Consider the following 57,671-nt stretch of genomic DNA (forward strand, 5'->3'; position numbering starts at 1 on the left):
CCAAATGTTTTGGGAAGTTTTTTTCAATGCCCGCCTTTTATTTCCAAGCCTCTCTGTGCGAAAGGGAAAGAAGTGTCGGACAAAGACCCTCACTCTGCGAATCGGACTGCAAAGATAACGACTTTTACAATAATGATCCAAATAAAAAGGAAATTATTTTTGTTATCCGTTAAGGCAGGTCCTACGCCGTTGCAACATGTCAAAATATAAACGCTTTCCGTCTCTTGGAAAGCGGGTGCAAAAGTACGGCATTGGGAGATATAAGCCAAATATAAAAGGGTATTTTTTTGAAGAAATTTTGATTCGGAACGTAAAGGGCTGAGGGAGAGGAGGATTGTAAAAAAGGATTATGGGGGACGCGAAGGAAAAGAGGGAAAGGGACACATTATTATATTATATAAGGGGAATTTGCAGGGGAGGAAGGAAAGGATGTGTGCTGCGAAAGGGAGGGAAAGGGACGTTTCGGGGAGGAAATTGAGGAGAAAATAGGAAATTGGAGGAAAATTGGAGGGGGCGAAACGGGAATTGAACAGGAACCGAATGGAGAGTGAACGGGAATCAAACGGAAGTCAGATAAGAGTCAGATGGTAGTCAAACAGGGTTAAACTGAAAAGTCGGTGGGAATCAGGCGAGGATTGGACCGGAATCAAATGGAGAGCAAACGGAAATTAAACGGAAATCAGACGGGGAGTGAATGGAAATTGAGCAGAAGTCAAACAAAAATCAGACAAGGATCAAACAAGAATCAGACGGGAATTGAACGAGAATTGAACAGAATCCTGCGTTAACATTGTTAATGCGGTTGGGGAAACATTTATTTCCAGGATGGAAATAACAAGGCTTCTACTTCTAAAAGCCTTGTTGTTTGGAGACAAAAGACTTGATTTAACAGGGTGTTAAATCAAGTAATAGGAAGAGAAGAAAAGAAAGGAAGAAAAGAATTGAAGATGAATACAATAGAGAGACAAGGGAGTGTTTACTGGGAAAAGGGATAAGTGCCGGACCGAAAGGGATAGTTGCGATTAGGGCAAGTATGGGGGCAGGGGATTTTAAAAGCAAGGTTGGGAATGGAACCGGGAGGAGCTTACTATTAAAACCCACAGGACATTGGGTAGTGTAAAATGAAGTAAGTATAGTTGTGATCAGAGCAGATATAGGTGCAATTAAAGCAAGTGACAATGCAATCCGGAAGAATACATTTGCGATCCGGAAAGCCTAATTATACAATATTTTCACAAGCAAAATTTGGGACAGAAACGGGAAAAGCCTACCTTTTAAGCCAAAGGCTCGTTGGTTTAAAACCAAGGAAGCGTTGATTTTAAAGGTAAAGGGTCTTGGTTTTAAAAGTAAAAGGATGGCCGTGTAAGGAGGCTGTAGGGGCGCTTTTCAGGAAATAGAGAGGCGATCAGAGAAAAGGGAGAATAAGGAGATATACCGATTTTAAAAGAGACAAAGTTGAAAATTGACGGTAATTGAACCATGGCACTGTCCATCATTTTGTGTAAATAGAAAACTACAGGATTCAGGTTTTATACTTGAATCCTGTTTTCAAATATAGTAATAAACTGGTTAAATAGGGACTATCCATCTGATTAAAGTGAGTCGTCACTATTCTTACCCTCCTTCCCTTCCATTTATAAGAATAGAATAAGAATAGTAACGACATTAACAATTTCTATTGAAAGCCCTTCTTACAAAGAACCGGCATAAGAGGACTACAGTAAATTAATATAATCCGTAGTGAACTATTTACGACTCCTTCACCAACTGCCCCATAGCCCATACCGCCTTGACGTTCAGATCACGATCCAGGATCAGAATATCCGCATCTTTATCCTTCTGGAGAGATCCTTTACGGTCATAAACTCCCATAATACGGGCAGGAGTCTCAGAAGCCATGCGTATGGCATCTGCCAAGGGAATATCAGCCTTCACCATCGTACGCACCAACTGATCCATGGTAGCAATACTACCTGCCAAGGCCGAACGGTCGGCAAGCTTGCACACACCGTCTTCTATAATAATCCGGGGATCGTCAATCGCCTTACCTTCAGCAGCCGCATATGAAAGTGCGTCGGTCACCAGACAGGTATGCTCCACTCCCTTCAGCTTATAAGCCAGTTTCAAAATAGTGGAAGGCAAATGAATGCCGTCAGCAATCAGCTCGATAGTCATGCCATCGGTCAGGTAGACGCTCTCAACCGTTCCCTCGTATTTATATTCGCGACGCTTATGAAAGCCCGGCATTGCATTGTAGAAGTGCGCAGCATGTGTAAATCCTGCCTCATATGCTTCCTTTATGCCATCATATTCGGCTTCCGTATGCGAAACAGCTCCTACAATACCCTTCGACCTCAGACAACGTGCAAAGTCAAGTGCTCCGGGCAGTTCGGGAGAGGCATCCCAACGCTTGATGCAATCGGTGCTTTCAAGCAAAGAGGTGTATTCTGCCACATCGACTTCTTTCACTTGGTTTGCAAACTGTTCTCCCGCCATCTTACGGTTCAAGTAAGGGCCTTCCACATGTAAGCCGAGTATCGGGCTATCGGGTTCGGCCATCAGTTTTTCGCATATATCTACAGCTTTGCGTATTTCGGAGAATGGAGAAGAAGAAAGTGTCGGGAAAAAGCTGGTGGCACCGTGCTTCATATGTGCAGCTATCGCCGTACGGAAAGCCTCTTCGGTACATTCTGTAAAATCGTGTCCTCCCCCACCATGGGCATGCATACAAACAAAGCCGGGAACAATATACATTCCTCTGGCATCCACCAGATTGGCACCGATCAGCGCCAGATCGCAATTAGTTACTTCCAGAATTTTTCCATCTCTCATCAACACAGAACCTTCGTTCAACCAGCCTTGCGGAGTAAATATGCGTCCATTGATAATTTGAGTCAACATGATAAATTATAGTATTAGAGATTCATACTCGTGTTATTTTTGTTTATTAGAAACAAAATTAGACACTTCTGTTGAGATAGAAAAATAAAATAGCTTTTCTTTTCAGTTTTATTTCAGAAATAAGCCTTTTCTTTGCAGGTAGAAATAAAAAGCCCTATGAAAATATTAATAATCGAAGACGAACCCTCACTGAGGGAACTGATCCAGCGTTCGCTCGAAAAAGAACGCTACGTAGTGGAAGCTGCCGCAGACTTCCAGTCGGGATTACGCAAGATAGAGGACTACGATTACGACTGTGTCTTGCTGGACATTATGTTGCCTGACGGCAATGGGCTGAACCTGCTGGAGCAACTGAAGAAGATGCGTAAACGGGAAAACGTAATTATCATCTCGGCCAAAGACTCCCTGGACGATAAAGTACTGGGACTGGAACTGGGTGCCGACGACTATCTGCCCAAACCCTTTCACCTGGCCGAATTAAATGCCCGCATCAAAAGTGTGATCCGACGCCAGCGCCGCGACGGAGAAATGGACATACGCCTGGCCAACATACGTATTGTCCCCGATACATTCCAGGTATTCGTAGATGACAAGGAAATAGAATTAAACCGCAAAGAGTATGATATTCTTCTCTACTTTGCCAACCGTCCCGGACGACTGGTAAACAAAAACACACTTGCCGAATCGGTGTGGGGAGATCATATCGACCAGGTAGACAATTTTGATTTCATCTATGCGCAAATCAAGAACCTGAGAAAGAAACTCAAAGATGCCGGTGCCTTGGCAGAACTGAAGGCTGTATATGGATTCGGATACAAAATGACTGTTGAATAAAAAAAGACTCTACCTCCATGAAGTTGATATACCGCATTATCATCCGCATCGCACTCATGCTGACAGTTGTTCTCGGGGCATGGGCTGTATTTTTCTATATAGCCGTAATAGATGAAGTGAACGACGAAGTAGACGACTCTCTGGAGGATTACTCGGAAACCATCATTATCCGTGCCCTGGCCGGAGAAGAACTGCCCTCGAAAAACAATGGGTCGAACAATCAATACTATCTTAGAAAAGTAAGCAAAGAGTATGCCGACGAACGCGAAGATATCTGCTACAAAGACTCCATGGTCTATATTGTGGAGAAGGAAGAGACTGAACCTGCACGCATACTGACCACCTTATTCAAAGATGACGAAGGGCAATATTACGAGCTTACCGTATCGACACCGACGATCGAGAAGGACGACCTGAAAGACGCCATGCTGGGATGGATTATTTTTCTGTACATCGTCCTGCTGCTCACCATCCTGATTGTCTGCATCTGGATATTTCACCGCAGCATGAAGCCACTTTACAACCTGCTGCGCTGGCTGGATGCCTACAGGATAGGCCGTCCCAATCGCCCTTTGAAGAATGAAACGCAAATTACGGAGTTCAGGAAGCTGAACGAGGCAGCCATCCGCAACGCGGAACGAAGCGAGCACATCTTTGAACAGCAAAAGCAATTCATCGGCAATGCTTCACACGAAATGCAAACACCGTTGGCCATCTGCCGGAATCGCCTGGAAATGCTGATGGAAGACGACTCCTTGTCTGAAGCACAGTTGGAAGAGCTGATAAAAACGCACCAGACCCTGGAGCATATCACCAAGCTCAATAAATCGCTGCTGTTACTGTCCAAAATAGATAACGGACAATTCTCCGAGACCCAAACGGTGGAGCTCAACAGTATGCTCAAGCGATATATAGAAGATTATAAAGAAGTATACGGCTATCGGGAAATTGAGCTGACGTTAGATGAACAGGGAATATTCCGGGTGGAGATGAATGAATCATTAGCAGTAGCCCTGATAACGAACCTGCTCAAAAATGCGTTTGTACACAACGTAGACGGTGGACATATCCGGATTGAAATAACCGGTCATAGCATGACCTTCAGGAATAGCGGCACAGGCCGCCCCCTGGATGCTACCCATATCTTTGAACGATTCTATCAGGGAAGCAAAAAGGAAGGTTCGACCGGACTGGGACTTGCCATAGCCGACTCCATCTGCAAATTACAACATCTCACACTCAGGTATTATTTTGAGAAAGATGAACACTGTTTCGAATTGCGGAAGAACAATCTCACCACAGATTACGCAGATTAACACAGAACGAATTTAATCCACTGAGAACCGGCGACGTTCATCTGCGCAAACACGTGTAATCTGTGGTGGATACGACTCCCCGGCACACCTGCCTGTACAAATCATTTTCATACCTATTGCGAGAAGGACTTCCCGCTCAGTGTTAAATATTGTGTAAATATACAGTATAAGTCCAACCGGATGAACAAGAGTAATCAAACTTTTATTTAGAAAAAAGTATCAAAATGGAGAGAATTCCCAATTCTTTTCAGAATCGACCTTCATCTTTGCATTATAAATTAATTGCTAAAAATAAAAACCAATAAAAAAGACGATTATGAAAAAGTTACTTCTTTTATTCGTATGCCTGTTCACTCTGCAAACCATCGCAAGAGCGGACGATGATAAACCGATTCAAGTAAGCCAGATGCCGCAACGGGCACAACAGTTCATCAAACAGCACTTTGCCGGCAGCAACATCGCCATGGCCAAAGTTGAAAGCGATTTCTTACAGAAAAGCTACGATGTCATCTTCACCGACGGCAACAAAGTAGAGTTCGACAAGAAAGGAAACTGGACCGAAGTGAACTGCAAATTCGGCGTGGTACCTCAGGGCATCATCCCCTCTCCTATCCAAAAATATACAGCCACTAATTATCCGGACGCTAAAATTTTGAAAATAGAACGCGATAAAGCGGATTATGAAGTGAAACTATCCAATGGTTGGGAACTAAAATTTGACTCAAAATTTAATTTAATCGATATTGATAACTAAAAAAGTATAGTAGATATGAAATTGAAAATGTATTTTCTTCTTTTAGCACTGGGTGCCCTGGGATTACAAAGCTGTAATGACGATGACGATCATCTATCTTCCGTGCCCACGGAACTGAAAAACGCATTTACCGAAAAGTATCCGTCTGTCAGCAACGAAAAGTGGGAAACAAAAGGCAACTATTACATAGCGGAATTCCGTCAACAGAACTACGAAACCTCAGCCTGGTTTACTCCGAACGGAGTATGGCAAATGACAGAGACCGACCTCCCTTATCAGGCTCTGCCGGCAGCTGTGAAGAGCGCATTCGAAAGCAGTGAATACGCCAAGTGGAAAGTAGACGATGTGGACATGTTGGAACGTCCGGACATGGAGACGGTATACGTCATCGAGGTAGAGTCCGGAAAGCAAGAATTCGACTTGTATTACTCGGGAGAGGGCATCCTGGTGAAAAGCGTTGCGGATACGGACAACGATTCAGAGAACTATCTGCCAGCCGAGATTCCGGCAGCCATTGAGACCTTTATCAAAAAGCAATATCCAAACGCACGCCTGATCGAGATCGAAGTGGAGCACGGGATGACTGAGGTCGACATTATCGACGGTAATATCAGCAAAGAAATTGTATTCAACAGTTCTAACGAGTGGATATCTACTTCTTGGGACATACACCGCAACGAACTACCGGAAGCAGTGACCCATGCAATCGGTTCTTCAGAGAAATATGCGGGATATCGAATCGATGACGCAGACTTTGTTGAAACACCCGGAGGAGAATATTATCTGGTTGAACTGGAAAAAGGAGAACTGGAAGTGAAAGTAAAGGTGAACGCCAAAGGAGAGTTTATCTGATAAAACAAAAGCCTTAAAACAAAGAGGGATTGTCAAAACCCACCACAGAGGACACAGAGTAACACAGAGGTGATTTAAGTTGTTGATTATTAATAAAAAGACTCTGTGATACTCTGTGTTACTCCGTGGTGAAAAGAGTCATGACACACCTCTTTGCTTTTTCTAATTCTTATACCAACCGGTATCCGCCCAACCGGATACCTTATACCATTCAGTCTGCTGATAAGAAGCATTCAACGACGGAGCGGACATACGGGGAATATAGGTAGAAAGCCCTTTCGCATCCTGATTCATCGTGAACATGCCGGCGTAGGCGGAATAGTTGCGGGGAGTGGATTTCCAGTAAACCATTACCTTATCAAATGTCGCCCGCCAAGCATCATAATCGCTGTTTCCTGCAGTTATCTGATAGATAAACCGGTCTAAATCATAATAATATTGATATTGCCTATCACTGCGACGATCATAACACATCACTCCGGAAAGATCAAAGTTCTGTTTCCCGGTGATATACTTGGGCAGCACTTTGGACGTTGCAGCAGCCAGATTCTCAAGTTCACTCATCTTGGCAACCCCGACAGAGACGCCACCGGTCCAATTTATATTGGATATACCGACTCCGTCATTATATCTACTTTCATAGTAATCATAATAGTTAGAAGCTATCTTCAGCGCTGCATTTTGTGTAGAAAACATTGCGGGAACCACCATCTGATAAGGAGCTCCCGGTCCCGGAATCTCGGTAGGCGAACTGATCAGGTAACTTCCGCAGTCGCGCAACGCATACGCTACTTCTACAGCTTCCATAAAACATGCATCGAAAAACAGAAAATCGAGATCCGGCGCCACCTGTAAAGCTGCGTGCAAATCAGGTATATCCATATAATCATTGCCGTCCTGACCAAACCAACGTGTCTTTGCCGGAGAAGGTATCCACCCCTCACCGTGCGACCAGAAGACCATGCCATACGTCTCCGCTTTATATTGATTGAAAGCAGTAGATATAACCTTTTTCATCACATCGACATCAGTTGAGTTTTGCTCCGGATAATTTTCAATGGTTTCTTCCACCACTTTTCCTTTTTTGTCTTTTCCCAGACGAATCAGCCGGGGAGCCGAATAATCGTCTATATATACCAGCAGATTATCGGATGTGGCATCAACCTGCCGCATTCCTTCTTTCATCTCTTCAATATCGGCCGAAGCCAACGGTGCCAAAGAGTTTTGGGCTATCATATACACTAACACGGTGCGCGAACCTACACTCGGTTCAGGTGTCGGCCCATCCTGCTGGCAAGCAACGAGCAGCATAAGCAGACATACGGAATACAAGGTTATTTTCAATTTCATGAATTAATATTATACAAAGATATTATTGTAAAGAAAAAAAGAGATGCAAACAAACGGCATCTCTTTGCTATATTTTATATAACGTATAAGTTACTCTTCTGGTTTACTAAACCGGAAACTCTGAGGATCGATTTTCTCGACAGCCACCGTTTTACTCTTCTTGTATTTACTCAAGACTTTGGTGGCCTCTTTCTCTAATTTCTTCTTATTTTCCGAGAAATAGATCATACAAGTACGGTTAGGAAGTCCTTTGTCGAATTCCAGATAATTCTTCAATTGATAACTGTATAACTCTCTATGCGGCAAGAATCCATTTTTATCCAGCGCCACGCTATCAAGCATCTGAATCCCGGTATAGTATACCACTGTATCGGTAAATGAAGCCGATACTCCAAAGGCATAAACAGGTTTATGTTCCCCTTTTTTCAACGAAAACGCCGAGCACAATGTAAACGCCAATGCCACAGCAAACAGTATTTTTACGTATTTCATATTCTGTTATTATTTTAACTTCGCAAAGATAACAAAAAAAAACGCCCACCAAAAGATGAAGCGTTTTTTAAATACTTTTTCGGAAACTGATATATCTTGCTTATCCCAAGTAAGATTTGAGCAATTTACTACGATTACTTTGTCTTAATCTTCTGATTGCTTTTTCTTTAATCTGACGAACACGCTCACGTGTGAGACCAAATTTGTCGCCGATTTCCTCTAATGTCATTTCCTGTTGTCCGATACCGAAAAACATCTGAATGATTTCTTTTTCCCTATCGGTTAACGTAGAAAGAGCTCTATCAATTTCCCTCGCAAGAGACTCATTAACCAGAGAACGGTCTGCCATGGGCGAATCATCGTTCACCAACACATCGAGCAGGCTATTGTCTTCTCCTTCAACAAAAGGAGCATCCACCGAAATATGACGGCCGGATACTTTCAGCGTATCGGAGATCTTGTCAACCGGAATGTCCAGTTCACCTGCCAGCTCTTCGGGAGACGGACGACGCTCGTTCTCCTGTTCGAACTTAGAGAAGGCCTTGCTGATTTTGTTCAGCGAACCAACCTGGTTCAACGGAAGACGAACGATACGGGATTGCTCTGCCAATGCCTGCAAAATAGACTGGCGAATCCACCATACAGCATAACTGATAAACTTAAAACCACGTGTTTCATCAAACTTCTCGGCAGCTTTGATCAGTCCTAAATTGCCTTCATTAATCAAGTCGGGCAAACTCAAACCTTGGTTCTGGTACTGCTTGGCTACGGATACGACGAAACGAAGATTGGCACGTGTCAGTTTCTCTAATGCCACACGGTCACCCTTACGAATGCGTTGAGCGAGTTCTACCTCTTCTTCCACAGTAATAAGGTCCTCGCGACCGATTTCCTGCAAATACTTGTCAAGAGAAGCGCTCTCTCTGTTAGTGATACTTTTGGTAATCTTTAGTTGTCTCATTCTTATAAAACAGATTTGGAGTGCAAAGTTACGACAATTTATTTGTTAACGTATAAATTTCCACAACTTTTTCACCATTAATTATCTACTACTACAAACAAAAAGAGTGTCGACTGGTTGATTGCCGGCACTCTCTTTTCGATTTCCTTAGCTATTATTAAGCTACCAAATACTTTTTTCGGCAGACGATTCGCTGGTGTGACCATACTCACCACACAGCAGCTTTCAGCTAATTTACTCCTGAGTCAAGTCTACAGCGTAATATCCGCGTTTTCCTGAAGGGAATACTCCTGTGAGGAAGAGCACCTGGTTCGGTGATTTCACAGCAGCTTTCATCACTTCTTCAAGATCGCTGACTTTACGCATCGGCTGATCGTTGGCTTTCAGGATGATGAAGCCCTTTCGTACACCGGCATCCGCCATCTTGCCCGAAGTCACTCCGGTCACCTGCAAACCGTATCCGAGATTGAGTTGTCTCTTCAAGTCGTCCGGCAACTCCTTAAAGGCAGCACCCAAAATCTCCATACCTGCATCCTTCACAATCTTTGTTGTACCTTGTTCATTCTTCAACGTTACGTCGATATTCTTTTCTTTCTTGTCACGCATCACCTTCACGGTAACTTTATCACCCGGACGATGCTGTGCAATGGCTTCCTGCAAATCGGCGAAGTTCTGTACTTTCTTGCCATCGATGCCGATGATGATGTCGTTCACCTTGATATCGGAACCGGCAGCAGAACCGCCATCCACAATCTCACGAACCCACACGCCGTCTACAACGCCAAACTCTTTGCGTTTATCGGCCAAAGTAGCTCCCGACTTGTCAATCGGCTGATCGGACATCATGTCGCCGTCACCCGCAAGAGAAGTACCCTTGATTCCCAGCAATGCACGCTGTACGGTTCCGTATTGTTTCAGGTCGCTGACCACTTTGGTCATCACGCTCGTCGGAATGGCAAAACCATATCCGGCATAAGCGCCTGTCGGTGAAGAAAGAACGGCATTGATACCAACCAGTTCACCTTTTGCATTGACCAAAGCTCCACCACTGTTTCCCTGATTGATAGCGGCGTCTGTCTGGATAAACGATTCCACACCGCCAATACCGTATACGCCCAAAGTACGTGCCTTGGCGCTGACAATACCTGCGGTTACAGTCGAAGTCAGGTTGAAGGGGTTACCTACCGCCAAGACCCACTCTCCCACTTTCAGGGCATCCGAATCGCCGACAGGAATGGTCGGAAAATCATTTCCTTCGATTTTGACCAAAGCCAGATCCGAATTCGGGTCGGTACCGATCACACGGCCTTTAAACTCACGGTTGTCATTCAACTTCACAACAATCTCGTCCGCTCCGTCAATCACATGGTTGTTGGTTACGATATAGCCATCCTTCGAAATGATGACTCCCGAACCGAAACCGACACGCGGCTGGGTCTGTACACGGCGCTGCTGTCTGCCTCCATTACCGAAAATATCTCCGAAGATCTCGGCAAACGGATCTCGCACGGTGACTGTTTGTTCTTTAGCTTGTTGAGTCGATTTTATATGTACCACAGCATGAAGCGAATTTTCTGCTGCCTGCGTCAGATCCACAGGCTGTGCATTAATGGCGTCATAAGCAGCCAAGCGGGCATTGGGATTCTGGCGGAACTGTTCGCTGAACGACAGGCTGTCTCTGTTTTCCGGTTTCAACATCGTATACGTTGTCACTCCGGCAACTCCTGCGCTGAGAAGAACAACCGCTCCTACCCCAAGAATGTTTTTTGTTGTCTGTTTCATACTATTCTTTTTATTCATTTAATTGTTAATATTCTACTTTCATTTAACATTTACGACGTTAAAATAACGACAAAAATCATTCTGTTATTCTCCTTGTCACTCTTTTTTGTTCTCTTTTAACAGTGAATCTGCAGAGCTTAACAGCGGTTAACGGCAGAGACTGACAAATTAGCATTCGTTGCATGACACACAAGTATTTAGAAGGCAGAAAAAAGACTTAAGCGTTTCCCTCGAAAGACCAAAGTCTTTTTGAGAAACACTTAAGTCTTTTCGGAAAACGCTTAAGCCTTTTATGGAGAATGAACTTAATAATTCAGGTAGTCTATATCCATATGATAACTCCATTGCGGGAAGTACAGGTTTCCCCCTTCCCACTCTACCTCCCCACGCTGGAAATCAACCGTTTCACTACGCGGATATTTCTTCTCGGGAACCAACGGCATGGAATAGTCACTGTTGACTATCATACGCCAGGAATCGATACCTCCCAGAAAGAACATCTTTTCTTCGGGATTGCCGGCAAATGCGGGAATGCCGAATGATTGATCTACCGGCACCCAGCCCGCGCCTTCGAAATAGACTTCCGCCCAATCGTGCAGGTTCCATGCACGGGGATGCATCATAAAGCCGCTCTGGAAACGGGCGGGAATGCCACTGCAACGGCAGAGGGTGATAAACAACAGGCTCACCTGCCCACAATCGCCGTGACGATTGTCGAGCACATATTCCGGAATATTCTCAATAGTGGAATATTCGCGGGCCGAGGCCCAGGGGAAATGATCGTTTATCCAACGGAAAATGCGCTGCGCCTTCAACAAAGGATTGGTTTCACCGGCTGTCAGATTGGCAGCCAGCTCTTTGATACGGGGTGTGAAGCGGATATGGGTTTCCCGTTCGGCAGTATATTCTTTATAAAGATCACCGACAGTATCATAAGGCAGTATATTTTCGGGCTTCAACGGATGCCATTCGGCATACGAGGTATACTCAAAGGTTTCCGAAAAGACCGTCGGCTCACCGGGAATGGCCTGCTTCTCCATATAGAGGGTGCTGTGCCGGCATGAAGGCGGAGCCAATGTATAGCGGAGCTCGCTGGTATGTATCAGTTTCACGTTTTGCTGACGGGCCTGATCTGTCCGGGGATAGGGTAACCAGCAGCGGATCGTTTTTCCGGCAGGAACCGCGTTGCTGTCCACCGTCAGCGTGTAGGTGACCCGCATCCGCTTGGGCTGCACGACAGGCGTTCTTTCTTTCCTGACAGCGGCCATCACTTCGGGCAGATGTTCTTTATTGACTTGTTCGCTCGTGCTCAGTGAAGTGCCTTCTTTCTCCATTTTGACGGCACAGCAGGCAGAGTCTATCCGGAACAGGTTGGGACCGGCATTGCGGAAATAACGTTTCTCCCCGTCGATCATCCGGCATTCAAGCGCTTTGCTCTCTTCCCATTGGCGCATCTGTTCGTCCGTCACGTCGGGAATGTATTTGCGGATATAGTCTTTCACCTGAGATTCGGTCAGACAGAAGTCCGCCAGCAACCGTTGGTGCAAGTCATCGTCCCAGTTGTAAGGCTTGGGAGCCTGCCGCGAAGTACAGGCTGAAAGGCTGATAAATACGGCAATTATATAAAGTAGTTTTTTCATTATCAAAACAGTTTCAAAGGGTTACCCGCGTTCATAATTTAACCACACCAATTCCCGGAAGGTCGTTGAGGGTGATCTTGCCTTTTACAACCTCCATCCCTTTGAAGCGGTCGTTCGCTATCAGCAGGTTTCCGTCCAGATCGGCAAAATCGACGGCCGGAGAGAATTGTGCGGCGGCAGAGACTGCGCATGAAGTTTCCGTCATACAGCCTACCATCACTTTCATGTCTAACGCCCGTGCCAACGTCACCATCTTCCAGGCTTCCCGCATACCGGTACACTTCATCAGCTTGATGTTTATCCCCGTAAAGGCTCCCTTCAATCCTGCCACATCAGTCAGCCGTTGCAAAGATTCGTCGGCAAAAACAGGTAACGGACTATGCTGGGTCACCCATGCAATATCGTCCAACTGTGCTTTGGGCATAGGCTGTTCAATCATTACAATTCCTTTTTCTTTCAGCCACTGAATCATGTCCAATGCATATTTCTTATCCGTCCACCCCTGATTGGCATCGACCGCAATAGGCAGATCGCTCACCGAACGGATCGTTTCAATCATCTGTTTGTCATTCTCACGCCCTAACTTCACTTTGAGGATATTGAACTGCCCGGCCACCTCAAGGGTCTTTTCACGTACCACCTCGGGGGTATCGATGCCTATCGTGAAAGTGGTCGAAGGTGCTTTAGCCTTATCCAGTCCCCAGATCCTGTACCAGGGTGCTCCCAGAAGTTTACCCACCAAGTCGTGCAACGCGATGTCTATGGCAGCTTTGGCAGCCGTATCTCCCGGAGTGATACCGTCTACATAAGCCAGTATATCTTCCAGCCGGAACGGATCGTCGAACTGCTCCAGATCGACCTTCTTCAAAAAAGCCATCACCGAGTCTACCGTCTGTCCCAGATAAGGAGGCATCGAAGCCTCGCCATAACCGATGACTCCGTCATATTCTATCTCTACCTGCACATCGGGAGTGGTGGTTCGCGAATAAGTAGCCACCGTAAACACATGTTTCAGTTTCAGCTCGTAAGGAAAAAAGCGCAATTTCAGCTTTGCTCCCAGGCCGAGTTTGTTGATCGCAAATGAAGCGGGGCTCTTCTCGCCGGCAAAAACACCTTGCAATGACAGCCCCGAACCTATGGCGGCAAAAGCAGCGGTCTTGAGGAAATCTCTTCGGTTTTGCATATCTATTTTGAGTTTAGTTATAATACGGATTCGTAACGGTGGTGTTTAAGGCTGCCTCCTTATTTATAGATGGCAACACACGGACTGCATACAGCAGGCGATTCAGGTTATACTCATCAAAATCGGCATCCGACGGATCGAAACTGCTGACATGGACATCGCCTTGTGAGTGAATGAACTTTTTATCACCCAGATAAATGGCCACATGAACCACACGCTCTTTCTTCCCGGCAGTGGCCTTCCGCCCGAAGAAAATCAAATCTCCCGGCTGAACATTACCGAAGTCAGGAGCAATGTCGATATGCTCGCCCACATAAGCCTGTTGAGAGGCATCACGGGGAATGATGATATCGTGCATAAATAAGGCGGTACGTACAAAGCCGCTGCAATCGACTCCCTTCGAAGAAGTGCCCGCCCATAGATAAGGAATCCCCATCATTGTATAAGCGGTGCGGATAATGCTTGAAGCGTCTTGCTTCAAAGAAGCACGCCACTCCTTTTCGGGCATCGATATCGATCGTGAGATATAAGCCTGCCGACCGTCCGGATAAGAGACTTTATAAAATCCGCCTTGCGTACCTTCGTACTTCAGGCGGTTTCCGGCTACCACGTCCGACACGGATTGAGACTTTTCATCCGGCTGCTGATAAGTGAACCCATAATGCGACGTCACTACAATTTTATCTGCCTTGTTCCAGGCATCCAGCCCGGCTTTGGTGACCGGATGGATTCCTACCCGGTGTACCCATGCGATATAATTATCAGGTGTCTGGATGCGATACCAGTTGCGATGTTGCAACACTTTAACGGGCATTCCCATCAATGCCTGGGTAGTCATCTCCGAAGAGAAATCATCCTCTACACGCATATTGCATACGGAGAGATTGACAATGCCGTACATCTTTCCTTCCAGGGCCACGCTGTCCGGAACCAGTTGCAGGCTGTCCCTCACTTCATAAGCCTTCTCTTCCAGTCCCGATAACAAAGCCGACTTAGCTTCCGCTGAGGTAGTCGCCCCCTTTACGGTAATCGTCTTTCCGGATACATCGTAATCCACATCCCAAAGGATGACACGCTTATCGGGAATGAACCGGTTGCGAACTTCACCGGACAACAGTTCTACATCTTGGGGAAGTGCGTTTTTCTTGTTCTCAGGAATACCTGTACAGGCGGACACTGCCAGAAGCAGCAATACAAAGGGCGTCATATTCTTCATGAAAGAAAGATTTGGGGGTTACATTTTTAGCAAAGATAGAAACTATTTCCGTTTTAGATATATTTTTTCAAAAATATTAAGAATAAGAGCTGAAATTGATTCACACGATGTTCACCACGGAGTAACACAGAGTTCCACAGAGTTTCACGAATGACATAAATTCACCACAGATTACGCAGATTATCACAGATTAATAATTTATTCTACTGAGAGTTATATTAAAATATCTGTGTTAATCCTGTGTAATCCTGTGGTGAAAAAGAACTCTGTGCCCTCTGTGTCCTCTGTGGTGAACCGAACTAATCCTCCCTTCCGTTTGCTCAAACAAAATAATTCTTGTACTTTTGCTGACCAAAGCAGTTGGCCGGTCTGTCGCGTGTATTTCGGTACAGGAGGAAAGTCCGGGCAACACAGAGCATCCTACTTCCTAACAGAAAGCTGTCCGTGAGGGTAGAGTAACGTAGAAGAAAAGAACCGCCCCTCCCTCCGGGGAGAGGTAAGGGTGAGAAGGTGGAGTAAGAGCCCACCAGCCGTATGGTGACATATCGGGCTGTACGTCTTAGGAGTTGTAAGGTCATGTAAACCGGCGTTATGAGAGTTGCTCGCTCCATGTCGGAGGGTAGACCGCTAAAGTGGTGTGGTGACACCCCACTCAGATAAATGACAGGCACCTTGATTTATTCAGGGTACAGAACTCGGCTTACAGGCTGACTGCTTTTCTTTTTTTTAATTTCAAATAACAGACCTATGAATCAGCGTCTCTCCGATATATGGAAATTCATTACCTATGATATCTGGCGGATTACGGAAAGCGAAGTCACCCGCACCAAGTTCTCGATATACAATATCATCAAAACGATCTATCTCTGCGTCAACCGCTTCAACAAAGACCGCATCGTAAACAAAGCCTCAGCACTGACCTACAGCACACTGCTCGCCATTGTGCCCATCCTAGCCATCGTCTTTGCCATTGCACGCGGATTCGGTGTTTCCACTTTGATGGAAAGCCAGTTTCGTGATGGTTTCGGAGGTTCCACCGAAGCGACGGATGTTATCCTGCAATTCGTAGACTCGTATCTGTCACAAACCAAAAACGGTATTTTTATCGGAGTCGGCCTGGTCATGTTGTTGTGGACCGTGCTCAACCTGGTCAGTAACATTGAAATCACCTTCAACCGCATCTGGCAAGTGAAAAAAGGACGCAGCATGTACCGCAAAATCACCGATTATTTTTCAATGTTCCTGCTGATGCCGATCCTGATCGTGGTATCGGGAGGTCTTTCCATCTTTGTGGGCACTATGCTGAAGAGTATGGCGGATTTTGTTTTGCTTGCTCCTATCCTGAAATTCCTGATCCGCCTGATTCCGTTCGTGCTGACCTGGCTGATGTTTACGGGACTCTACATCTTCATGCCCAATACGAAGGTAAAATTCAAGCATGCACTGATTTCCGGTATCCTTGCCGGTTCCGCTTACCAGGCATTTCAGTTCCTGTACATCAGCAGCCAGTTGTGGGTGTCCAAGTACAATGCCATTTACGGTAGTTTCGCCGCCCTGCCGATGTTCCTGTTATGGCTGCAAATATCATGGACCATCTGCCTGTTCGGTGCCGAACTGACATACGCCGGACAGAATATCCGTAACTTCAGTTTCGACAGAGACACGCAGAATATCAGTCGCCGTTACCGGGACTTCATCTCTATCCTGATAATGTCTCTTATAGCCAAACGTTTTGAAAACAATGAAACGCCTTACACCGCCGAAGAGATATCCGAAGAGCATCGCATCCCTATCCGGCTGACCAACCAGATACTCTATCAACTGCAAGAGATTCATCTGATCCACGAAGTTGTGACCGATCAGAAAAGTGAAGACATCGCATATCAGCCTTCCATCGACATCAATCAACTGAACGTTGCTTTACTGCTCGACCGGCTGGATACTTACGGCTCAGAAGACTTCAAAGTAGATAAAGACGAGGAATTCAGCGAACAGTGGAAAGTATTACTCGACTCAAGGGAGGAATATTATAAAAAGGCAAGCAAAGTGCTGCTGAAAGACCTGTAGTTCACTACAGGAGACAGTATCAAAACTCTTTTCACCACAGAGTAACACGGAGTCTCACAGAGTTTTTTTAGACATAAGAACAAAAGAACAAAAGGACAGATGATTCTTTATGTGTTCGTTTGTTCTTTTGTCTGAAATGGGTTTTCTTTATGTCTCCTACCCGCAGAGCCCATTTTGTATCACTCAGATTATGAATAGCTGTTATAAGAAATAATTTTCCCGCTTTCTTTTCGGATCTTTTTCCGTTTCTCCTTCACCGGATAGCCAATCAGCACATCCAGCAACACACGTTTCGAAGACGGAATACCGGTCAGGCTCTTCACCTCTTTCTCGTCAAACCAACCGAGTATGCACGATCCCAACCCTTCGCTTTCGGCAGCCAGCACAATGTGCGCAACCGCAATGCCTATATCGATCTGCGGAAAATGCTTCCCTTTCAGTTTGCCGCCCAGCCTGGACGTTATGTTAGCCGACTCTTCTACAATCAGTATGTGCACGGGAGCATCTTTAGCAAATTTATTCATTCCCAACCCCGCAGCAGCTTTGCCAACCTTCTCCGCCAATAACGGATCGGTTACTACCACAAACTTCCAGGGCTGCGCATTGCATGCGGAAGGTGCCAAACGTCCTGCCTCAAGGATACGTTCCAGTTTATCCGGTTCCACAGGACGTGATTTATCATAGGCCCTGTCACTTTGCCGGGCATTTACCAATTGCAGAAAGTCGTTCATACCTGGTCCTGCTATTTATATTGAATCATCCGGCTGATGTACTTGCCGATGATGTCAAATTCAAGGTTCACAATACTGCCTACCTCAAAAGTATGGAAATTGGTATGCTCGTAAGTATATGGAATAATCGCTACCTGGAAAGTATCGTCCGTCGGATTGCATACCGTCAGACTGACACCGTTCACCGTTACCGATCCCTTATCTACGGTGATATAGCCACGTTTAGCCATTTCCTTGTCGAAAGCATATTTAAACGTGAAATACCAACTTCCGTCCGCATCTTTTATACCGATACATTCGGCAGTCTGATCCACATGTCCCTGCACAATGTGTCCGTCCAGACGTCCGTTCATCATCATACTGCGTTCCACGTTCACCTTGTCCCCCACCTTCAGCAACCGGAGGTTCGAGCGGTCCAGTGTCTCTTTCATGGCAGTCACTGTATAGGTATCTTCCGCCATGCTGACCACAGTCAGACAGACTCCATTGTGCGAGATACTCTGATCTATCTTCAACTCGTTTACAAACGAACACTTCAGTGTGAAATGTATATTCTCCTGGTCTTTCACCAGTGCTACAACGGTAGCGTACTCTTCTACGATTCCGGAAAACATAGTTCTATTTTTAATATTAGGATTTACCATTCAAAAGATGCATACGCGCATCAACAGGGGTCAAAGATACAAAGAAAATGGGAGAGAGTGAATGAATAAACATAAAAAAGCGGGGCTTTTCACAAAGCTCCGCTTTTCAGTTTTCAATAGGTATTAGTTTTTTTTTAAGGTAAAAAGATTGTTTTCAGGATAACGGTGCAAATATAGGTGCTTTTCTCGTTATGAACCAAATATAAAAACATGTCATATAACATCTTTTTGATTTTTCTTTGGATTTATTATCATTTCAAAAAAAACTCCTGTAACCGAACCGTTACAGGAGACAAATATATGACATTTTTTTAAGTAGCACTAATTTTTGTTTAAAAATTTGCGATTTATTATTTAGAGGGATAATGCTCTTCAACCTTGCCACTATGCTTCAAGACCTTAGCATCGATGAAAAAGACTATTTCTTCTGCAATATTCGTTATATGGTCGCCAGAACGTTCCAATTTACGGAATACTCCCACCAGATTGAGGCAAGACATAGTGCTTTCGGGATGCTCTTTGATATACTCTGCCAAAACAGCCGTAGCCTCCGCATTGATCTCGTCCAATAAATTATCTTTAGCGAATACCGAGGTTGCCAGTTCGAGACTTTCTTCGTTCAGCGCACGTTTGGCCACCTCGAGCATAGAAAGTACCTGTTTCTGCATCTCTTCCAGACGGAGTCGTTTCAATAATTCCTCATCCAGAATCGGCTCTTCACTCTTCACGACAAAGCGTGCGATTCCCTCGGCAAAGTCGCCTAAACGCTCCAGATTCGTATTGATTTTCAACATGGCCAACACAAAGCGAAGATCGATGGCTACCGGATTATACAAGGCAATCACATCCTCCACGTCACTGTCTATCTTCAACTCGAAAGCATTCACTCTGCGCTCACGGACAATCACCTGCTGGGCCAGTTCCTTATCCAGTGTCAGTACAGCCTCTCCTGCTCTATCCAGCTGATTGTAAACCAATGTCCACATCTCGTCTATTTCCTTTTTCAGCAGAACAAGTTCTGATTCTATAAACTTCACCATACTCTATGTATTAAATTAATTATTAAGCAAATATACAATATAAAACCATGTTTCGACGATCTGCGTCGAAAAATCAAAGGTTACCCGAATCGTCCGGTAATATAATTCTGGGTGGCTTCTTTCTCCGGATTCGTAAAGATCTTCTTTGTATCGCCAAACTCCACCATCTGTCCCATATAGAAAAATGCCGTCTTATCACTGACACGGGCCGCCTGCTGCATGTTGTGCGTCACAATCACAATGGTATACCGTTCTTTCAGTTCATGAATCAATTCTTCCACCTTTGCCGTCGAAATAGGGTCAAGTGCCGAAGCCGGCTCGTCCATCAGCAGCACCGAAGGAGATACAGCCATCGCACGGGCGATACAAAGGCGTTGCTGTTGTCCGCCGGATAGAGCAAAAGCCGATTCCTTCAGTTTGTCCTTCACTTCATCCCAAAGGGCGGCACCCTTCAGGGTCTCCTCCACCCGCTGCCGGATAAAAGCATTATCTTTCACTCCGTTCACCCTCAATCCGTAAGCAACATTCTCAAAAATGCTTTTCGGAAAAGGATTGGGACGCTGGAACACCATGCCTACGTTTTTACGAAGTTCGTCTACCTGCACTCCTTTGTCATAGATATTTTCACCATCTATACGGATTTCCCCCGTCAAGCGAATGGCAGGGATCAAATCGTTCATACGATTGAAAAGACGCAGAAAAGTAGATTTTCCACATCCGGAAGGACCTATAAACGCGACTACAGATTTTTCTTCAATCTGCATACTGATTCCCTTCAGTGCATGGAAGTCACCATACCAGAAATTCACGTCACGCGCATCAATTTTCACTGTTGTATCCATATTTTTTTGTTGTACTCCGTCACTAATTCATTTTTACTTTTTTCTCAAAATACTTCCGTAAAGCATTGGCCAGCAGGTTCACCAGGAGTATGATCGCAATCAATACCAAAGCCGTCCCGTAAGCCAAAGGCAACTGTGCCTCCATATCCGTGCCACTGGTCGATATCACATACAAATGATAAGGCAGCGCCATACACTGGTCTAAAATGCTTGTCGGCAACTGCGGAAGAAAATATGCCGCACACGTGAACAGGATCGGAGCCGTTTCTCCCGACACACGTCCCAAGGCAAGGATCAGTCCGGTTATGATATTCGGCATCCCCATAGGCAGAATCACGTGCCAGATGGTCTGCAACTTGGTAGCTCCCAGTGCACGGCTTCCCTCACGCATGCTGTCCGGTATCGCCTTCAGCGCCTCTTCCGTGGTACGGATCACCAAAGGTACACAAAGCAATCCTAATGTCAATGAACCGGCCAGAATGCTATCTCCGAAGTCCATATAATTAACGAACAAAGCCATACCAAAGAGACCGAAAACAATCGACGGAATGCCGCTCAGGTTATTGGTCATCACACGGATAAACCTCACCAGTTTTCCTTTCGGCGCATACTCGTTCATGTAAATTCCACTCATCACTCCCACCGGAAATGCAAAGAGCGCACTGCCTGTCATCAGATAGAATGTGCCCACGATAGCCGGCCAGATACCTCCTCCCGTCATCCCGTCGGTAGGTGCCGATGTGAGAAAATCCCAACTGATGACACCGATACCCTTGTAAATGATGAACCCTAAAATCGCAAACAGAATCAGCACAATGCATAAACTCAGCAACCGGAATATGCCGAAAGCGATGCCCTGCGAACGCCTTTTAGCTCTTGTATTATTCAGTATTTCCATATTACTTACTACGTTTTACGCCCTTAGATGAAATATACTCCACGCTAAAGTTGATGATTAATGTAATGAAGAACAGCACGACTCCTAAAAGGAAAAGAGCCTGATAGTGTGGTCCCCCTGCCGGTGCCTCTCCAAGTTCGGCCGCAATGGTGGCAGGGATCGTACGCAAAGGTTCGAGAATCGTAGTCGGAATCACGGCCGCATTTCCGGTTACCATCAGAACAGCCATCGTCTCGCCGATGGCACGTCCGATGCCGAGCACCACCCCCGAAGTAATGCCTGAAATAGAATAAGGGATCACCACTTTATAAATGGTCTGCCACTGTGAAGCCCCGAGTGCCAGACTCGCTTCACGCATCGCACGGGGACAATTACGCATCGCGTCTTCAGTCACCGTTATAATCGTGGGCAATGCCATGATGGCAAGCACTATACTTCCGGCGAGTCCACTCTCACCTACCGGCAAATCGAATACCTTCTGAATCAGAGGCACAATCACGATCAACCCGAAAAAACCATATACAACCGAAGGAATGCCACTCAACAACTCGATCACCGGCTTCAGCCAACCGCGCACTTTCGGGTTGGCGACCTCGGACATATAGATCGACACCGACAGCCCGAACGGCAAAGCAATCAATATGGCAAACAGGCTCACCCAAAGCGTACCGGTAATCAGCGGCAGAAAGCCGAACAGGGGTGCCGGTGTTGCCGTGGGAAACCATTCCGCTCCGGCAAACACATCTTTCACGGAAATGGTATTATCCTTTATAAAATGCACCGCATCCGGCTGAGTTACAAACTTCTGAGGAATAAAAGCTACGATCCCGGGCGTCTTCTGAATCAACTCCATAATCTTTGCCCCGGCATTTTCGTATGCCTCTCCCAGTTCTTCTTCCGAGTAGTAATGCGTGATGTCTTCCAGGCGGAACACCCGGATCGGCAGATCTTCACCACCCAGTTCTTTCCAGTTGGTGATCTCTTCGTCAAAAACATCTTTAATCTGCATCGGTGTCAGTTCACTGACCTTGTTATCTTTGTTCAGTGCCAGCACATACCCTTCTTCGATAACCTTACTGCTGAACAGCCCGAATGCCTCTGTAAAAAGGAAAAGCACAATCAGCACAATCGTAATACTCGTTACAAATCCGCTACAGGTCAAAATTCCTTCTATAATCCTTTCAAAAACCTTTTTCATACCATCTGATTTTCATGATGCAAAGAAACAGAGTAAGTATTAAGGATGTGTGAATACCGTTTGAAGGAAGTGTTTCAAAGGTGTTACATTTGTGTTACAAGGCGGAATATCGAACGTTTTGAAACAAGAATGTAATACACTATTGCTTTATTTGCACATAAATATAGAATCCACCACAGGATTCACCACAGAGTACACGGAGTACACGGAGAAATTCGTTTTCTCTAAAATACTGTAACAAGAGATTAAAGACCTGTGAGACTCTGTGTACTCTGTGTACTCTGTGTACTCTGTGGTGAGTCAAATTCAAAACTCAATTATATGAAAGTTAGAACTATCTTATTCGCCGCCCTCTCCCTCGCAGCACTGCATGCCAATGCCCAACGCATTAAAGGCAGTGACACCGTATTGCCCGTAGCCCAGCAAACAGCCGAACGCTTCATGAACCGGGAACCCGATGCCCGTGTCACCGTCACCGGAGGTGGTACAGGAGTGGGTATCTCCGCCCTGTTGGATAATACCACTGACATCGCCATGGCCTCACGCCCCATTAAGTTCAGCGAAAAGATGAAAGCCAAAGCTGCCAAACGGGACATAGACGAAGTGATCATTGCCTATGACGCGCTTGCCGTTGTTGTCCACCCGTCCAATCCGGTGAAGCAACTCACCCGCCGGCAACTCGAAGACATCTTCCGCGGCAAGATAACCAACTGGAAACAGGTGGGAGGCGATGACCGCAAGATCGTGGTTTACTCCCGAGAGACCTCTTCCGGTACCTACGAATTCTTTAAGGAGAGCGTCCTCAAGAACAAGAATTATATGAGTAGCAGCCTTTCCATGCCTGCCACCGGAGCCATTATCCAGTCGGTCAGCCAGACCAAAGGTGCCATTGGTTACGTAGGACTCGCCTATGTGTCTCCACGCATCAAAACCCTGTCCGTTTCGTATGACGGCGAGCACTATGCCGGTCCCACCGTAGAGAACGCCACCAACAAGACCTATCCCATTGTCCGCCCCCTCTATTATTATTACGATGTAAAGAACAAAGCACAAATCGCTCCCCTGCTCGAGTTTATTCTCTCTCCCGAGGGACAGGATATTATAAAAAAGAGTGGATATATACCCGTGAAATAAGGTTATACAAAAAAAATATCCTACTTTTGCAGCAACTTATTAGCTACGAGCTTTTATAATAATGACAGATATGACAGATATAAAAAACGAAGAGGCAGGCGAAAAGAAAAGCCTTAATTTCATTGAACAGGCAGTAGAAAATGATTTGAAAGCAGGAAAGAACGGAGGCAGAGTACAAACACGTTTCCCGCCGGAACCCAACGGTTACCTGCACATCGGGCACGCCAAAGCTATTTGTCTCGACTTCGGCATCGCTGCCGCACATGGCGGTGTGTGCAACCTTCGTTTCGACGACACTAACCCGACGAAAGAGGATATGGAATATGTAGAAGCCATACAGGAAGACATCCAATGGTTAGGATTCCAGTGGGGCAACGTATATTATGCCTCGGATTATTTCCAGCAGTTATGGGACTTTGCCGTCACTCTGATTAAAGAAGGCAAAGCTTACGTAGACGAACAGACCTCAGAACAGATAGCACAACAGAAAGGTACTCCCACCCAACCCGGTGTCGAGAGTCCGTACCGCAACCGTCCCATCGAGGAGAGCCTTGCCTTGTTCGAAAAGATGAATAGCGACGAAGCCAAGGAAGGTTCCATGGTGCTTCGTGCCAAGATCGACATGGCCAGCCCCAATATGCACTTCCGCGACCCGATCATGTACCGCATCCTGCATGTGGCACACCACCGCACCGGAACCCAATGGAAAGCCTATCCGATGTACGACTTCGCACACGGTCAGAGCGACTATTTCGAAGGAGTCACCCACTCACTCTGTACGCTCGAGTTCGTACCTCACCGCCCTCTTTACGATCTGTTCATCGACTGGTTGAAAGAAGGTAAGGATCTGGACGACAACCGCCCCCGCCAGACAGAGTTCAACAAACTGAATCTCAATTATACCCTGATGAGTAAGCGTAACCTGCTTATCCTCGTCAAAGAAGGCCTGGTCAACGACTGGGACGATCCCCGTATGCCGACCCTCTGCGGATTCCGCCGTCGCGGCTATTCTCCCGAATCCATCCGTAAGTTCATCGATAAAATAGGTTACACCACTTACGATGCACTCAACGACTTCGCCCTGCTCGAAAGCGCCGTACGCGAAGACCTGAATGCCCGTGCCACCCGTGTATCCGCCGTACTGAACCCCGTGAAACTGATCATCACCAACTATCCCGAAGGACAAGTTGAAGAACTGGAAGCCATCAACAACCCCGAAGATCCGACAGCCGGAAGCCATACCATCGAGTTCAGCCGCGAACTGTGGATGGAACGCGATGACTTCATGGAAGATGCCCCGAAAAAATATTTCCGCATGACTCCGGGACAGGAAGTGCGTCTGAAGAACGCCTACATCGTAAAATGTACAGGCTGCAAGAAAGACGAGAACGGCACCGTGACCGAGGTATACTGCGAATACGATCCCAACACCAGAAGCGGTATGCCGGATGCCAACCGCAAAGTGAAAGGTACCCTTCATTGGCTCAGCTGCAACCATTGCCTGCCGGCAGAGGTGCGTCTGTACGACCGTCTCTGGAAAGTGGAAAACCCGCGCGACGAAATGGCAGCCATCCGCGAAGCCAAAGGTTGCGATGCCCTCGAAGCCATGAAGGAAATGATCAATCCGGATTCACTGACCGTACTGCCCCATTGCTATATAGAGAAGTACGTGGCCGACATGCCCGCGCTCTCTTACCTGCAATTCCAGCGTATCGGTTATTTCAATATCGACAAAGATTCCGCCCCCGGACATCTGGTATTCAACCGCACCGTAGGGCTGAAAGATACCTGGGGAAAAATCAATAAATAACTTTTTGGAGCAAGGAGGGAGTGTATGCCGAAACTCACCACAGAGGACACAGAGTTTTAATTTAAAAACCGGTTCCGGGGAAAATAAATTTTTCCTCTGTGAACTCTGTGTCCTCCGTGGTAAAAAGAGTTATGACATACCTTCTCCCGCCGAATCAAATGATTATTAACTGTATAATTGCTAATTAAATTGGGCAGAAAAAACTCCCCGTCCGAAAGAGAGCGGGAATTACACAACCTTATCGCACAATACGAAGCGGTAAAAGCCAAAAACGAATCGATATACCTGGATGGTGACCAATTGGCCGATATTGCCGATCTATACGCCTCCGAGCGTAAGTTCAAGGAAGCTCAGGAGGTCATTACATACGGACTCGGACTCCATCCGGGACATACCGACCTCATGGTCGAACAAGCTTACCTGTTTCTGGATCTCAACCACCCCCGGAAAGCCCGGGAAGTGGCCGATCTTATCACCGACACCTACTCCGCCAACGTAAAATTGCTTTTAGCCGAACTGTTGCTGAACGAAGGCAAGCTGGACGCTGCCGACCAAATGCTCGACAGCATAGAAGAGGAAGAGAAAAACGAACTCGGCATCCTGGTCGATGTGGTCTACCTGTATACCGATTTAGGCTATCCGGAAAAAGGTATACAGTGGCTTATGCGGGGGATAGAACTATATAAGGACGACGAAGATTTTCTGGCAGCCACCGCCGATTGTTACGGAGCAGCCGGAGCGGCACATATAGAAAAAGCCACCTTCTTCTACAACAAGCTGATCGACAAGAACCCGTACAACCCGGCTTACTGGGTAGGCCTGGCCAAATGTCAGTTCGCCACCAAAGATTTCGATAAGGCCGTAGAATCCTGCGACTTCGCTATCGCAGCTGACGGAGAATTCGGTGAAGCCCATATCATCAAAGCACACAGTCTGTTTCACCTTGAAAATATCGAAGGAGCCATCGCAGAGTATCAGAAAGCACTGGAATATAAAACGCTCTCTCCCGAATTCACCTACATGTTTATCGGATTGGCTTATGCCCATCAGGAGAACTGGGCAGAAGCTTCCGAGAGCTATCGCCTGGCCCTTCAGGCAATCGAAGAGAGCGGTAACGGCTCTTCTCCGTTACTGTCCGATATTTATTCAAACAAAGCTACCTGCGCCTCCCATCTGGGCGACTCGGCAGAAGCCCACCGCCTTTGCCGGCTGGCCAAGGAACTGGCTCCACAGGATGCGGAGCCCTACTTGCTCGAAGGACGCATTTATATGGAAGAAAACAACTTCGATCAGGCCCGTGCAGAATGGGCGTTGGCCCTTCGTTATGCCCCCGAAGCCGATACGTGGATGGAAATCGGTAACTACAGCCTTGAGTTCCGTATGCTCGAAAATGCCCGTTTTTGCTTCGAGCAAGTATTGGAGGAAGATCCCGAATATCCCAAAGTCTGCGAGCAACTGGCTTCTGTATGTCTTGTACTCCAGGACCACGAAGGATTCAGGAAATACAACGAGATGTGTGGCAACTCCATCAATCTCGAGTCACTTCGGAACATGATCCTGGAAATGGGAGCGGATGGAGAGCAGATGCTCCGCGAACTGGATGATTTCTTAAAAGACGAAAAATAATCAAGTTCACCACAGAGGACGCAGAGGACACAGAGAAATCTTTTTCTTAATAAACTAAGAAACTGTTTGAATTTATCGTCTAATGATTTGAGATGAGTTTTCGCGGCTATTTCGGTTGTTTTATGAGGAAGATAGCGAGCTATCTGACGATTAAAAGAATCGAAATAGACCGAAAAATCGCTCAAAGCATAGACGAAAGTCAATCAAAAAAGATATTTGTAGAAATTCAAAACAGTTTCTAAGATAATAAAAACTCTGTGCCCTCTGTGTTACTCTGTGGTAAATCAAAAACCAAAACTATATTAAATTCAATCTAAATTAAACAAATGGAATCTGTAGCCTTCATTCAGTGGTGTTTAGACCACCTCAATTACTGGACCATTACACTCTTAATGGCCATTGAAAGTTCTTTTATTCCTTTTCCATCCGAAGTAGTAGTTCCTCCGGCAGCTTATAAAGCAGCAGTCAACGAAGAGTTGAATATCTACCTGGTAGTGCTCTTTGCCACTTTAGGAGCCAATATCGGCGCTATCATCAATTACTATCTGGCCCGCTGGCTGGGACGTCCCATCGTCTACAAATTCGCCAACAGCCGTTTCGGACACATGTGCCTGATCGATGAAGCCAAAGTGCAACATGCCGAAGAATATTTTGACAAGCACGGAGCGCTGTCCACTTTCATCGGCCGTCTGATCCCTGCAGTCCGCCAACTGATTTCCATCCCGGCCGGACTCGCCCGCATGAAGTTGCACACCTTCCTTATCTACACCACCTTAGGTGCAGGACTATGGAACACCATCCTTGCCGCCATCGGATATTATCTGTCTACCGTCCCCGGCATCGAAAGCGAAGAGCAACTGCTTGCCAAAGTAACAGAATACAGCCACGAACTGGGCTATTGCTTCATTGCCATCGGAGTCTTCATCGTCGGCTTCCTTATCTACAAAGGAATGAAGAAAAAGAAATAGTGCCTCCACAGCAAGAATCAGCATTCACCACAGAGTAACACAGAGCAACACAGAGTGAACTTAATCTATCGATAACGAATGGCAGTGAACTCTAAGAACTCTGTATTACTCTGTATTACTCTCTATCACTCTCTACTCTCTATCACCCGATATTACTCCGTGAGACTCCATGTTACTCTGTGGTAAAACTCCGCCTTCATCCCTCCCTCAAAAAAAAACTTTCTTTTTTTCCTCTTCCATGCAGTATCTTTATATTCCCTGCATTTACTTATTGTACGTACACCAAACCAGTTAATCAACAATTCATCAAAAAACAAATCCTAGGCCTTACAGTTGGTTGATGAACGACTGATTTATGTAACAAATTTAATGTTTAAGAAAATGAAAAAAGAATTTAATCTATCCAAGCTTTTTTATGCTTTTGCGATTGCTTTTTCAGTGGTAACCTTGTCTTCTTGTGACAACGATGACAACTCTCCGCTCCCTCCTCCGTCGACCAATGACGTGGCAGGCACCTATAACGGAAAAGTACTGATCACCCAAATTACTCCTCTTGCAGGCAGAGAGAATGCCGGCGAAGGTGAAACTCCCAAGGGACAGGATGTCAATGCGACAGTAAAGAATGATACCGTTTTCTTCGACAAATTGCCGGTTGACGACCTTATCATCTCTATTGTGGGTAAAGACAAAGCAGAAGCCATTATCAAAGCCATTGGTGACGTGAAGTACAAAGTAGGTTACAAACCGGCTCTCAATACAGAGAAAGACAGTATCTACCTTGCGTTTGACCCGAAACCGCTGACTATCCAGTTGCCCTCTGCCGTAGAAGGTGGAAAAGACCAAACCGTAACCGTAACCGTAACCATTTCTTCTCCGGAAAAAGGCAGCTTCGCTTACAAAAACAATCAGTTGAAGATGAAGCTCGTTGCCGACGAGATTAAACTGGCAGATGTGGTTATACCGACTTCTAAAGTACAGTTCGACTTCGATATGACTAAAAAGAAGTAACAATCCCACATGAAAAAGTCCGTGTTCCCACCTCCTTGGAGTGAACACGGACTTTGTTTTTTCCTAAATCTTCTCCTACACAGATTATTTCACGGCAGCCAGTGCCTTTTCATAATCAGGTTCCTGAGTAATCTCCGGAACAAGTTCCGTATAAGCCACTTTCCCGTCTTTTCCTATCACTACCACCGCACGTGCCAGCAATCCGGCAAGCGGTCCGTCGGCCATTCTCACTCCATAGCTTTCGTCAAAGTCCGAGAAACGGAAATCGGACAATGGAATCACGTTTTCAATGCCTTCCGTCGTGCAGAAGCGTCCCTGAGCGAACGGCAAGTCTTTCGAAATGGCCAATACCACCGTGTCCTTTAATCCCGCTGCCATCTTATTGAATTTACGCACCGAAGTAGCACAGACACCGGTATCCATACTCGGGAAAATATTCAGAACTATATTTTTACCTTTCAAATCTTTTAGTGAGAAAGAAGATAAATCACTTTTCACCAGCTCAAAATCGGGAGCCACCTTTCCAACCTGTATAAATTCGCCAATCAGCTTTACCGGTTGTCCTTTGAAATTTGTTGTTGCCATAATTGTTATCTCTAAGTTTTATTTACTATATTCTAAACAATCGGTACGCTTACTTTGTTCACGTGGGACAATAATCTAAAAATAGAATTGATATGAAAACTTTATTCGACGAGATGGAACACGCAGTAAAAAACTGGTGGTTATCTCTTATCTTAGGTATTCTGTACATCATCGTGGCTCTCTGCCTGCTGTTTGCACCGGGAAGCAGTTACATTGCCCTCAGCGTTATCTTCAGCATCTCCATGCTGATCAGTGGTATTATCGAAATCATCTTTTCCATCAGCAACCGGCGAAGCATCTCGTCCTGGGGATGGTATCTCGCAGGAGGTATTATCGACCTGATCTTAGGTATTTACCTGGTAGCTTATCCATTGCTCAGCATGGAAGTCATACCGTTCATTGTCGCTTTCTGGATGATGTTCCGCGGTTTCTCCGCCACAGGCTATTCCATGGACCTGAAACGTTATGGAACCCGTGAGTGGGGATGGTACATGGGCTTCGGCATCCTTGCCATCATTTGTTCGCTGATCATCCTCTGGCAACCGGCCGTAGGCGCACTCTACGTTGTATATATGCTGGCATTCACCTTCCTGATCATCGGTTTCTTCCGGGTCATGCTCTCCTTCGAACTGAAAAGCCTTCATAAACGATCATCGACGATGAACGGTAAATAATAAACAGTGAATGAACTCATATTCACCACAGTTTCACCACAGAGTACACAGAGTACAGAGAGAGAACTTCATCCATTCACAACGAATGACAATGCGTTCTCTTACTCTCTCTTCCCCCTATTAAAACCTCTGTGTACTCCGTGTACTCTGTGGTGAATCCCTGTTCACTAATACATCGTTTTCATGAACCGGAACAATGTTGTTCTGGACACCCCCATTTTTTCCGCCAGTTCCGAGTAAGTAGTTCCTTTGTCAAGTTCTCTGGTTAGTACCCGCTTGTTGGCACTCAGCAATTTAATTTTAGGCGTATCCCCCTTTCTTCTGCCTAAAGTCATTCCTTCCTGTTTTCTACGTGCAAGTGCTTCTTTGGTACGCATCGAAATCAGGTTCCTTTCGATTTCCGCCATCAGCCCGAATGCAAATCCCAGCACCTTACTGTTGATGTCGTCCTGAAACACATAGCCTTCTTTGGTGCTGTAAAGCACCACCTGCCTTTTGATACAGAAATTCAGGATAGTCATAATTTCGAGCAATGTACGGCTCAGCCTCGAAATCTCCGTTACAATCAGTGTATCCCCCGGGTGCATCCTTTTCAGTAATTCTGATAATTTCCTGTCTTTTGTGCTTACGCTTCCACTGATAGTCTCTGTGTACCACTTGTCGATCGACAATCCATTTTTCTCTGCAAATCGCAAAATCTCTTCTTTCTGATTAGCTAAAAACTGTTTTTCCGTACTTACTCTCAAATAAGCTATTACCATAATTTCATGTTTTTAATTGATTAATACACCACGAAAGAACGGCTATTCATCCAAATTCGGGACACTTTTTCACTCTCCTTTTTCATCGGACCATTTGGGTATTTATGACACTTTCATTCGTCTATACTTTATGGCTATTGATTTTTTACTAATTTCCTGCAAATTTTCTGCCTTACCGCTCAAAATCTTTTTTATTAGAATCATTGTTGTTGAACACACTAAAAAAAACAAGAAAATGGAAATTGAAAAGTTCATTAAATCTTTAGCCAAGAAGGCAAAGTTAAGTGGCCGTTACAGTACAGCCAACACTTACATTTACACCCTGCACAGTTATCAGAAGTTTGCAGGAAAAGATTCACTTACTTTTGAAGAGATCACTCCCGAGAGCATCAAGGAGTACGAGCAGTATTTGTTTCTGAGTGGGAAAAGACATAATACGATCTCACTCTATATGCGCATGTTACGCTCCATTTGCAATCAGGCCATCGAGCAAAACCTGGCTTCACTCAATACACGGGAGTTGTTCGAGAACGTTTTCATCGGCAACGAACCCACAGCCAAGCGGGCTATTTCGCCTTCCATCATCTCCCGCCTGCTGGAAGCCGATCTGGGGAAGAACAGTAAGCTCGATTTTGCCCGCGACCTCTTCTTGCTGAGTTTCTATCTGCGTGGAATTCCATTCGTCGACCTGGTACACCTGCGCAAAACAGACCTAAAAGAAAAAACACTGGTCTACTTCCGTCAGAAAACAGGACAGCAACTAACAGTCATCATAGAAAGCTGTGCTAAAGCCATCTTCCGGAAATATGCACCACTCTGTGCAGACTCCATCTATCTGCTACCGGTCATCAATGCATCCGGTGAAGAGGGGCATAAACAATACCGGAGCGCACTGAGAGTATATAACAAACGGCTCAACAGGATATCTGAAATACTTAAACTAAAAACCCCGCTCACTTCTTATGTAGCCCGCCATAGCTGGGCCACCACAGCTTTGCAGAAAGGGGTTCCGGTTTCAGTGATCAGTGCCGGCATGGGACATGCTTCGGAAAAGGTGACATATATTTATCTGGCTTCTTTTGATAATAAAACACTGAGTAATGCGAATAAAAAAGTAATTGCTGCCGTGAGACTAAAGAAGGAAGAAGAAGAGTGATAGAAATCGTTCTCTTACTTATTAGGTAATAGAACAGATTTGTTTGTTTTATCGCTGCAAAAGTAGAGATAAAAATTGAAATGTCATAAACAAAATGATAATTTCTTTTCTAATAAATTGGATAATTATCAATTGAAATATCAGTTTGAAATAATTTATTCATATAATAGAAAGATTAGTCATAATTCCTGTTTGATGTAATTACTCAAACAGGAGTTAACAATTTGCAATAATTTTACATTGTAGTTATATAAGTTTCCCTCCGTTTTATATTTAGTTAACCTCTCCAAGCCATATTTTATATCTTTTCGTCATTCTACATTCTATTACCTAATAAGTAAGGGATCGCTTTGTTCTATTACCTAATAAGTAAGAGAACAAATTGCAATGCACACAGCAAGATGATAGTTATCCAAGCATTAACAACAACTATCGCAAACATTTCTAAAAGTATAGTATGAAACAGGTATTGCGATTCAATAAAGTTATAAAAAGGATTGTATTCACCGGAGACTTAATTCTCTTGAATGGCACCTTTCTGTCCTTGTACGCTCTATTGGGAAGCAGATTTTTTGCAGATCCATTTACTCATTCACTTCCCCAAGTATTGGTATTACTCAATTTATGCTATCTGGTTATCAATATATCTTCCGGCATCATACTGCATCGCCGTGTAGTGCGTCCCGAACAAATCGTATGGCGTGCCTTACGCAACAGTGCGGGACATGCCTTGTTTTTTTCCTGTGCACTCACCTTTGGAAACTTCGGCACCCTTTCCGCCCGTTTTTTCTTACTGTTCTACATTGCGTTCACTCTCCTGCTGGTTTGTTACCGGTTATTGTTCCGCAGGCTCTTGAAATGCTACCGCAAGCATGAAGGAAACTCCCGCAGCATCATTCTCGTGGGCAGCAACAGTAACATCATCGAACTCTACCATCAAATGACGGACGACGTCACTTCCGGATTTCGTGTCATCGGCTACTTCGACGACCAGCCCGGCAACCGCTTTCCCAAAAAGGTGAGCTACCTGGGACACCCCGACAAGGTGGTAGACCGCCTGAAACAGGGAGGAATCGAACAGGTATATTGCTGCCTGCCCTCGGCTCGCAGCGAAGAGATTCTCCCCATCATCGATTATTGCGAAAATCACCTGATACGCTTTTTCAGCGTCCCCAACGTGCGCAGTTATCTCAAGCGCCGCATGTACTTCGAACTCCTGGGCAACGTACCCGTACTCTGTATCCGTCAGGAACCGCTCAGTTTCGCCGAGAATCGATTCAGGAAGCGTGTGTTCGACATCGCTTTCTCGCTCTTGTTTCTTTGCACACTCTTCCCCGTTATCTATATCATCGTCGGGCTGACCATCAAAATCACCTCACCGGGCCCCATCCTCTTCAAGCAGAGGCGAAGCGGAGAAGACGGACGGGAATTCTGGTGCTACAAGTTCCGCTCCATGAAAGTAAACACGCAGAGCGACACCCTGCAAGCCACTTTGCACGATCCGCGTAAAACCCGCTTCGGCAACTTTTTGCGTAAAAGCAGCATCGACGAACTTCCGCAATTCATCAACGTACTGTTGGGTGACATGTCGGTAGTAGGCCCCCGCCCACACATGCTGAAACATACGGAACAATACTCACAACTGATCAACCAATACATGGTCCGCCACTTCGTGAAACCGGGCGTCACCGGCTGGGCGCAAGTCACCGGTTTCCGCGGCGAAACTCACGAACTGTGGCAAATGGAAGGCCGTGTGCAACGGGACATCTGGTACATCGAGCACTGGACCTTCATGCTCGATCTATATATTATATATAAAACCGTAAGAAATGCGTTAGAAGGAGAAAAAGAAGCTTATTAAAACAAAGGGTTCACCACAGAGGACACAGAGTCCACAGAGGAAGAATTTAAGATCTTTCTATAAACCTGGAAAATAAAAACTCCGTGTCCTCTGTGTCCTCTGTGGTAAGCCACCCCATATAGTAATATTCTAAAATTAAGATAAATGACCAAAAGACTACTTTTTTTTACGTTAACCTGTATCCTGCTGGCTTCCTGCCAGTCCTACAAGAAAGTGCCTTATCTGCAAGACTCGGGAGAGGTGCAGCGTGCCGTTGCGGAAGCCGGGCTTTATGATGCCCGCATCATGCCGAAGGACCTGCTCACCATCGTCGTATCGTGCAGCGATCCCGAACTGGCGATACCGTTCAACCTCACCGTAGCAACCCCCGTCAGCGCCTCACAGAACAGCCTGACCAGCCAGCCGGCCCTTCAGCAATATCTGGTGGACAACCGGGGCAACATCGACTTCCCCGTGCTGGGCACTCTCCATATCGGCGGACTGACCAAAGGCGAAGCGGAAAGTCTGATCAAAGAAAAGCTGAAAGGATACATCAAAGAAAACACCATTGTCACCGTCCGTATGGCCAATTATAAAATCTCCGTCATCGGCGAAGTAAACAGTCCGGGCACGTTTACCATCAGCAACGAAAAGGTCAACCTCTTCGAAGCCCTTGCCATGGCAGGCGACATGACCGTGTACGGATTGCGCGACAACGTCCGCCTGATCCGCGAGGACGCCGACGGACACCAGCACATCATCACGCTGGACATGAACCGGGCAGACATCATCCAATCGCCCTACTACTACCTGCAACAGAACGACATCCTGTATGTCACCCCCAATAAGACCAAGGCAAAAACAGCCGACATCAGCACCAGCACCACCATCTGGTTCTCCGTGGTAGGCACGCTCGTGTCGCTTGCCAGTTTAATCATTACAATCGCCAAATAAAGAAACCCCGAAAATGAAAGAAGACTTATACGACGATCTATACGAAGAAAAAGAAGAGAAAACAGACTTCCGCGCCATGCTGTTCCGCTACATCATCCGGTGGCCCTGGTTCGTGGCTTCGATCATCCTCTGCCTGGCGGGAGCATGGTTATACCTCCGGCAGACCACTCCGGTCTACAACATCTCGGCTTCCGTAGTCATCAAGGACGATAAGAAAGGAGGCAACAGCGGAGGAAACCTCACCGCGCTCGAAGGCCTGGGTCTGGTCAGCTCGGTATCGAACATCGACAACGAGATTGAAATACTACGTTCCAAAACGCTGGTCAAGCATGTGGTCAGCGAACTGAACCTATACACCACCTATACAGCCAAAGGCAGTTTCAACGAAACGGAACTTTATAAAAATTCGCCGGTACTGGTGGGACTCACTCCGCAAGAAGCGGACAAGTTAGCAGCGCCGGCCGTGTTCGAACTCACCCTGTCGCCCGGCAACCGGCTCGACGTGAAAGCCACCATCGGAGAGAGCTCCTACAGTAAAAAGTTCTCCAAACTGCCGGGGCTGCTCGCCACTCCGGCCGGAACGTTCACTTTCACCCTTGCCCACGACTCCGTCACCGTCAAAGAACCGCAGACGCTCACCGCCGTTGTCAGCAATCCCCTGTGGACAGCCAAAGGCTATGCGGGAGCACTCAGTGTAGAACCGACGTCCAAAACCACCTCTATCGTCATCGTCTCTTTAAAGAACACCAACAAGCGCCGTGGCGAGGACTTCATCAACCGGCTGATCGAAGTCTACAACCGGAACACCAACAACGACAAGAACGAGGTGGCGGAGAAAACGGAAGAGTTCATCGCCGGACGTATCCGCATCATCAACGACGAGTTGTTCAGTACCGAAAAGGAATTGGAAAACTTCAAACGGGATGCCGGACTGACCGACCTGGCAAGCGATGCCCAACTGGCCGTCAGCGAAAACTCCGCCTACGAGAAACAACGGGTGGAGAACGGCACCCAGCTCAACCTGGTACGCTACTTAGGCGAATATATCTCCGCTCCGGACAAGCTCAACACCGTGTTGCCCGTCAACGTGGGGCTGACCGACCAGTCCCTGTCCACCCTTATCAGCCAGTACAACGAAATGGTGCTCCAGCGCAACCGCCTGCTGCTCAATTCTTCGGAAAGCAACCCGGTGATCGTTAATCTGGATACCAGCATCCGTGCCATGCGCGAAAACATCCTGACCACCATCCACAGCGTTCAGAAAGGTTTGCTGATCACCAAAGCCGACCTCGACCGGCAGGCCAACAAGTTCAACCGCCGCATCAGCAATGCGCCCGCGCAGGAACGCCAATTCGTCAGCATCTCCCGGCAGCAGGAAATCAAAGCCGGACTCTACCTGATGCTGCTCCAGAAACGGGAAGAAAACTCCATCGCGCTGGCCGCCACTGCCAACAATGCCAAGATCGTAGACGAAGCCATGGCCGACAACGGTCCCGTCTCCCCCAAGACAAGGACGGTCTACATGATCGCGCTCCTGATGGGGATAGGCATCCCCGTGGTTGTCATTTATGTCATGGGACTACTCCAATTCCGGATAGAAGGGCGTGCCGATGTAGAAAAGCTGACCTCCGCTCCCATCATCGGAGACATCCCCCTGGCTGAAGAAGGAGACGGGAAACACGGAAGCATCGCCGTCCGCGAAAACGAAAACGACCTGATGGCGGAAACCTTCCGGGGCATCCGCACCAACCTGCAATTCATGTTGGGCGAAGAAAATAAAGTCATCCTGGTCACCTCTACCATCAGTGGTGAAGGAAAAACATTCGTGGCCTCCAACCTCGCCATCAGCCTCTCGCTGCTGGGCAAAAGAGTAGTCATCGTAGGACTCGACATCCGCAAGCCGAGACTGAACAAGGTCTTCAATCTCTCGCACAAGGAGAAAGGAATCACTCAATACCTGGCCAATCCGCAGACCACCGACCTGATGTCTATGGTGCAACCATCAGAGGTATCACCCAACCTGAGTATCCTCCCCGGTGGAACAGTTCCGCCCAACCCCACCGAGCTGCTGGCACGTCAGGCGTTGGTGCAAGCCATCGACACCCTGAAAAAGTACTTTGATTACATCGTGCTCGACACCGCTCCCATCGGAATGGTGACCGACACCCAAATCATCGCACGGGTAGCCGATCTCTCCGTTTATGTATGCCGTGCCGATTATACGCATAAAGCCGACTATACCTTGCTCGAAGATCTTCGCCTGGGCAACAAGCTCCCCAACCTGTGTACCGTAATCAACGGACTCGACATGAAAAAGCGGAAATACGGCTATTATTATGGATACGGCAAGTACGGCCGCTATTACGGATATGGAAAGAAGTACGGCTATGGCTACGGCTACGGACAAAAACAGAATTAAAAAACATCTCTATGATTTTATAAAATATATTTAATTAATTATTTGTTACACTTATGCCATGAAAACCAAACCGCCATAAAAGTTAATTCAATTAACAATTATGGCGGTTAAAATTCAATTTTAAAACATCAATGTAATTTTTTATCATCAATCACATTAAAACACGGACACTGCTTTATCCATTCCTCGGGCTCGATCTCCCCATTGGCGTTCAAGTCCGGACTCAGATCCCGGTGGCCACACACACGGCTGCCGGGATACTGTTTCAACAGCGTTTTCACCAACACCCGCATCGAATGCACCTGCCACTCCGTCCGGGTATCCTTGGGACGCCCCCTTGCATCCAGCCCTCCTTCATAACAGACACCGATACTCGTCGCATTGTGCCCCTTGGCATGCGCCCCTATTTTCTCTACCGGACGAGTAGACACAATCCTCCCGTCCTTGCGGATATAGAAGTGATATCCCGGCCCGTTGAATCCGCGCCTGCGATGGCAGACATCCAGATCGAACTCCGTAAAACACCGGTCTTCTCTCGTCGCCGAGCAATGAATCACGATTAAGTCGATTTTCCTCATACCCCCTCCTTCATTTTTCGACATTCCTCCCACCGAGAAACATCAGGAATGCAATCACCCATTCCAAGATTTTTTGTAACTTCTTCATCGTTGTTTTGCTATATTAAGTTGTTTTACGTTTACACCACAGATTTCACCACAGAGTACACAGAGGACACAGAGTTTTTTAATTTTCACCACTCTGTTTCACCACAGAGTAACACAGAGTTTTAATTCCTCCTCCGTGTCCTCTGTGTCCTCCGTGGTGAAAATCATGCCGTCGGGTCATCCACAATCCCCCCGTCGCCTCCTCCGCCGTCGCCCTTTTGCGCCGCCCGCGTGCTCACCTTGCTGAAGCTGAGCGTCTTCATCGCATCCGCCAGCACAGGCCCCGGACGGAAGTTCACTCTCGCCTTGCTGATATTCGCCGCTTTGAAATCCTCCGCCTTCTCCGCTCCCCTGCTTCGCAGGCCCACCTGAAAGGTCCCGATATTCCCTAACCTGACAATCTCTCCCCTCGACAGCCCGTCTACCATTTCATCCTCCAGCGCCTTCAGCACCGCCACCACATCCGCCGAGTGCACCGTACAGGCCTTTTCCACCCGGGTCGAGATCTCGTCCAGCCCCACATCGCCGCTGGCCTGCGCCTGGGCATAATACTTGGCGGGATCATCCTTCTTCAGCATGTTCTTGCGCGCCACTACCGAATACGTAACTTCTTTACTCATAATCGTACTTTCTTTTTAGAGTTAAACATCTGTTTTTCAATCACATTCCAAAGATACGACACCCCCGGTGCGCCAATGACAAGGAAAGAGGACCGATGACGAAGTTTGACGAAAAAAGAGTATAAAAACACGCTGCATTCCGGGTATTTTTTCGTATATTTACAGTAGATAACAATCAGATAATCAAAACTATGAACCAAAGAAAAGAAGAAGACACAACCGAAGCCGATTTCATTATCCGCTCGTACACCAAAGCCGAACTTGCACAACTTTACTGCCCGGGACTCGACCCGGTGCTCGCCCTGCAGAAACTCTACCGCTGGATGCGTAAAAACACCGCCCTGACACAGGCACTGTCCGAAGTCAATTACAACAAATACCGCCACAGCTTCCTCAAGCGCGAAGTCGGGCTGATAGTGCATTACTTGGGAGAACCTTGATTTCACCACAGAGAAGAGTCCACCACAGATTACACAGATTATCACAGATCAAGAATTTATTTTTCCCGGAATTGATCTTTTAATTTAAATCCGTGTTAATCTGTGTAATCTGTGGTGAAAACCGTGAAAAAGACTTAGACGTTTCCCTCGAAACATCCAAGTCTTTTAGTAGAAACTCTTAAGTCTTTTCAGAAAAGGCTTAAGAGTTTTTTCATACAAATACAAACACCTTTCCATCCTCTTTCTGGGTCCAAAGGTCCAAGGTCCATTCTATGGGATGCCCGCTCCCCAGCTCCGAGTCGTCCTTCGATACACATCACCCTCTTTTACAACGAGTTTAAGCTCGACCGTCTTCATGAAAAGCCGTTTAGCAGTGGTTTTAGGAATCCCCATCCCCACAGCCTTATCCACCACTTGGGTGAAAGTAAAAGTTCCTGAAATCGACTGCAATACCGGACGCAATCTGAAATAAGGCTTTAAAGGCTTCGGCTTACTCTCGCTTTTCTGCATACAGGTAGACAGCAGCAAGCTATGCTCCAGCAACACATCCGTCATCAACATGGCGGTATGGAAATCTTCGTCAGAACATGCATATTCGGGCATCGCCCAAGCACACTCCCCCTTCCGCAACGCCGTAAGCACACAGGCTATCCGGCTCGCCATCAACCCGTGTCGGAGCACGATCGCACCCGGCGAGTCATCCCGCTCGTTCACCACCTCAGACAAGTGAGAAGAAAACCGCAATGTATGCTCCGCCCATTGCTCCGGAGTAAACGTAACCTCCGTGGGAGACTGAAGCAGGAACTGATGTAACTCGAGCAGACGGGCACTCAGACGGACAAACACCGCGCGATGATCCTCGCACCCCGCCCGCGGAGCCGCCGAACGCCACTCCCAGGCACTCTGGCCCGTATAGATCAGAAAACGACTGTACAACCCATTTTCCAATGAAGGAATAAAACGCACCAACTGATTGGGAGTGCCGGCCAGACACAAAGCCAGACGCGGATGGCGAGCCACCACCTGACGCCCGTTCACCTTAAAATCGGCCGATACCACTTCGTGCTGAAAAGCAGCCCGGAATACATCATCGTGCTTTCCGCACTCATTCCGGATAGCGCCCGACACCATGTCCAGCTCCGTAGCATTGATGCAGCACCCCAACTTGCCGCTCTCTTCCAAAGCGCTAATGATCAGACTCTTCGACACATTGGGCGAAAGTGTCAGCAATTTACGGACAGGATCTTTGGGACGCAGCGAAAAGTCCGGCGAACGCTTCTCCGCCTGCGCCTTTTTCAGCTCCAGCTCCCACTCGAAAAATGCTTTATCATACACCAGACGCACCTCATCATTCTGTTTCTCGTAAAACTTATGAATCTCGGCAGGCAGCATTCCGGCAAGCCCCACCACTCCCTTTCCGCCCCCGGCATGGGCTATCACCATATAGTACAGATGCGGAGAATAATACATTTGATCGTACAAAAGACGCACCTCGGGCAGGCACGCACTGATATTGACAATCATGGCCGCCAGCAACATATCCCGCTCACGAGGACTTCCCGCCACCTTTACCCCTTCGGCCAGCAAGGCAGGCAGATGATCAAATACCTCGTCGGGAAAATAAGGCGCATCCCGCCGGAATCCTTCACTTTTTCCGAACAAGACATCCTCCAAATCCTCTTCTTCCTCCTCCTCGGGCATCCCATAGAATGGACCTTGGACCTTTGGACCCAAATCGGTCGTCACAGCGTCCGCCTTTCTGACAGAAGCATACTGATAACCAGAGAATAACGTTTTCTCAATCTCTCCGCTTCCGAAATCAGCCTGCGCGTATTTCTCAACCACTGTTTTTTGCAACAGCCGCATTTCCTCCGGCGAAAAACCTTTATACCGGGCATAGCGTCCCAACTTCAACATAAACGCATGCCGCCCTCCCGTCGCAAACGGATTGCGGGTATCGAAATCGCTCAGGAAAGCCTGTATAAAACCGTTCCCGGCTTCGGGATTAACGCCTGCCGGACGAGCTCCGTCCACCGCCTGCACAGGATACTCCCCTTCCGCCTGCGACAGTCCGTCCGCCTGCTCCCGCCACGGAAACACCCCGGCAGCGGGATTATAATACGCCTCCGGATCATACGAAGCGTAACACGCCCGCCCTAAATCACGGCACGACATATCGCAAGGATGACCCAACACGCGCTCCAACTCACGGGCGACGACAGGATAAGCCGCCACGTATTGCCCGGCATTCTCCGCATCGATGCGCACAATCAGCTTCAACCCCTCACCCGAGATGCTGACAAAAGCCCCCACCACGTATGACAGCGCCTTGGCCTTCTCCTTCATTCCGGACAGTTTCTCCGGACAGTGGTCAAAGTCGAACAACGCCAGTCCGCTGAGCTCACCCACCTGGTTCGCCGCATGTCCGCCCCGGCACTTGCCGGCTACCACCACTGCATTCAGGGCACCCTTCAACCTCTTGGCCTCCTCGATCATGCCCGTTCGCATCCACCGCCGGTACGACTCGACAAGCACCTTCCAGCGTGCTCCCCTGAGGTCATTATGAAACTCTTCCAACGAAATCTCTTCCGCTTTCTTTTCCCACACATGGAGGAAAAAGGAAATTTTAAACTCTCTCTTTTTCATTGAGTATTAAATTTTAATGTTTTTAATCCCGATCCGCCGCAAGCGCACAAAGCAAAACCCTTTCCACTCCGCATCCTCCGCGATGAACCATGATGCAAAAGAACAACAAACTTTTTACACTTCCGAATGTTAAAACCGCCGTAAAAGCCCCTCCGGAAAGCCTCCACACCCACCCGCACGCCACTTTCACCGTCCGCCTCCCGGCTTTTTTTAACACCCGAATTTATTTTCTCACCTCCCGCTTCCGCTCCTGATCCTTCACCGTGTTACTCAGGAAGCGGCACAACCGTTTCATCTCCCGCATCTCCTCCCTCGAGAGTGGTTTGGGAAGCTCACGCACCAGGGCAAACACCTGTCCGGACAACTCTCTAAGCAATTCATTCGAGTTCTTTAACTTGTAGTTTTTTTTCCATAATCATTAAATTTGAAATATATGTTAATTATTAAAACTCACAAAAGTACGATCCAAAGATTAAAAATTTATTATTTTTTCTATTTTAATGAACAATTTATTGTATTTAGTAAATTTATATCTATCTTTGCAGCGAAATCAAACGTAAGATTCGGTTTACCCAAGCAGACAACTGTAACAGGTAACCGCGTAGCGTATCCGGGAGCGACCCTCCCTCCCCTTTCTCAAACCATACTCCCCAACCGACATGAAATCCTGGCTTGCCGCCTACGTCCGTCTCTATCACGAAAAGAAAACCCGTGACCGCCTGACGGCAATGGGCATCGAAAGTTTCCTGCCCGTGCAGGAAGAAATCCATCAATGGAGCGACCGCCGCAAAAAGATAGAGCGCGTAGTCATCCCGATGATGATCTTCGTACACGTCGACCCGGCAGAACGGGCCGAAGTGCTGACTCTCTCGTCCGTCAGCCGCTACATGGTGTTGCGCGGACAAAGCACCCCCGCTGTCATCCCCGACGAGCAGATGGAGCGCTTCCGCTTCATGCTCGACTACTCCGAAGAAGCCATCGAAGTGTGCTCCTCCCCCCTCGCCCCCGGCGAACAGGTGCGGGTCATCAAAGGCCCCCTCGCCGGACTGGAAGGCGAGCTGGTGACCATCAACGGCAAAAGCAAGGTGGCGGTAAGGCTGGATATGCTGGGCTGCGCCCATGTGGATATGCCGGTGGGGTTCGTGGAGAGAGTGGGAAAGATGGAGGCGGTGAGATGAAGGATATTAATAGATAAAAAAACGTCAGACAAACGGACATAACATAAAAACATATGCAACAAAGACAAAGAATCGAATATGTTGATTACATGCGTGGAATAGCTATCATTCTCGTAGTTATGGGACACTTAATACAATTTAATGGCTTTCCCACTTCGAATCCTGTATTTGAATTCATCTATAGTTTTCATATGCCTCTTTTTTTCGCAATTAGTGGGTATATCACTCAAAAAGTCACAAGGATTGAAACGCTCCATCAATACTTTATATATCTAAAAAAGAAGTTTATAACCATTGCACTTCCATTAATAACGTGGTCACTATTGGTCAATCCTTATTTACTAAAAGAAGAATGGAAAATATTATCGTGGGAAGAAGTACTAATGACATTGCAAAATCCAGGATTATGGTTTCTAAAAATGTTATTCATTATCTTGGTATACTATGGAATATTTAATCTAATATATAACAAATTTAGCCGAACTAATTTCTTCAATACTATTTTAGCTTTAATTCCGGTTATTCTCCTGACATTAATTTCCGTCTATATAAATATCGAAGGAATAAACTTAATCATGTTTACCTACGCTTTCTATTTAGGATGTTTCATCGCAAAATTTCCCTCTATAGAACGCTTCATTTCGAAACAATCGGTTTATACTTTTTCATTTCTATTATTCTTCATATTAGCCACTCACTGGAATTTCGCAGGCAATAGAATAGATGATATTTATAAAATCACAATATCCACTTTTTGCTTTATTTTCTTATTAAACTTTTGCCGGAAATTCAAATTCAATGAAAGAGTCAAAAGCATATTGCAATTATTCGGCACACAATCATTGGCAATATATATAGTCCAGTTTTATCTGTGCAAACTGGGAGACGGGATGATAAACGTCTATATTCAAAGTATAAATCCATTCATCTTATTTTTGATTTCCCTAATAATAGCCATCCCTATTTCTTATACCTGTTGTATAGTTGCTAAAGCCATTTACTCAAACCATATTTTAAGCTTCTTACTATTCGGAAAAAGAATTAGAGATATTCAAAAGACAGAATAAAATACAATAAGCCGCACCATAAAACGATTTATGAGTTCTACCGCCAACCGTGTCGTAAAAAACACAGGATTTCTTTATGCTCAGATGGGTATTACCATGTTTATCTCGTTATATACCACTCGCGTAATACTCAACACATTGGGAGCCATTGATTTTGGAATATTCAACATAATCGGAGGCGCAATAAGTATGCTTGGTTTTCTGAATGCAGCTATGGCCAGCGCCACACAACGCTTCATGTCTTATTCAGAAGGTAGTGGAGATACAAAAATTAAAAAGAAAATCTTCAATACCAGCTTAATTTTACATTTAATAATAGCCACTATAGCATCCGTTCTATTGATAATTGGGGGGTACTTTTTTTTTAATGGTATTTTAAACATTCCGACCGACCGCATTTCAGCCGCTCAAGTTGTATACGGTAGTCTAATAGCCAGCACGTTTTTTACTATAATCACCGTACCTTATGATGCGGTGATAAATGCACACGAAAATATGAAATACTATGCAATAATCAGTATCATCGGCTCATTACTAAAACTTCTCATCGCGATCATCATCGTCTACACACTACAAGATAAACTAATTGTCTACGCCCTGCTGACCACAGGGGTTTCCATTTTTATGTTAATCATCATGCAGACCTATTGTCATCATAAATACACGGAATGTACATTCACTCCTCGAAAGTACTTTAGCCCTTCTCTAATGAAAAGTATGACTTCTTTCGCCGGATGGAACTTGATAGGGGTAACCAGCAGCATGATTTCTCAATATGGATTAGGTATAGTACTAAACAATTTTTGGGGGGCACTTTTAAACACAGCCCAAGGCATCGCCAACCAAATCTCCGGACAATTAATGGTCTTCTCTAATACAATGCTAAAAGCCTTGAACCCAGTTATCGCTAAAAGTGAAGGAAGTGGAAACAGAGCCCTGATGCTCAAAGCAAGCATGACAGGCAGCAAGTTTGCTTACATTATTTTAGCAGTATTCGCTATTCCTTTCATCATAGAAACTCCTTATATTCTAAAAATTTGGCTGAAATCAACACCTGAATGGACAATTGTATTCTGTCGCCTTCAACTGTTAAGAAGCTTGATAGAACAACTAACCATAACGTTGGGAAGCAGCATTGCGGCACAAGGAGAAATTAAAGGCTATTCACTGGTAAAAAGCATATTAGGGTTACTGCCGATCATACTCTCTGCCCTATTATTTCATTTCCATTATCCACCTTATTATATGTATATAGCCTGGATACTTTGCAACGGCATCATAGGAGGTCTTTTTTCTATTTATTTTTTCCATAAGAAATGTAATGCCAACTACGCGACTTACACACGCGAAGTACTATTGCCCTGCCTATTATTCACAGTTATCATTGTGGGTTCAGGAATATTGCCCAGTTATTTCCTGACGGAAGGAATCGTTAAATTGGGAATCACCCTAATTACAACGATCTTATTCAGTTTGGTCACTTTATGGTGTCTTGTTCTCAACAACGAAGAAAAAAAAACAACCCAAGAATTAATATCAATAATAAAGAACAGAATCACACACAACAATTAAAAAAAGATGCATATCCCTTTTGAATACTTATTAAAGGCTTTGCGCAAAACATATACCATGTTATATCCAGCCGTTCCAATAAATACCAGTTATATAGAGACATCCCCTAAAAGATCTTCTCAAATGATATATAATCTTTTATCGGATGATCGCCCTTGCATGATTGCGCGATTCGGTGGATTCGAGTTAAGTGTAACAGCAAATTATATAGGAGTTAAGAGCAAACGAAAGGACATTGTTTCATACATTAGAGGAAAAACACCTGATCTATGGTGGAATACGAAGACATGGCAGTACCTGAACAATAATGCCGGATTCTTCCCGTTGACCTTGACTGAAATTGAAAGATTTTGCGAACTTATGCTAAAAAGCGCAGCGCAAGTAGATATACTCGGAAGTTGGCAAGATAATGAACAATTTATCAACTTCGCTCCCGATATGAAAAGAGTCAAATTGATGCTGTTAGAGCCCTTTTGGGACGCATCTCCCTGGACTAAGGCCTTGGAAGGGAAAAAAGTACTGGTAATACACCCCTTTGCACGCTCCATTGAAAAACAATATAACGAACGGCGCAAGCTTCTTTTTGACAATCCGGATATACTACCTTTATTTGAATTATCGACTATCGAGGCGGTCCAAAGCATAGGAGGAAAAGCCCCAGGATTCAACAGCTGGTTCGAAGCATTGGCTCACATGCAAAAACAGATAGACCACACCAACTTCGATATTTGTTTATTAGGATGTGGAGCATACGGTTTTCCACTTGCCGCTTATGTGAAGTCGAAAGGGAAAAAAGCCGTTCATTTAGGCGGCGCGCTTCAACTGCTTTTCGGTATCCGGGGAAAGCGTTGGGAAAATCCAGACTATGGAGTAAAAGCCTGGAATATCCCATACGGAAGTTACTTATCTTTAATGAATGAACACTGGATACGTCCTAAGAAAAATGACATTCCGCTAAATGCGAACCAAGTGGAAGACGCATGCTATTGGTAAAATAAATCATTATGAAAAAAACACTTATTCAAGTACTGTCTTTTATAACAGTCAAATACTGGTCCAAATTAAAAGGTATTCATACCCATGACAGCGTAATAATCTTCGGACATTTCTCCAATAGCTCAGCAAGTAATCAAATTGATATACGACACTCCATCCTAAAAAGGACAAGTATAGAAGTCAACGGTAACAACAACAAAATAAATCTCCAAGGTCCATTTTCAGCGACAAAAATTAAAGTCATCGGCAACAACAATCAAATTAACATACAGAAAATCAATGGAATGACTCTATCAGAGATTATTATCCGAGGAGAGAGTTGTAATATCTCAATAGAAAAATACAGTAGATTTGGTAGTTATTTGAAACTAATATGCATGGGAAAATCAAACTCCATATCAATCGGTGAAGATTGTATGTTCGCCGATCATGTTGAACTCTGGAATACTGATTCACACCCCATTTATAACGAGCAAGGCGAAATCATAAATCCATCTTGTCCTATCATTATAGGTAACCACGTATGGATAGGGAAAGATAGTAAAGTTGCTAAAGGAGTCAACATAGGAAATAACGCGATCATAGGCTTCAACTCATTAGTAACCAAAAATATAAAGTCGAACACTCTAAATGCAGGATTACCAACGAAACAAATCCGAGAAGGAGTGAATTGGGATCGAAGATTTATAACTATATAAAAAATGACAACCAAAGAGTTCATACGAAAATCCAAGAAACATATCTGGAATCAAATCATGCGGCAAGCTAAAAGCCACAATATTTATCCTTATATTTACCGATCCTATTGGCATTATCTATTTCATCCAATACAAGAGACGGGGTATCTTCCCAATGATAAATCATATTACACGGCAAGACCTAACCCAGATGCAGGAATCGGTCATCAAATGGCTAACTGGATAGCGGGTTATTGGTACGCTCAGCAATTCAACCTAAATTTCGCACATCTGCCCTTCAGCAATCCTATTTGGGAAGAGTTTTTGGGATTTGGTGAAGGAGAACCTTCTATACAAGATTTAAAACGTAAAGGATATCAAATCCGTAAGCTTCCTCTGTTCAACAGTGAAAAGGCCACAGAGGTCAATTTAAACAAGAAAATAATACAATCTTATCAAAATAAGAAAATAGTATTCATTGCCGAACAAGATCAATTCTACATGGAACAATATGGGATCATGCCGGCACTGAAGAAAAAATTTTATTCGGCCCCGGCCCGTAAGAAAGACCAACTTATTTATCAGAGAGAGAATTTCAACATTGCCATTCATGTACGTCGAGGAGATATCCTATCAGACGTAAACAATCCCAATTTAAGTATGAGATTCTTGAGTAATGATTACTTTGACAAAGTTTTAAAACAAACAGTGGATAACTTACACACGAATCGTCCTGTCCACATTTATTTTTTCTCTCAAGGAAAACCCGAAAGCTATACAGAATTTCTCAAATATCCCAATTTACATTGGTGTTTGTACATGGGAGCTCAAGAATCTTTTCTACATATGGTATACGCAGACTTATTAATAACCAGCAAAAGTTCTTTTTCGTATAAGCCGGCCTTATTAAACAATGGGATTAAGATTTGTCCACGCATCTTTTGGCACGGATATCCCTTATCCCCAGATTGGATTTTAGTAGAGAATGACGGTTCTTTCGATACAAAACAGTTAAATAGTTTATGATTTTGACACGCGTACAATCTAAACAATCAGAAAGTTCCACACTCCTTGCCACAGTACAATATATCTTGATATACTGTACGCTCTCTTTGGGTGGAATGGCGTTACCCATATATATAGGAGCAGACCTATTTTTGGTATCCATGCTGATTAGTTGCTCTATCTATTTGTTTTTTATCAAAAAAGAAGAATTCATAGGAACAACTTTTTCATACTTCATAGGAGTACTTTCGATCTCCTTATTACTACCAATACTTTTCTCTGACCTTAGTTTAGGAACTTCACTCAGAATCATTTGTATACTATTACTTATCTATACAACTATCCACATTGATAAAAGACATGTATTACAGCGTTTCTTACAAGTAGCCTATCTATTAGCAGCCATCAGCATCATCCTATTTTTTCTTACATATATATGGGGATTCAATGTTGTCAGCCCTCTTTTTCCCTATTTGTTACCTTCATACTCGGTAGGCGGCATGCTTTATAGCTATACCAGCCCAGTGTATAATTTTGTATTTCTCCACTCAGATAGAAATTGTGGCCCATTCGGTGAACCCGGCCAATTCCAATGTATGTTAACTGTCGCTCTATATTTTTCTTTATTTCATTCCAGATTGATAGCGAAAAACAGACAAAAAAAATATATAGCGATTCTTACCATTGCTCTATTGACAACACTTTCAACCAGCGGATACATCGCGTTCATCTTCATTATAGGTTGTTATCTGCTACATCCCCAAAATTATAAAAATAAAAAGATAAAACGATATTTCCTAACAGGCCTTTGCGGTGTCATTTTATTTTTGACAGTCACTCCATTAGGACACAATTTTATAGAGAAAGCTGTTTATGATAAGATATTTAATACAGAAAAGCATAACATTGACTTCACACAAGGAACAGGAGGAGCCAGAACCAAAAGCATTACAGAAGTCATCGAACTAATAGAAAAAGAGCCTTTTTCCCTGGCTGGACTGGGATATGATAGAATGAAAAGCCTAAATTTAGAAGGATGTGCAGGCATTTTAAGCCTCCTTATAGCCATAGGTATCTTTCCATTTAGTATTCTATTTGGTTTCAGTTTTTGGTGTATATACCATAAAAGCCAAAGCAAGTGGGATATCCTTATCAGAATACTGCTTATAATTAATATGGGATTAGGACAGCCTAATATTATGAATCCAGCACTCTTTTTTATGGTATTCTATAGCTACCTATGTCTCAAAAGCAATTCTGTTCCCTTAAAAAAACAAACAATTCAGGAATCTGAAATTAAGGAAACAAATGAAATATATCTTTCAAATAATTAACACATAAACTTTTCAAAAATGAAAATTCTCCATGTATTAAATGAATTAAAATTTTCAGGAGCTGAAATCATGTATGTAGACGCAGCATCTATTTTCCAAGCACTTGGAGGAGAATTATCTGTTGTTGCAACAGGAAATGAACAAGGAGAATATTCACCTTACTTTGAAAGAAAAGGATATACTGTTTATCATAAGCCATATCCTGACTCCGGAATCATTCAGAAATGGATATATCGACATCACTTTATAAAATTCCTAAAACAAAACCAATTTGACATAGTACATATCCATCGGGCTAATATTCGGTGGAGCATATCGTATTGTGCCTGGATAGCAGGATGCAAGCCTATATATACATTCCACAACGTTTTTAAATCAAATTGGTATTCATACCCACTCCATTGGTGGAATCGTTGGTCAGCAAAACATTTGCTGGGATGTACTTTTCAAACCATCAGTGATTCTGTATTCACTAATGAACTCAATCACTACCACAACCTAACAACTCTTATTTATAATTGGTATGGCAGTAACCGTTTTTTTCCAGCCAAAGAAAGAGAAAAAGAAGAAGTCAGAAAACAATTGGATATTGCCCCAAATGCTCTGGTCTTGATATCCGTAGGTGGATGCAGTACCATAAAACGACATACGGATATCATTAAGGCATTACCCGAAATAACCCAAAAGTATCCTGATGCGGTTTATTTACATTTAGGAAATGGCAAATCATTAGAAGAAGAAATAAAGTTGGCACAGCAATTACATGTATCATCCTACATTCGCTTTTGTGGTAACCAGACTAATGTTAGAAAATACTTAATAGCATCTGATATCTATTTAATGCCCAGTATGCACGAAGGTATTCCTATTACAACTATTGAGTGTTTGGCATGTGGTATACCGACTATCCTCTATGATGTACCAGGATTACATGACTTCAACCAAGAAGAAGAATGTTCCATATTAATAAAAGAAGATTATCATTTATTGGCGCAAACAGTATTGTCTCTGTTTAACGATCCAGCGAAGCAGCAAAGGGTAACGGATAACGGACTGAAATTAGTGCACCGAAAATATGATATGCAAACCAACGCTACAAAAATATTCAAACTCTACACAAAAAGAAAATGAAATCAATAGCGGTTCTACTCACCGTTTTTAACCGGAAAGAGAAAACACTCCAATGCCTTGGCAATCTTTACAAACAACTCCCTATCCAAGGATATAGCGTTGACATCTATCTAACCAATGACGGATGCACAGACGGTACACCGGAAGCTGTCGCACAAGAATTCCCTGAAGTAAACATAATCCATTCGAAAGGAAATTTGTTTTGGAACCGGGGAATGCATAGGGCTTGGGAAGAAGCAGCCGGAAGAAAAAAATACGACTATTACCTATGGCTAAACGACGATACATTCATCTATCCAAATAGTATTTCGAGACTGTTAAACGATAGCATTTCAGTTAAAGATGAAGCAATCATTTGTGGAGCTACATGCTCTGAAAAAGATGGTAAACCCACTTATGGAGGTAGAAACAATAACGGCATTATCCCTCCAAATGGAAGTTTACAAATATGCCAACATTTTAATGGCAATGTCGTTCTAATTCCCCGATATGTTTACCAAAGAATCGGGAATCTGGACTATACTTATAGTCATGCTTTGGGAGATTTTGATTACGGGCTGAGAGCTGGGAAGCTAGGAATAAAATCCTATCAATCAAAAGAGTATATCGGTACTTGCGAACAACATAACAGTTTGGCCAAATGGTGTAATTCAAGTTATCCGTTAAAAGAAAGGATAAGGGTCTTTCACTCCCCCTTAGGAGGCCATCCTAAAGAAAACTTTTATTTTGAGAGAAAACATTATGGAGTCTTTCCGGCGTGTCTTCATTATTTCACTATACATTTAAGATTATTCATTCCACAAATTTGGGAAAAAAGAAAATAGTATGAATATAGCAGTAGTAGGTACAGGCTATGTCGGATTAGTATCCGGCACTTGCTTTGCGGAAATGGGAGTCAACGTGACTTGTGTAGACGTGAACGAAGAAAAAATAACAAGATTATTACAAGGACAAATCCCTATTTATGAACCGGGGTTGGAGGAGATGGTACTCCGTAATCATCGGGAGGGCAGATTGAATTTCACCACAGATATCGCAACATGCCTGGACAATGTGGATGTTGTTTTTAGTGCGGTAGGTACTCCCCCGGACGAAGATGGCAGTGCTGACCTGACCTATGTACTTGAAGTTGCCCGTACAGTGGGCCGGAATATGAAGAAGTACCTGATACTTGTTACCAAATCGACCGTACCCGTTGGTACTGCAAAGAAAGTCAAGGCAGCCATTCAGGAGGAACTGGATAAGAGAGGAGTAGAAATAGAATTTGATGTGGCTTCGAATCCGGAATTCCTGAAAGAAGGTGCCGCCATCAAAGACTTTATGAGCCCCGACCGGGTAGTGGTGGGCGTAGAATCAAAAAGAGCCAAAGAGCTTATGAGTAAACTCTACAAGCCATTTATGATGAACAATTATCGGATTATCTTTACTGATATTCCTTCGGCAGAAATGATAAAATACGCGGCAAACTCAATGCTGGCCACACGTATCAGTTTCATGAATGATATCGCAAACCTATGCGAAGTGATGGGTGCGGATGTGAACATGGTGCGTAAAGGCATCGGAGCAGACAGCCGTATCGGAAGTAAATTTCTCTATCCGGGATGTGGATATGGAGGTAGTTGTTTCCCCAAGGATGTAAAAGCATTGATAAAAACGGCCGAAAAAAATGGCTACGAAATGAAAGTGTTGAAAGCTGTGGAAGAAGTAAACGAAAGTCAGAAAAGCATTCTATTTAAAAAACTTTCAGCCTATTATGGAGGAGCTTTAAAAGGAAAAACCATTGCCATCTGGGGATTGGCTTTTAAACCGGAAACAGATGATATGCGTGAAGCTACGGCTTTGGTCACAATTGACGAATTACTCAAAGCAGGATGCAAGGTACGTGTATACGATCCTATAGCAATGGATGAATGCCATCGCCGTATAGGAGAGGCAGTAGAGTATGCCGCAGATATGTATGATGCGATTCTAAACGCAGACGCATTGCTGCTAATAACAGAATGGAAACAGTTCCGTCTGCCAAGCTGGGGTGTATTGCAGAAATCAATGAACAAAACACTAATCATTGACGGACGTAACATATATGATGCGCAAGAAATGAAGAATCTAGGATTTGAATACAGCTGTATCGGAAGATGACTTTCAAAGAATGTAAATATCTGATAAAATCAGATTTAAATAGATTAACAAAAGTTAAATGGGGGGGGGGTGAAATACCTATTTTTCAACGCTTCTTTCCGCATCACCTTTTGGTTCAGAATAGGCAGCTATTTAGCCCGCCAAAAAGGGATATTCTTTAAACTATTATATGGAATAGTGTTTTTGATACATAAACACAATCAATATTTGACAGGGATCCAATTACCTATCGGAACTCAAATAGGAGAAGGTTTGTGTTTTGCACACTTTTCATGTATTGTTATCAACAGTACTGCTCCTATAGGAAAGAACTGTACTATATATCATGGAGTTACAATCGGCGGAGTTAGAGGTCCTAAAGGAGGCGCTCCCATCATTGGAGATAATGTAGTAATATCTTCTGGAGCAAAAATCATAGGAAAGGTTAGAATCGGAAATAATGTAATGATAGGTAGTGGAGCCATCGTTGTAAAGGATATCCCCGATAATGCAGTCGTTGTAGGAAATCCGGGAAAGGTTATTTCATACAATGGAAAAGATCATATACAATACTTTGTCAACTAAAATATACTATATAAAAATGAATATCATCAATAAGATTATAAGGAAACTATTCACACAGCAATCTGAAATTAAGAAATATAGAAACCTAGGAGTCAAAATTGGAAGTAACTGTAACTTTTATAGTGTTTTTATCGATAGATGTTTTAGCCATCTTATCACCATAGGTAATAATGTAACTATAACCCACTCTACACTTATAGCCCATGACGCTAGTACAAAAAGACCATTAGGATACAGTAAAGTTGGAAAAATAACGATAGGAGATGACGTATTTATCGGCCATGGCTCTATAATTTTAGGAAATACCTCCATAGGGAATAAAGTTATTATAGGAGCAGGAAGTGTTGTATGCAAAAATATTCCAGAAAATTCAGTGGCATGTGGAAATCCCATACGCATCATCTGTACCTATGATGAATACATAAAAAAGAATAAGACTTTATTGCAAAACAGTCCAGTTTCCAATATTTTATTCTCTCAAAAATCATCTAAAGACAAAGAAGAACAGGCAGGACTTCTCCTCAACAAATGGGGATACGACTTATAATCAATAAGATACCAATAAAATGAATACTCTTACAATTCCTAAAACGATACACTATTGCTGGTTTGGCAAAAATGATCTTCCTCCCTTAGTAAAGAAATGTATAAAATCATGGCACAAGCATCTCCCCGATTATGAGTTTAAATTATGGGACGAACAATCTTTTGATATTACTTCAAATAAATGGTGTCAAGAAGCGTACAAACAGAAAAAGTATGCATTTGTAGCTGACTATGTACGCCTCAAAGTTTTATATGAGCAAGGTGGCATTTATTTAGACACAGATATTCAATTATACAAAAGTTTGAATCCCTTTATATCTAATGAAGCTTTTATGGGATTCGAAAGAGATGAAATATTATCTATGGGGGTCATGGGATTCAAAAAGAATAATAAAATCATTAAAGAGCTTTTAGACTATTATGACCAAGAGTTTGACCTTAATATTGTGAACAAGTTGGAGTCTAACGCCAATATAACAACTCAATTTCTATCAGAGAAATATGGCCTAAGGCGAAATAATGCCAAGCAAATAATAGAAAATATAAATATTTACCCTAAGACTTTCTTCAATCCAATGGACTATTTCGGAAATTGGGATAAATCTCCTGAAACGGTATGCGTTCACCTATACATGGGTTCTTGGTTACCGGAACAGGAACAGAAGAAATTAAAACGGCGCAAAACATTTATTTTTAAGCTAACAAAATATATATGGGACCGAAGTAAAAACAATCCATTATTTAAAAGAATAAGACTATACTTGAAAAACAAAAATATTATCTAAACAAAAATTAGTTACCCTACTGATCACTAAAATTTGAATGAAAAATATCCTGATAACATTTCTTTTCAAAGAAGGAGCCGGCCCGGTATTCACACTGGAAATGGCACGAGGGCTGGCATTGAACGGATGTAATATATATGTCGTTTTATCTCATAAAATATCAAACAGAATAGATTGGGAAACAGAAAAACTCTTTAAAGAAGTATACTTTATTGATACAGGTACACGAAAAACAGCCATACAAGCAAGCTTTAAATTTTTTTTGAAAGAAAAGCTTAAAATCAAATCGAGATATAAAAGTCTCCAATTTGATTACGCCATAAGCACTTTTTATCATCCATGGGCCAGTAGTATTTTAAAGTGTGTAAAAGCCAAAAGAATAACAATTTGCCACGACCCCATACACCATTCCGGAGTAAAGATATCAGAAAAGATATTGACATCTCACTATATAAAATCTTCCGATGAAATCATTGTTCTAACTCGCAGTTTTATTCCATTGGTAAAGAAAAACTTTGGATTCTCAGAAAAGCATATCCACTATATGCCACATGGCCGCATGAGTGAATATCGGAAAAAAGAAACGTTTCTTCCGTCTGACCACAGCTATATGGATAAGAAGACCATTAACTTTTTATTCTTTGGACGCATTGAAAAATACAAAGGAATACAGCTTTTAGCAAAAGCTTATAAAGAACTCGTGCAGACACCTCACCTTGATATAACCCTAACCATAGCAGGTAGTGGAAACTTTGCAGAATATAGAGAAGAATTCAGAAATATCCCAAATGTAACGATCATCAACAGGTATATACCGGATAACGAAATCGGTCAATATTTCAGCATACCCAACACGATCGTCGTACTTCCATATATTGACGCAAGCCAATCAGGAGTAATTCCGATAGCTTTGGAATATAACACGCCAATCATAGCAAGTGAAACGGGAGGATTAAAAGAACAATTAAATAATGGAGAGATAGGGATATTCTGCAAAGTGAACGATATCAACTCACTAAAAGAAAAAATGGCATGGTGCATACACAATCCGGGAAAACTTAAAGAAGAACGAAAAAAGATGGCATCGTATTTACATGAATTAGACTGGGAAGTAATCACCCGAATAATAATCAATATTTAATCTTCAACAACTTTAACAAGTATATGAGAATAGGTTATATTCATTTAGATTATGGAGAATGGACTAACGGCACATACAATGCACAAGAAATAGGATTGGCCCAAGCATTTGAAAGTTTAGGTCACAAAGTATACATCTTTTATTGGCTAAACAAACATGATTCTAAGTGTTTCTCAGAGGTAAATCTCACCTCTAACATTAAAAAAATATACCTACCCTATCGTTTTAGGATAGCCCATCACGCCATAGTTGACCTTGATTTACTCAGGTCTTATAAATTAGACATTTTACATCTGCAAACAGACAATCTACTATATGTGCCTGAAGCAATATATTATTGCATCAAAAAAAATATAAAGTATTATTGTTATATTGGTACAATCAAAAGTAGCAACCCTAATCCTATTATAAGAAAAATATTAGATAGAATCACCCTTAGAAATATCAAAGCATTAAAAAGAAGTTGTGTCTTCGCAAAAACTCCGGCTATGGCAAAAGAATTAATAGCACTTGGAGTTAAAAATACAATAGTTGCTCCTGTAGGTCTGGATCAAACAGTAATTCCCAAGGAAGAAAAGAGTAAAAACGATTTAATAAGTGATTTAAAGATATCCCAAAACAAAACATACATTCTGTGTGTGTGCGCATTAAGACATGACAAACATCCATTCGATATATTTAAACTGGCAGAGTTGCTGGATGAAAAATTTTGCATTATTTATATAGGAGGAAACGGACCTTTGAGAGAGAACTTTATAAATAAGTTATCAGAGAAAGAAAGCTATAATAAAATAAAATATGTGGGGGCTATTCCCAATGCACTAATTCATTCGTACTATAGAATAGCAGATTATGTAGTAAACTTCAATCCTAATGAAATATTCGGAATGGCCATTTTGGAGGCAATGTATCATAATTGCAATGTTATAGCCATAAAAGCTCCTGGACCGGAATGTATTATAGAAAATAAGGTTTCAGGATTCATTGTTAATTCTGTAGAAGAAATGAGTAATATCATTATCAATAGACAGAAGGTAGAAAATGCACGGCAAAGAGTCATGACTAACTTTACTTGGAAAAAGACTGCCTCAACAATTTTAGAGCAACTATAATTCTAACTTTTCGACAGCATGATTGTATTTCAGATTATTTCATCTTTTGATCTCGGAGGTGCCGAAAGAGTAGCAATCAATATTACAAAATCCCCAAATCCAAACTTTAAATACCACTTGTTTGAAGTTGTAAAAGGACACTCCGATTTCTCTATATCTCTTAAAAAAGAGTTTAAAGAAAATGGTATACCATATCATTGCTCTCCTTTCAAAAACAGAAAAATAGCAATCTGTTTCTTTTGGATATGGTTCATCTGGTACTATATAAAATACTCTCCAAACATCATACACGCACACACGGAAACACCAGATCTATCACTTTGGATATTTAGGAAAATAGCATGGCTTTGCTTTTGGATTAACCCTAACTACATAAGAACAATACACAATACAAAGCTATGGAATGAATGGGAAAAA

General features: G+C 44.1%; 52 protein-coding genes and 1 other RNA gene (1 of these 53 running past the window's edge). 33 read left to right on the forward strand and 20 right to left on the reverse strand.

Features of this window, described 5'->3' with window-relative positions; all coding sequences use genetic code 11:
- Positions 1-1,749 precede the first annotated feature (1,749 nt).
- Positions 1,750-2,901: an N-acetylglucosamine-6-phosphate deacetylase gene (nagA, locus tag FDF36_RS19735; protein WP_220392498.1), complete on the reverse strand. Its 1,152-nt coding sequence runs from the start codon at positions 2,899-2,901 to the stop codon at positions 1,750-1,752.
- Between the two features lie 156 nt (positions 2,902-3,057).
- Between nagA and FDF36_RS19740 the strand changes: the two genes are divergently transcribed.
- From FDF36_RS19740 to FDF36_RS19755, 4 genes are all read left to right on the forward strand, one after another.
- Entirely contained in the window at positions 3,058-3,735 is a 678-nt protein-coding gene (locus FDF36_RS19740) for a response regulator transcription factor (protein ID WP_005788535.1), read from the forward strand.
- A 17-nt stretch (positions 3,736-3,752) separates the two neighbouring features.
- A complete protein-coding gene (locus FDF36_RS19745; RefSeq protein WP_220392499.1) occupies positions 3,753-5,051 on the forward strand; it encodes a sensor histidine kinase in 1,299 nt (432 codons plus the stop codon).
- A 316-nt stretch (positions 5,052-5,367) separates the two neighbouring features.
- Positions 5,368-5,805, forward strand: a complete 438-nt coding sequence (locus FDF36_RS19750; RefSeq protein WP_220392500.1) for a PepSY-like domain-containing protein — start codon at positions 5,368-5,370, stop codon at positions 5,803-5,805.
- Positions 5,806-5,820: 15 nt separating this feature from the next.
- A complete protein-coding gene (locus FDF36_RS19755) occupies positions 5,821-6,657 on the forward strand; it encodes a PepSY-like domain-containing protein (RefSeq protein WP_220392501.1) in 837 nt (278 codons plus the stop codon).
- Positions 6,658-6,819: 162 nt separating this feature from the next.
- On the opposite strand, the gene FDF36_RS19760 is transcribed toward FDF36_RS19755, so the two are convergent.
- The 7 genes from FDF36_RS19760 to FDF36_RS19790 form a co-directional block, all read right to left on the reverse strand.
- A complete protein-coding gene (locus tag FDF36_RS19760; RefSeq protein ID WP_220392502.1) occupies positions 6,820-8,007 on the reverse strand; it encodes a clostripain-related cysteine peptidase in 1,188 nt (395 codons plus the stop codon).
- A gap of 90 nt (positions 8,008-8,097) precedes the next feature.
- Positions 8,098-8,499: a hypothetical protein gene (locus FDF36_RS19765; RefSeq protein ID WP_220392503.1), complete on the reverse strand. Its 402-nt coding sequence runs from the start codon at positions 8,497-8,499 to the stop codon at positions 8,098-8,100.
- 100 nt (positions 8,500-8,599) lie between these two features.
- Complete coding sequence (locus tag FDF36_RS19770; protein WP_005779810.1) at positions 8,600-9,460, reverse strand: sigma-70 family RNA polymerase sigma factor; 861 nt, start codon at positions 9,458-9,460, stop codon at positions 8,600-8,602.
- 234 nt (positions 9,461-9,694) lie between these two features.
- Positions 9,695-11,242 carry a trypsin-like peptidase domain-containing protein gene (locus FDF36_RS19775; protein ID WP_165017750.1) on the reverse strand — a complete coding sequence of 516 codons (1,548 nt, stop codon included), beginning with the start codon at positions 11,240-11,242 and terminating at the stop codon, positions 9,695-9,697.
- Between the two features lie 305 nt (positions 11,243-11,547).
- Positions 11,548-12,882, reverse strand: a complete 1,335-nt coding sequence (locus FDF36_RS19780) for a transglutaminase-like domain-containing protein (protein WP_220392504.1) — start codon at positions 12,880-12,882, stop codon at positions 11,548-11,550.
- 31 nt (positions 12,883-12,913) lie between these two features.
- On the reverse strand, positions 12,914-14,065 hold the full coding sequence (locus FDF36_RS19785; protein ID WP_220392505.1) for a dipeptide epimerase: 1,152 nt from the start codon (positions 14,063-14,065) through the stop codon (positions 12,914-12,916).
- Positions 14,066-14,078: 13 nt separating this feature from the next.
- Positions 14,079-15,281: a C40 family peptidase gene (locus tag FDF36_RS19790; protein ID WP_220392506.1), complete on the reverse strand. Its 1,203-nt coding sequence runs from the start codon at positions 15,279-15,281 to the stop codon at positions 14,079-14,081.
- 356 nt (positions 15,282-15,637) lie between these two features.
- On the opposite strand from FDF36_RS19790, the gene rnpB reads away from it, so the two are divergent.
- Together rnpB and FDF36_RS19800 are read left to right on the forward strand one after the other, a co-directional pair.
- Positions 15,638-16,000: RNase P RNA component class A (gene rnpB / locus FDF36_RS19795), an RNA gene on the forward strand.
- Between the two features lie 28 nt (positions 16,001-16,028).
- Positions 16,029-17,348, forward strand: coding sequence for a YihY/virulence factor BrkB family protein (locus FDF36_RS19800; protein WP_005779824.1), 1,320 nt, complete (start codon positions 16,029-16,031; stop codon positions 17,346-17,348).
- A gap of 188 nt (positions 17,349-17,536) precedes the next feature.
- Here FDF36_RS19800 and FDF36_RS19805 read toward each other — a convergent pair whose 3' ends face one another.
- The 6 genes from FDF36_RS19805 to pstC form a co-directional block, all read right to left on the reverse strand.
- Positions 17,537-18,079, reverse strand: coding sequence for a nitroreductase family protein (locus FDF36_RS19805; RefSeq protein ID WP_220392507.1), 543 nt, complete (start codon positions 18,077-18,079; stop codon positions 17,537-17,539).
- A gap of 11 nt (positions 18,080-18,090) precedes the next feature.
- Positions 18,091-18,693, reverse strand: a complete 603-nt coding sequence (locus FDF36_RS19810) for a riboflavin synthase (protein WP_005806793.1) — start codon at positions 18,691-18,693, stop codon at positions 18,091-18,093.
- 380 nt (positions 18,694-19,073) lie between these two features.
- Positions 19,074-19,763: a phosphate signaling complex protein PhoU gene (gene phoU / locus FDF36_RS19815; RefSeq protein ID WP_220392508.1), complete on the reverse strand. Its 690-nt coding sequence runs from the start codon at positions 19,761-19,763 to the stop codon at positions 19,074-19,076.
- A gap of 80 nt (positions 19,764-19,843) precedes the next feature.
- Positions 19,844-20,605, reverse strand: coding sequence for a phosphate ABC transporter ATP-binding protein PstB (gene pstB / locus FDF36_RS19820; RefSeq protein ID WP_195317499.1), 762 nt, complete (start codon positions 20,603-20,605; stop codon positions 19,844-19,846).
- A gap of 22 nt (positions 20,606-20,627) precedes the next feature.
- Complete coding sequence (pstA, locus tag FDF36_RS19825; RefSeq protein WP_005820686.1) at positions 20,628-21,503, reverse strand: phosphate ABC transporter permease PstA; 876 nt, start codon at positions 21,501-21,503, stop codon at positions 20,628-20,630.
- 1 nt (position 21,504) lies between these two features.
- Complete coding sequence (gene pstC / locus FDF36_RS19830) at positions 21,505-22,701, reverse strand: phosphate ABC transporter permease subunit PstC (RefSeq protein WP_195317500.1); 1,197 nt, start codon at positions 22,699-22,701, stop codon at positions 21,505-21,507.
- 321 nt (positions 22,702-23,022) lie between these two features.
- Here pstC and FDF36_RS19835 point away from each other — a divergent pair, with 321 nt between their 5' ends.
- The 5 genes from FDF36_RS19835 to FDF36_RS19855 all read left to right on the forward strand — a co-directional run bounded on the left by FDF36_RS19835 (position 23,023) and on the right by FDF36_RS19855 (position 29,247).
- Positions 23,023-23,835: a PstS family phosphate ABC transporter substrate-binding protein gene (locus tag FDF36_RS19835; RefSeq protein ID WP_220392509.1), complete on the forward strand. Its 813-nt coding sequence runs from the start codon at positions 23,023-23,025 to the stop codon at positions 23,833-23,835.
- 70 nt (positions 23,836-23,905) lie between these two features.
- Positions 23,906-25,645, forward strand: a complete 1,740-nt coding sequence (locus tag FDF36_RS19840; RefSeq protein WP_220392510.1) for a glutamine--tRNA ligase/YqeY domain fusion protein — start codon at positions 23,906-23,908, stop codon at positions 25,643-25,645.
- A gap of 189 nt (positions 25,646-25,834) precedes the next feature.
- Positions 25,835-27,271 (forward strand): tetratricopeptide repeat protein, encoded by a 1,437-nt coding sequence (locus FDF36_RS19845; RefSeq protein WP_220392511.1) that lies wholly within the window; start codon positions 25,835-25,837, stop codon positions 27,269-27,271.
- Between the two features lie 326 nt (positions 27,272-27,597).
- Positions 27,598-28,239 carry a DedA family protein gene (locus tag FDF36_RS19850; protein WP_005806806.1) on the forward strand — a complete coding sequence of 214 codons (642 nt, stop codon included), beginning with the start codon at positions 27,598-27,600 and terminating at the stop codon, positions 28,237-28,239.
- A 381-nt stretch (positions 28,240-28,620) separates the two neighbouring features.
- Positions 28,621-29,247: a DUF4840 domain-containing protein gene (locus FDF36_RS19855; RefSeq protein WP_220392512.1), complete on the forward strand. Its 627-nt coding sequence runs from the start codon at positions 28,621-28,623 to the stop codon at positions 29,245-29,247.
- An 84-nt stretch (positions 29,248-29,331) separates the two neighbouring features.
- On the opposite strand, the gene tpx is transcribed toward FDF36_RS19855, so the two are convergent.
- Positions 29,332-29,832, reverse strand: a complete 501-nt coding sequence (gene tpx / locus FDF36_RS19860; RefSeq protein WP_005779853.1) for a thiol peroxidase — start codon at positions 29,830-29,832, stop codon at positions 29,332-29,334.
- 92 nt (positions 29,833-29,924) lie between these two features.
- Between tpx and FDF36_RS19865 the strand changes: the two genes are divergently transcribed.
- Entirely contained in the window at positions 29,925-30,506 is a 582-nt protein-coding gene (locus FDF36_RS19865) for an HdeD family acid-resistance protein (RefSeq protein WP_220392513.1), read from the forward strand.
- A 167-nt stretch (positions 30,507-30,673) separates the two neighbouring features.
- Here FDF36_RS19865 and mpi read toward each other — a convergent pair whose 3' ends face one another.
- Positions 30,674-31,267 (reverse strand): serine-type multi-promoter DNA invertase Mpi, encoded by a 594-nt coding sequence (gene mpi / locus FDF36_RS19870; RefSeq protein ID WP_220392514.1) that lies wholly within the window; start codon positions 31,265-31,267, stop codon positions 30,674-30,676.
- Between the two features lie 235 nt (positions 31,268-31,502).
- On the opposite strand from mpi, the gene FDF36_RS19875 reads away from it, so the two are divergent.
- The 4 genes from FDF36_RS19875 (at position 31,503) to FDF36_RS19890 (ending at position 37,636) form a co-directional block, all read left to right on the forward strand.
- Complete coding sequence (locus FDF36_RS19875) at positions 31,503-32,423, forward strand: Tsr19 family tyrosine-type DNA invertase (RefSeq protein WP_220392515.1); 921 nt, start codon at positions 31,503-31,505, stop codon at positions 32,421-32,423.
- Positions 32,424-32,880: 457 nt separating this feature from the next.
- Positions 32,881-34,284 carry an undecaprenyl-phosphate glucose phosphotransferase gene (locus FDF36_RS19880; RefSeq protein ID WP_220392516.1) on the forward strand — a complete coding sequence of 468 codons (1,404 nt, stop codon included), beginning with the start codon at positions 32,881-32,883 and terminating at the stop codon, positions 34,282-34,284.
- A gap of 144 nt (positions 34,285-34,428) precedes the next feature.
- Positions 34,429-35,217 (forward strand): polysaccharide biosynthesis/export family protein, encoded by a 789-nt coding sequence (locus FDF36_RS19885; RefSeq protein WP_220392517.1) that lies wholly within the window; start codon positions 34,429-34,431, stop codon positions 35,215-35,217.
- 13 nt (positions 35,218-35,230) lie between these two features.
- Positions 35,231-37,636, forward strand: a complete 2,406-nt coding sequence (locus FDF36_RS19890; RefSeq protein WP_220392518.1) for a GumC family protein — start codon at positions 35,231-35,233, stop codon at positions 37,634-37,636.
- Positions 37,637-37,764: 128 nt separating this feature from the next.
- On the opposite strand, the gene FDF36_RS19895 is transcribed toward FDF36_RS19890, so the two are convergent.
- Together FDF36_RS19895 and FDF36_RS19900 are read right to left on the reverse strand one after the other, a co-directional pair.
- On the reverse strand, positions 37,765-38,214 hold the full coding sequence (locus tag FDF36_RS19895; RefSeq protein WP_220392519.1) for an N-acetylmuramoyl-L-alanine amidase: 450 nt from the start codon (positions 38,212-38,214) through the stop codon (positions 37,765-37,767).
- Between the two features lie 251 nt (positions 38,215-38,465).
- Complete coding sequence (locus FDF36_RS19900; protein ID WP_220392520.1) at positions 38,466-38,921, reverse strand: HU family DNA-binding protein; 456 nt, start codon at positions 38,919-38,921, stop codon at positions 38,466-38,468.
- Positions 38,922-39,112: 191 nt separating this feature from the next.
- On the opposite strand from FDF36_RS19900, the gene FDF36_RS19905 reads away from it, so the two are divergent.
- Positions 39,113-39,361, forward strand: a complete 249-nt coding sequence (locus FDF36_RS19905) for a DUF4248 domain-containing protein (protein WP_005820705.1) — start codon at positions 39,113-39,115, stop codon at positions 39,359-39,361.
- Positions 39,362-39,631: 270 nt separating this feature from the next.
- Here the strand turns inward: FDF36_RS19905 and FDF36_RS19910 are convergent, their stop codons facing one another.
- Positions 39,632-42,007: a DUF3987 domain-containing protein gene (locus FDF36_RS19910; protein ID WP_220392521.1), complete on the reverse strand. Its 2,376-nt coding sequence runs from the start codon at positions 42,005-42,007 to the stop codon at positions 39,632-39,634.
- A 223-nt stretch (positions 42,008-42,230) separates the two neighbouring features.
- Positions 42,231-42,383 carry a hypothetical protein gene (locus tag FDF36_RS19915; RefSeq protein WP_164932435.1) on the reverse strand — a complete coding sequence of 51 codons (153 nt, stop codon included), beginning with the start codon at positions 42,381-42,383 and terminating at the stop codon, positions 42,231-42,233.
- Between the two features lie 283 nt (positions 42,384-42,666).
- On the opposite strand from FDF36_RS19915, the gene FDF36_RS19920 reads away from it, so the two are divergent.
- The 16 genes from FDF36_RS19920 to FDF36_RS19995 form a co-directional block, all read left to right on the forward strand.
- Positions 42,667-43,185, forward strand: coding sequence for a UpxY family transcription antiterminator (locus tag FDF36_RS19920; RefSeq protein WP_005779880.1), 519 nt, complete (start codon positions 42,667-42,669; stop codon positions 43,183-43,185).
- Positions 43,186-43,238: 53 nt separating this feature from the next.
- Positions 43,239-44,252 carry an acyltransferase family protein gene (locus FDF36_RS21560; RefSeq protein ID WP_220392522.1) on the forward strand — a complete coding sequence of 338 codons (1,014 nt, stop codon included), beginning with the start codon at positions 43,239-43,241 and terminating at the stop codon, positions 44,250-44,252.
- 30 nt (positions 44,253-44,282) lie between these two features.
- Positions 44,283-45,824 (forward strand): MATE family efflux transporter, encoded by a 1,542-nt coding sequence (locus FDF36_RS19930; protein WP_220392523.1) that lies wholly within the window; start codon positions 44,283-44,285, stop codon positions 45,822-45,824.
- 6 nt (positions 45,825-45,830) lie between these two features.
- Positions 45,831-46,817 (forward strand): hypothetical protein, encoded by a 987-nt coding sequence (locus FDF36_RS19935; RefSeq protein ID WP_220392524.1) that lies wholly within the window; start codon positions 45,831-45,833, stop codon positions 46,815-46,817.
- Positions 46,818-46,828: 11 nt separating this feature from the next.
- Positions 46,829-47,518: an acyltransferase gene (locus FDF36_RS19940; protein ID WP_220392525.1), complete on the forward strand. Its 690-nt coding sequence runs from the start codon at positions 46,829-46,831 to the stop codon at positions 47,516-47,518.
- A 3-nt stretch (positions 47,519-47,521) separates the two neighbouring features.
- On the forward strand, positions 47,522-48,523 hold the full coding sequence (locus tag FDF36_RS19945) for an O-fucosyltransferase family protein (protein ID WP_220392526.1): 1,002 nt from the start codon (positions 47,522-47,524) through the stop codon (positions 48,521-48,523).
- On the forward strand, positions 48,520-49,836 hold the full coding sequence (locus tag FDF36_RS19950; protein ID WP_259281483.1) for an O-antigen ligase family protein: 1,317 nt from the start codon (positions 48,520-48,522) through the stop codon (positions 49,834-49,836). Before FDF36_RS19945 ends, FDF36_RS19950 begins: the two co-directional genes overlap by 4 nt.
- An 18-nt stretch (positions 49,837-49,854) precedes the next feature.
- Positions 49,855-50,967: a glycosyltransferase family 4 protein gene (locus tag FDF36_RS19955; protein ID WP_220392527.1), complete on the forward strand. Its 1,113-nt coding sequence runs from the start codon at positions 49,855-49,857 to the stop codon at positions 50,965-50,967.
- Positions 50,964-51,791 carry a glycosyltransferase family 2 protein gene (locus FDF36_RS19960; protein ID WP_220392528.1) on the forward strand — a complete coding sequence of 276 codons (828 nt, stop codon included), beginning with the start codon at positions 50,964-50,966 and terminating at the stop codon, positions 51,789-51,791. The genes FDF36_RS19955 and FDF36_RS19960 overlap by 4 nt, the downstream gene beginning before the upstream one ends.
- A 1-nt stretch (position 51,792) precedes the next feature.
- Entirely contained in the window at positions 51,793-53,106 is a 1,314-nt protein-coding gene (locus FDF36_RS19965; protein WP_220392529.1) for a UDP-glucose dehydrogenase family protein, read from the forward strand.
- A gap of 69 nt (positions 53,107-53,175) precedes the next feature.
- Positions 53,176-53,670 (forward strand): serine O-acetyltransferase, encoded by a 495-nt coding sequence (locus tag FDF36_RS19970; protein WP_220392530.1) that lies wholly within the window; start codon positions 53,176-53,178, stop codon positions 53,668-53,670.
- Positions 53,636-54,217 carry an acyltransferase gene (locus tag FDF36_RS19975; protein ID WP_226777330.1) on the forward strand — a complete coding sequence of 194 codons (582 nt, stop codon included), beginning with the start codon at positions 53,636-53,638 and terminating at the stop codon, positions 54,215-54,217. Before FDF36_RS19970 ends, FDF36_RS19975 begins: the two co-directional genes overlap by 35 nt.
- Positions 54,218-54,236: 19 nt before the next feature.
- Positions 54,237-55,001: a glycosyltransferase family 32 protein gene (locus tag FDF36_RS19980; protein WP_220392531.1), complete on the forward strand. Its 765-nt coding sequence runs from the start codon at positions 54,237-54,239 to the stop codon at positions 54,999-55,001.
- A 37-nt stretch (positions 55,002-55,038) separates the two neighbouring features.
- On the forward strand, positions 55,039-56,142 hold the full coding sequence (locus FDF36_RS19985) for a glycosyltransferase family 4 protein (protein WP_220392532.1): 1,104 nt from the start codon (positions 55,039-55,041) through the stop codon (positions 56,140-56,142).
- A 23-nt stretch (positions 56,143-56,165) separates the two neighbouring features.
- Positions 56,166-57,254 (forward strand): glycosyltransferase family 4 protein, encoded by a 1,089-nt coding sequence (locus FDF36_RS19990; RefSeq protein WP_220392533.1) that lies wholly within the window; start codon positions 56,166-56,168, stop codon positions 57,252-57,254.
- An 18-nt stretch (positions 57,255-57,272) separates the two neighbouring features.
- Positions 57,273-57,671, forward strand: the start of a protein-coding gene (locus FDF36_RS19995; protein ID WP_220392534.1) for a glycosyltransferase family 4 protein. 690 nt of this gene lie beyond the right edge of the window; only the first 399 of its 1,089 coding nucleotides appear in the window; its start codon is at positions 57,273-57,275; its stop codon lies beyond the right edge, outside the window.

It is taken from the genome of Bacteroides fragilis, from assembly GCF_019583405.1.
Classification (GTDB): Bacteria; Bacteroidota; Bacteroidia; order Bacteroidales; family Bacteroidaceae; genus Bacteroides; species Bacteroides fragilis_B.

Excerpts from the sequence above, each read along its gene's own strand:
- FDF36_RS19890 (WP_220392518.1), top strand. The coding sequence starts at position 35,231 with ATGAAAGAAGACTTATACGACGATCTATACGAAGAAAAAGAAGAGAAA.
- nagA (WP_220392498.1), bottom strand. The coding sequence starts at position 2,901 with ATGTTGACTCAAATTATCAATGGACGCATATTTACTCCGCAAGGCTGG.
- pstC (WP_195317500.1), bottom strand. The coding sequence starts at position 22,701 with ATGAAAAAGGTTTTTGAAAGGATTATAGAAGGAATTTTGACCTGTAGC.
- FDF36_RS19865 (WP_220392513.1), top strand. The coding sequence starts at position 29,925 with ATGAAAACTTTATTCGACGAGATGGAACACGCAGTAAAAAACTGGTGG.
- FDF36_RS19785 (WP_220392505.1), bottom strand. The coding sequence starts at position 14,065 with ATGCAAAACCGAAGAGATTTCCTCAAGACCGCTGCTTTTGCCGCCATA.
- FDF36_RS19780 (WP_220392504.1), bottom strand. The coding sequence starts at position 12,882 with ATGAAAAAACTACTTTATATAATTGCCGTATTTATCAGCCTTTCAGCC.
- FDF36_RS19775 (WP_165017750.1), bottom strand. The coding sequence starts at position 11,242 with ATGAAACAGACAACAAAAAACATTCTTGGGGTAGGAGCGGTTGTTCTT.
- FDF36_RS19750 (WP_220392500.1), top strand. The coding sequence starts at position 5,368 with ATGAAAAAGTTACTTCTTTTATTCGTATGCCTGTTCACTCTGCAAACC.
- FDF36_RS19810 (WP_005806793.1), bottom strand. The coding sequence starts at position 18,693 with ATGTTTTCCGGAATCGTAGAAGAGTACGCTACCGTTGTAGCACTGGTG.
- FDF36_RS19935 (WP_220392524.1), top strand. The coding sequence starts at position 45,831 with ATGCATATCCCTTTTGAATACTTATTAAAGGCTTTGCGCAAAACATAT.
- FDF36_RS19910 (WP_220392521.1), bottom strand. The coding sequence starts at position 42,007 with ATGAAAAAGAGAGAGTTTAAAATTTCCTTTTTCCTCCATGTGTGGGAA.
- FDF36_RS19980 (WP_220392531.1), top strand. The coding sequence starts at position 54,237 with ATGAATACTCTTACAATTCCTAAAACGATACACTATTGCTGGTTTGGC.
- tpx (WP_005779853.1), bottom strand. The coding sequence starts at position 29,832 with ATGGCAACAACAAATTTCAAAGGACAACCGGTAAAGCTGATTGGCGAA.
- FDF36_RS19760 (WP_220392502.1), bottom strand. The coding sequence starts at position 8,007 with ATGAAATTGAAAATAACCTTGTATTCCGTATGTCTGCTTATGCTGCTC.
- FDF36_RS19900 (WP_220392520.1), bottom strand. The coding sequence starts at position 38,921 with ATGAGTAAAGAAGTTACGTATTCGGTAGTGGCGCGCAAGAACATGCTG.
- FDF36_RS19875 (WP_220392515.1), top strand. The coding sequence starts at position 31,503 with ATGGAAATTGAAAAGTTCATTAAATCTTTAGCCAAGAAGGCAAAGTTA.
- FDF36_RS19940 (WP_220392525.1), top strand. The coding sequence starts at position 46,829 with ATGAAAAAAACACTTATTCAAGTACTGTCTTTTATAACAGTCAAATAC.
- FDF36_RS19880 (WP_220392516.1), top strand. The coding sequence starts at position 32,881 with ATGAAACAGGTATTGCGATTCAATAAAGTTATAAAAAGGATTGTATTC.
- FDF36_RS19930 (WP_220392523.1), top strand. The coding sequence starts at position 44,283 with ATGAGTTCTACCGCCAACCGTGTCGTAAAAAACACAGGATTTCTTTAT.
- pstB (WP_195317499.1), bottom strand. The coding sequence starts at position 20,605 with ATGGATACAACAGTGAAAATTGATGCGCGTGACGTGAATTTCTGGTAT.
- FDF36_RS19965 (WP_220392529.1), top strand. The coding sequence starts at position 51,793 with ATGAATATAGCAGTAGTAGGTACAGGCTATGTCGGATTAGTATCCGGC.
- mpi (WP_220392514.1), bottom strand. The coding sequence starts at position 31,267 with ATGGTAATAGCTTATTTGAGAGTAAGTACGGAAAAACAGTTTTTAGCT.
- FDF36_RS19765 (WP_220392503.1), bottom strand. The coding sequence starts at position 8,499 with ATGAAATACGTAAAAATACTGTTTGCTGTGGCATTGGCGTTTACATTG.
- FDF36_RS19800 (WP_005779824.1), top strand. The coding sequence starts at position 16,029 with ATGAATCAGCGTCTCTCCGATATATGGAAATTCATTACCTATGATATC.
- pstA (WP_005820686.1), bottom strand. The coding sequence starts at position 21,503 with ATGGAAATACTGAATAATACAAGAGCTAAAAGGCGTTCGCAGGGCATC.
- FDF36_RS19955 (WP_220392527.1), top strand. The coding sequence starts at position 49,855 with ATGAAAATTCTCCATGTATTAAATGAATTAAAATTTTCAGGAGCTGAA.
- FDF36_RS21560 (WP_220392522.1), top strand. The coding sequence starts at position 43,239 with ATGCAACAAAGACAAAGAATCGAATATGTTGATTACATGCGTGGAATA.
- FDF36_RS19740 (WP_005788535.1), top strand. The coding sequence starts at position 3,058 with ATGAAAATATTAATAATCGAAGACGAACCCTCACTGAGGGAACTGATC.
- FDF36_RS19840 (WP_220392510.1), top strand. The coding sequence starts at position 23,906 with ATGACAGATATAAAAAACGAAGAGGCAGGCGAAAAGAAAAGCCTTAAT.
- FDF36_RS19850 (WP_005806806.1), top strand. The coding sequence starts at position 27,598 with ATGGAATCTGTAGCCTTCATTCAGTGGTGTTTAGACCACCTCAATTAC.
- FDF36_RS19975 (WP_226777330.1), top strand. The coding sequence starts at position 53,636 with ATGGAAAAGATCATATACAATACTTTGTCAACTAAAATATACTATATA.
- FDF36_RS19755 (WP_220392501.1), top strand. The coding sequence starts at position 5,821 with ATGAAATTGAAAATGTATTTTCTTCTTTTAGCACTGGGTGCCCTGGGA.
- FDF36_RS19745 (WP_220392499.1), top strand. The coding sequence starts at position 3,753 with ATGAAGTTGATATACCGCATTATCATCCGCATCGCACTCATGCTGACA.
- FDF36_RS19905 (WP_005820705.1), top strand. The coding sequence starts at position 39,113 with ATGAACCAAAGAAAAGAAGAAGACACAACCGAAGCCGATTTCATTATC.
- FDF36_RS19895 (WP_220392519.1), bottom strand. The coding sequence starts at position 38,214 with ATGAGGAAAATCGACTTAATCGTGATTCATTGCTCGGCGACGAGAGAA.
- phoU (WP_220392508.1), bottom strand. The coding sequence starts at position 19,763 with ATGGTGAAGTTTATAGAATCAGAACTTGTTCTGCTGAAAAAGGAAATA.
- FDF36_RS19990 (WP_220392533.1), top strand. The coding sequence starts at position 56,166 with ATGAGAATAGGTTATATTCATTTAGATTATGGAGAATGGACTAACGGC.
- FDF36_RS19805 (WP_220392507.1), bottom strand. The coding sequence starts at position 18,079 with ATGAACGACTTTCTGCAATTGGTAAATGCCCGGCAAAGTGACAGGGCC.
- FDF36_RS19945 (WP_220392526.1), top strand. The coding sequence starts at position 47,522 with ATGACAACCAAAGAGTTCATACGAAAATCCAAGAAACATATCTGGAAT.
- FDF36_RS19950 (WP_259281483.1), top strand. The coding sequence starts at position 48,520 with ATGATTTTGACACGCGTACAATCTAAACAATCAGAAAGTTCCACACTC.
- FDF36_RS19985 (WP_220392532.1), top strand. The coding sequence starts at position 55,039 with ATGAAAAATATCCTGATAACATTTCTTTTCAAAGAAGGAGCCGGCCCG.
- FDF36_RS19790 (WP_220392506.1), bottom strand. The coding sequence starts at position 15,281 with ATGAAGAATATGACGCCCTTTGTATTGCTGCTTCTGGCAGTGTCCGCC.
- FDF36_RS19885 (WP_220392517.1), top strand. The coding sequence starts at position 34,429 with ATGACCAAAAGACTACTTTTTTTTACGTTAACCTGTATCCTGCTGGCT.
- FDF36_RS19770 (WP_005779810.1), bottom strand. The coding sequence starts at position 9,460 with ATGAGACAACTAAAGATTACCAAAAGTATCACTAACAGAGAGAGCGCT.
- FDF36_RS19960 (WP_220392528.1), top strand. The coding sequence starts at position 50,964 with ATGAAATCAATAGCGGTTCTACTCACCGTTTTTAACCGGAAAGAGAAA.
- FDF36_RS19920 (WP_005779880.1), top strand. The coding sequence starts at position 42,667 with ATGAAATCCTGGCTTGCCGCCTACGTCCGTCTCTATCACGAAAAGAAA.
- FDF36_RS19835 (WP_220392509.1), top strand. The coding sequence starts at position 23,023 with ATGAAAGTTAGAACTATCTTATTCGCCGCCCTCTCCCTCGCAGCACTG.
- FDF36_RS19855 (WP_220392512.1), top strand. The coding sequence starts at position 28,621 with ATGAAAAAAGAATTTAATCTATCCAAGCTTTTTTATGCTTTTGCGATT.